The sequence below is a fragment of the Streptomyces sp. 150FB genome, assembly GCF_000818195.1.
In the GTDB taxonomy this organism is placed as follows: domain Bacteria; phylum Actinomycetota; class Actinomycetes; order Streptomycetales; family Streptomycetaceae; genus Streptomyces.
On the sequence record NZ_JTHL01000001.1, the window covers coordinates 1515294 to 1572964 of the forward strand.

General features: G+C 69.3%; 48 protein-coding genes and 2 pseudogenes (1 of these 50 only partly in view). 15 read left to right on the plus strand and 35 right to left on the minus strand.

Going from position 1 to position 57671, the window contains the following annotated elements:
• From QR77_RS06120 to QR77_RS06135, 4 genes and pseudogenes are all read right to left on the minus strand, one after another.
• Nucleotides 1–366, minus strand: a pseudogene (locus QR77_RS06120) (SAM-dependent methyltransferase); the annotation flags it as partial.
• Nucleotides 363–1676: a cyclopropane-fatty-acyl-phospholipid synthase family protein gene (locus tag QR77_RS06125; protein ID WP_040020146.1), complete on the minus strand. Its 1314-nt coding sequence runs from the start codon at nucleotides 1674–1676 to the stop codon at nucleotides 363–365. The pseudogene QR77_RS06120 and the gene QR77_RS06125, both read right to left, overlap by 4 nt.
• Nucleotides 1673–2404 (minus strand): DUF1365 domain-containing protein, encoded by a 732-nt coding sequence (locus QR77_RS06130; protein WP_040020147.1) that lies wholly within the window; start codon nucleotides 2402–2404, stop codon nucleotides 1673–1675. Before QR77_RS06130 ends, QR77_RS06125 begins: the two co-directional genes overlap by 4 nt.
• Before the next feature lie 2 nt (nucleotides 2405–2406).
• Nucleotides 2407–3681: an FAD-dependent oxidoreductase gene (locus tag QR77_RS06135; RefSeq protein WP_040020148.1), complete on the minus strand. Its 1275-nt coding sequence runs from the start codon at nucleotides 3679–3681 to the stop codon at nucleotides 2407–2409.
• A 228-nt stretch (nucleotides 3682–3909) separates the two neighbouring features.
• Between QR77_RS06135 and QR77_RS06140 the strand changes: the two genes are divergently transcribed.
• The 4 genes from QR77_RS06140 (at nucleotide 3910) to QR77_RS06155 (ending at nucleotide 8764) form a co-directional block, all read left to right on the plus strand.
• On the plus strand, nucleotides 3910–5556 hold the full coding sequence (locus QR77_RS06140) for a molybdopterin-dependent oxidoreductase (protein ID WP_040027383.1): 1647 nt from the start codon (nucleotides 3910–3912) through the stop codon (nucleotides 5554–5556).
• Between the two features lie 134 nt (nucleotides 5557–5690).
• The gene (locus tag QR77_RS06145) at nucleotides 5691–6338 is read left to right on the plus strand and encodes a fasciclin domain-containing protein (protein WP_040020150.1); all 648 of its coding nucleotides are present in this window, start codon (nucleotides 5691–5693) and stop codon (nucleotides 6336–6338) included.
• A 164-nt stretch (nucleotides 6339–6502) separates the two neighbouring features.
• Nucleotides 6503–7426 (plus strand): ADP-ribosylglycohydrolase family protein, encoded by a 924-nt coding sequence (locus QR77_RS06150; protein WP_040020151.1) that lies wholly within the window; start codon nucleotides 6503–6505, stop codon nucleotides 7424–7426.
• 192 nt (nucleotides 7427–7618) lie between these two features.
• On the plus strand, nucleotides 7619–8764 hold the full coding sequence (locus QR77_RS06155; protein WP_107068897.1) for a S1 family peptidase: 1146 nt from the start codon (nucleotides 7619–7621) through the stop codon (nucleotides 8762–8764).
• A gap of 62 nt (nucleotides 8765–8826) precedes the next feature.
• Here QR77_RS06155 and QR77_RS06160 read toward each other — a convergent pair whose 3' ends face one another.
• Together QR77_RS06160 and QR77_RS06165 are read right to left on the minus strand one after the other, a co-directional pair.
• Complete coding sequence (locus QR77_RS06160) at nucleotides 8827–10206, minus strand: cation:dicarboxylase symporter family transporter (RefSeq protein WP_063798002.1); 1380 nt, start codon at nucleotides 10204–10206, stop codon at nucleotides 8827–8829.
• An 88-nt stretch (nucleotides 10207–10294) separates the two neighbouring features.
• Complete coding sequence (locus tag QR77_RS06165; RefSeq protein ID WP_040020153.1) at nucleotides 10295–11464, minus strand: mandelate racemase/muconate lactonizing enzyme family protein; 1170 nt, start codon at nucleotides 11462–11464, stop codon at nucleotides 10295–10297.
• 83 nt (nucleotides 11465–11547) lie between these two features.
• On the opposite strand from QR77_RS06165, the gene QR77_RS06170 reads away from it, so the two are divergent.
• Nucleotides 11548–12240: a GntR family transcriptional regulator gene (locus QR77_RS06170; RefSeq protein WP_236710547.1), complete on the plus strand. Its 693-nt coding sequence runs from the start codon at nucleotides 11548–11550 to the stop codon at nucleotides 12238–12240.
• Between the two features lie 62 nt (nucleotides 12241–12302).
• On the opposite strand, the gene QR77_RS06175 is transcribed toward QR77_RS06170, so the two are convergent.
• The 11 genes from QR77_RS06175 to QR77_RS06225 all read right to left on the minus strand — a co-directional run bounded on the left by QR77_RS06175 (nucleotide 12303) and on the right by QR77_RS06225 (nucleotide 23726).
• Nucleotides 12303–15131, minus strand: coding sequence for a DEAD/DEAH box helicase (locus tag QR77_RS06175; protein ID WP_040020154.1), 2829 nt, complete (start codon nucleotides 15129–15131; stop codon nucleotides 12303–12305).
• A 92-nt stretch (nucleotides 15132–15223) separates the two neighbouring features.
• Nucleotides 15224–16177 carry a twin-arginine translocase subunit TatC gene (gene tatC / locus QR77_RS06180; RefSeq protein ID WP_078876502.1) on the minus strand — a complete coding sequence of 318 codons (954 nt, stop codon included), beginning with the start codon at nucleotides 16175–16177 and terminating at the stop codon, nucleotides 15224–15226.
• A gap of 62 nt (nucleotides 16178–16239) precedes the next feature.
• Nucleotides 16240–16545 (minus strand): Sec-independent protein translocase subunit TatA, encoded by a 306-nt coding sequence (gene tatA / locus QR77_RS06185; RefSeq protein ID WP_040020156.1) that lies wholly within the window; start codon nucleotides 16543–16545, stop codon nucleotides 16240–16242.
• 223 nt (nucleotides 16546–16768) lie between these two features.
• Nucleotides 16769–16963 (minus strand): hypothetical protein, encoded by a 195-nt coding sequence (locus QR77_RS06190; protein ID WP_040020157.1) that lies wholly within the window; start codon nucleotides 16961–16963, stop codon nucleotides 16769–16771.
• A gap of 73 nt (nucleotides 16964–17036) precedes the next feature.
• Nucleotides 17037–17261: a hypothetical protein gene (locus QR77_RS06195; RefSeq protein WP_040020159.1), complete on the minus strand. Its 225-nt coding sequence runs from the start codon at nucleotides 17259–17261 to the stop codon at nucleotides 17037–17039.
• Between the two features lie 15 nt (nucleotides 17262–17276).
• Complete coding sequence (locus tag QR77_RS06200) at nucleotides 17277–18233, minus strand: WYL domain-containing protein (protein WP_040020161.1); 957 nt, start codon at nucleotides 18231–18233, stop codon at nucleotides 17277–17279.
• Between the two features lie 10 nt (nucleotides 18234–18243).
• Nucleotides 18244–19200 carry a WYL domain-containing protein gene (locus QR77_RS06205; protein ID WP_040020162.1) on the minus strand — a complete coding sequence of 319 codons (957 nt, stop codon included), beginning with the start codon at nucleotides 19198–19200 and terminating at the stop codon, nucleotides 18244–18246.
• A gap of 118 nt (nucleotides 19201–19318) precedes the next feature.
• Nucleotides 19319–19693: an FKBP-type peptidyl-prolyl cis-trans isomerase gene (locus QR77_RS06210; RefSeq protein ID WP_040020163.1), complete on the minus strand. Its 375-nt coding sequence runs from the start codon at nucleotides 19691–19693 to the stop codon at nucleotides 19319–19321.
• A 79-nt stretch (nucleotides 19694–19772) separates the two neighbouring features.
• Nucleotides 19773–20795, minus strand: a complete 1023-nt coding sequence (locus QR77_RS06215) for an FKBP-type peptidyl-prolyl cis-trans isomerase (RefSeq protein WP_040020164.1) — start codon at nucleotides 20793–20795, stop codon at nucleotides 19773–19775.
• 201 nt (nucleotides 20796–20996) lie between these two features.
• The gene (pafA, locus tag QR77_RS06220) at nucleotides 20997–22358 is read right to left on the minus strand and encodes a Pup--protein ligase (RefSeq protein ID WP_040020165.1); all 1362 of its coding nucleotides are present in this window, start codon (nucleotides 22356–22358) and stop codon (nucleotides 20997–20999) included.
• A gap of 9 nt (nucleotides 22359–22367) precedes the next feature.
• A complete protein-coding gene (locus tag QR77_RS06225) occupies nucleotides 22368–23726 on the minus strand; it encodes an MFS transporter (RefSeq protein WP_078876503.1) in 1359 nt (452 codons plus the stop codon).
• A 139-nt stretch (nucleotides 23727–23865) separates the two neighbouring features.
• On the opposite strand from QR77_RS06225, the gene QR77_RS06230 reads away from it, so the two are divergent.
• On the plus strand, nucleotides 23866–24882 hold the full coding sequence (locus QR77_RS06230) for a LacI family DNA-binding transcriptional regulator (protein ID WP_040020167.1): 1017 nt from the start codon (nucleotides 23866–23868) through the stop codon (nucleotides 24880–24882).
• Between the two features lie 123 nt (nucleotides 24883–25005).
• Here the strand turns inward: QR77_RS06230 and prcA are convergent, their stop codons facing one another.
• From prcA to arc, 6 genes and pseudogenes are all read right to left on the minus strand, one after another.
• Nucleotides 25006–25776 (minus strand): proteasome subunit alpha, encoded by a 771-nt coding sequence (gene prcA / locus QR77_RS06235; RefSeq protein ID WP_040020169.1) that lies wholly within the window; start codon nucleotides 25774–25776, stop codon nucleotides 25006–25008.
• Nucleotides 25777–25827: 51 nt separating this feature from the next.
• Nucleotides 25828–26673, minus strand: a complete 846-nt coding sequence (prcB, locus tag QR77_RS06240; RefSeq protein ID WP_040020171.1) for a proteasome subunit beta — start codon at nucleotides 26671–26673, stop codon at nucleotides 25828–25830.
• Nucleotides 26625–26894 (minus strand): annotated as a pseudogene (locus QR77_RS43260) (endonuclease VII domain-containing protein); the annotation flags it as partial. The pseudogene QR77_RS43260 and the gene prcB, both read right to left, overlap by 49 nt.
• Nucleotides 26895–27036: 142 nt before the next feature.
• The gene (locus QR77_RS06250; RefSeq protein WP_040020172.1) at nucleotides 27037–27255 is read right to left on the minus strand and encodes a ubiquitin-like protein Pup; all 219 of its coding nucleotides are present in this window, start codon (nucleotides 27253–27255) and stop codon (nucleotides 27037–27039) included.
• A gap of 135 nt (nucleotides 27256–27390) precedes the next feature.
• Nucleotides 27391–28902: a depupylase/deamidase Dop gene (gene dop, locus QR77_RS06255; protein WP_201778794.1), complete on the minus strand. Its 1512-nt coding sequence runs from the start codon at nucleotides 28900–28902 to the stop codon at nucleotides 27391–27393.
• A gap of 238 nt (nucleotides 28903–29140) precedes the next feature.
• Entirely contained in the window at nucleotides 29141–30907 is a 1767-nt protein-coding gene (gene arc / locus QR77_RS06260) for a proteasome ATPase (RefSeq protein WP_040027391.1), read from the minus strand.
• A 255-nt stretch (nucleotides 30908–31162) separates the two neighbouring features.
• Here arc and QR77_RS06265 point away from each other — a divergent pair, with 255 nt between their 5' ends.
• Nucleotides 31163–31483 (plus strand): ferredoxin, encoded by a 321-nt coding sequence (locus tag QR77_RS06265; RefSeq protein WP_040020178.1) that lies wholly within the window; start codon nucleotides 31163–31165, stop codon nucleotides 31481–31483.
• Between the two features lie 76 nt (nucleotides 31484–31559).
• Here QR77_RS06265 and QR77_RS06270 read toward each other — a convergent pair whose 3' ends face one another.
• The 3 genes from QR77_RS06270 to QR77_RS06285 form a co-directional block, all read right to left on the minus strand.
• A complete protein-coding gene (locus QR77_RS06270; protein WP_040020179.1) occupies nucleotides 31560–32207 on the minus strand; it encodes a hypothetical protein in 648 nt (215 codons plus the stop codon).
• 261 nt (nucleotides 32208–32468) lie between these two features.
• Nucleotides 32469–33470, minus strand: coding sequence for a tRNA (adenine-N1)-methyltransferase (locus QR77_RS06280; protein ID WP_063798003.1), 1002 nt, complete (start codon nucleotides 33468–33470; stop codon nucleotides 32469–32471).
• An 88-nt stretch (nucleotides 33471–33558) separates the two neighbouring features.
• The gene (locus QR77_RS06285) at nucleotides 33559–34806 is read right to left on the minus strand and encodes a site-2 protease family protein (protein ID WP_040020182.1); all 1248 of its coding nucleotides are present in this window, start codon (nucleotides 34804–34806) and stop codon (nucleotides 33559–33561) included.
• A 64-nt stretch (nucleotides 34807–34870) separates the two neighbouring features.
• On the opposite strand from QR77_RS06285, the gene QR77_RS06290 reads away from it, so the two are divergent.
• Nucleotides 34871–35788: a PD-(D/E)XK nuclease family protein gene (locus QR77_RS06290; protein ID WP_078876505.1), complete on the plus strand. Its 918-nt coding sequence runs from the start codon at nucleotides 34871–34873 to the stop codon at nucleotides 35786–35788.
• A 107-nt stretch (nucleotides 35789–35895) separates the two neighbouring features.
• Nucleotides 35896–36567: a response regulator transcription factor gene (locus QR77_RS06295; RefSeq protein ID WP_040020183.1), complete on the plus strand. Its 672-nt coding sequence runs from the start codon at nucleotides 35896–35898 to the stop codon at nucleotides 36565–36567.
• Between the two features lie 80 nt (nucleotides 36568–36647).
• Here the strand turns inward: QR77_RS06295 and QR77_RS06300 are convergent, their stop codons facing one another.
• The 4 genes from QR77_RS06300 to metH form a co-directional block, all read right to left on the minus strand.
• Nucleotides 36648–38243: an ABC transporter substrate-binding protein gene (locus QR77_RS06300; protein WP_040020185.1), complete on the minus strand. Its 1596-nt coding sequence runs from the start codon at nucleotides 38241–38243 to the stop codon at nucleotides 36648–36650.
• A 59-nt stretch (nucleotides 38244–38302) separates the two neighbouring features.
• Nucleotides 38303–39904 (minus strand): ABC transporter substrate-binding protein, encoded by a 1602-nt coding sequence (locus QR77_RS06305; protein ID WP_040020187.1) that lies wholly within the window; start codon nucleotides 39902–39904, stop codon nucleotides 38303–38305.
• Between the two features lie 516 nt (nucleotides 39905–40420).
• The gene (locus tag QR77_RS06310; protein ID WP_040020188.1) at nucleotides 40421–41122 is read right to left on the minus strand and encodes an HAD family phosphatase; all 702 of its coding nucleotides are present in this window, start codon (nucleotides 41120–41122) and stop codon (nucleotides 40421–40423) included.
• A 193-nt stretch (nucleotides 41123–41315) separates the two neighbouring features.
• The gene (gene metH / locus QR77_RS06315) at nucleotides 41316–44825 is read right to left on the minus strand and encodes a methionine synthase (protein WP_040020190.1); all 3510 of its coding nucleotides are present in this window, start codon (nucleotides 44823–44825) and stop codon (nucleotides 41316–41318) included.
• A 248-nt stretch (nucleotides 44826–45073) separates the two neighbouring features.
• Here metH and QR77_RS06320 point away from each other — a divergent pair, with 248 nt between their 5' ends.
• The 5 genes from QR77_RS06320 to QR77_RS06340 all read left to right on the plus strand — a co-directional run bounded on the left by QR77_RS06320 (nucleotide 45074) and on the right by QR77_RS06340 (nucleotide 51033).
• The gene (locus QR77_RS06320; protein ID WP_040020192.1) at nucleotides 45074–45838 is read left to right on the plus strand and encodes an IclR family transcriptional regulator; all 765 of its coding nucleotides are present in this window, start codon (nucleotides 45074–45076) and stop codon (nucleotides 45836–45838) included.
• Between the two features lie 332 nt (nucleotides 45839–46170).
• Nucleotides 46171–46962, plus strand: a complete 792-nt coding sequence (locus QR77_RS06325; protein ID WP_040020194.1) for an MIP/aquaporin family protein — start codon at nucleotides 46171–46173, stop codon at nucleotides 46960–46962.
• Nucleotides 46963–46999: 37 nt separating this feature from the next.
• On the plus strand, nucleotides 47000–48550 hold the full coding sequence (gene glpK, locus QR77_RS06330; RefSeq protein ID WP_040020196.1) for a glycerol kinase GlpK: 1551 nt from the start codon (nucleotides 47000–47002) through the stop codon (nucleotides 48548–48550).
• Nucleotides 48551–48610: 60 nt separating this feature from the next.
• A complete protein-coding gene (locus QR77_RS06335; protein ID WP_040020197.1) occupies nucleotides 48611–50227 on the plus strand; it encodes a glycerol-3-phosphate dehydrogenase/oxidase in 1617 nt (538 codons plus the stop codon).
• A 134-nt stretch (nucleotides 50228–50361) separates the two neighbouring features.
• Entirely contained in the window at nucleotides 50362–51033 is a 672-nt protein-coding gene (locus QR77_RS06340) for a FadR/GntR family transcriptional regulator (protein WP_040020198.1), read from the plus strand.
• Nucleotides 51034–51122: 89 nt separating this feature from the next.
• On the opposite strand, the gene QR77_RS06345 is transcribed toward QR77_RS06340, so the two are convergent.
• From QR77_RS06345 to QR77_RS06365, 5 genes are all read right to left on the minus strand, one after another.
• Nucleotides 51123–52151 (minus strand): ABC transporter permease, encoded by a 1029-nt coding sequence (locus tag QR77_RS06345; RefSeq protein ID WP_040020199.1) that lies wholly within the window; start codon nucleotides 52149–52151, stop codon nucleotides 51123–51125.
• Nucleotides 52148–53674 carry a sugar ABC transporter ATP-binding protein gene (locus QR77_RS06350; RefSeq protein ID WP_040020200.1) on the minus strand — a complete coding sequence of 509 codons (1527 nt, stop codon included), beginning with the start codon at nucleotides 53672–53674 and terminating at the stop codon, nucleotides 52148–52150. The genes QR77_RS06345 and QR77_RS06350 overlap by 4 nt, the downstream gene beginning before the upstream one ends.
• A gap of 2 nt (nucleotides 53675–53676) precedes the next feature.
• Nucleotides 53677–54753 (minus strand): sugar ABC transporter substrate-binding protein, encoded by a 1077-nt coding sequence (locus tag QR77_RS06355; protein ID WP_052488567.1) that lies wholly within the window; start codon nucleotides 54751–54753, stop codon nucleotides 53677–53679.
• A 105-nt stretch (nucleotides 54754–54858) separates the two neighbouring features.
• Nucleotides 54859–55641: an SDR family oxidoreductase gene (locus QR77_RS06360; protein WP_040020202.1), complete on the minus strand. Its 783-nt coding sequence runs from the start codon at nucleotides 55639–55641 to the stop codon at nucleotides 54859–54861.
• A complete protein-coding gene (locus tag QR77_RS06365) occupies nucleotides 55638–56957 on the minus strand; it encodes an enolase C-terminal domain-like protein (protein WP_040027395.1) in 1320 nt (439 codons plus the stop codon). The genes QR77_RS06360 and QR77_RS06365 overlap by 4 nt, the downstream gene beginning before the upstream one ends.
• Nucleotides 56958–57209: 252 nt before the next feature.
• Here QR77_RS06365 and QR77_RS06370 point away from each other — a divergent pair, with 252 nt between their 5' ends.
• Nucleotides 57210–57671 carry the 5' end (the start) of a PAC2 family protein gene (locus QR77_RS06370; RefSeq protein WP_040020204.1) on the plus strand. 588 nt of this gene lie beyond the right edge of the window, so the window shows 462 of its 1050 coding nt (coding positions 1–462); it begins with the start codon at nucleotides 57210–57212; its stop codon lies off the right edge, out of view.

Consider the following 57671-nt stretch of genomic DNA (forward strand, 5'->3'; position numbering starts at 1 on the left):
CGGCCCCAGGGCGCCGAGGCGCAGCGCGACGCCCACCGCGCGGGCGCGGTCGGCCAGGGTCAGGTGCGGCGGGTGCGCGCCCCGGGTGCGTACGGCGCCCCACACGGTGCTCAGGGCCTCGGCTAGATCGCCCTCGATGTCGAGTTCGCCGGTGATGTAGGCCTGGGCGAGGCCGAGTTCGTTCGGCTGGTGGATCAGCCGGCGCAGCGCGCGGCGCTTGCGGAGCACCACCGTCGGGGCGGCCCCCGGCCCGGCCGTACTGCCGTCCCAGGCGCGCAGCCGCAGCGGGAGCCGGGCACCGAAGAGCTGCTCGGCGAGCGGGAAGAGCCGCTGGGCGGCGCCGGGGCGGGTGCGTGTGCCCGTCATCGGGGGGAGTCCTCCTTGGTGAGCAGCATCTGCCGCACATCGAGATAGCCGGAGCGGAAGCCCGCTTCGGAGTAGGCGAAGTAGAAGGTCCACATCCGCCGGAAGACCTCGTCGAAGCCGAGCGCCCCGACCTCGCCGGCCTGTTCCTGGAACCGCTCGCGCCACAGCCGCAGCGTCTGCGCGTAGTGCGGTCCGAAGCCGTCGCTCGCCGCGACGCGCAGCGCGGTGTGCTCGGTGGTGATCTGCTCGACGGCCTCGGCCGACGGGATGAGTCCGCCGGGGAAGATGTACTTCTGTATCCAGGTGAAGGTGTCCTTGGTGGCGAGCATCCGCTCGTGCGCCATGGTGATCGCCTGGAGGGCGACCCGGCCGCCGGGCGCGAGGAGCCGGTCCAGGGTCCGGAAGTACTCCGGCCAGAACTCGGCGCCGACGGCCTCGATCATCTCGACGCTGACGACGGCGTCGAAGGTGCCCTGCACCCGCCGGTAGTCGAGGAGTTCGACGCGGACGCTGTCCTCGAATCCGGCCTCCTTGATCCGGCTCAGCGCCAGCTCCCGCTGTTCCCGCGACAGCGTCACGGTCGTCACGTCGGCGCCGCGCGCGGCGGCCCGGATCGCCAGCTCGCCCCAGCCGGTGCCGATCTCCAGCAGTTTCGTGCCGGATCCCACGCCCGCCTGGTCGAGCAGCCGGTCGATCTTGCGGCGCTGAGCGGCCGGCAGGAGCGTCCGGTCGGCGGGAAAGCCGCGGAAGAGCGCCGAGGAGTACGTCATGGTCTCGTCGAGGAAGAGCGCGAACATGTCGTTCGACAGGTCGTAGTGGTGGCTGATGTTGTCGCGTGAGCCCTCGGGTGTGTTGCGCTGGGCGGCCGGCTGCTTCGGCGCCCACACCGAGCGGAGCTTCTGGAGCGGGGCGGGGACGAGCGTCGCCGCGTTCTCGGCGAGTACGGTCAGCACGCCGACCAGGTCGGGGGTCTCCCACTCGCCCGCCATGTACGACTCGCCGAAGCCGATCAGGCCGGTGGCGCCGATCCTGCGGAAGAAGGCGCGCGGCTCGCGCACCTCCATCAGCGGTCCGCCGAGCCCGAGCGTGCCGGAAGCGGTACCGAGCCTGACGCGCAGGGGCAGCCTCCCGAGCGCGAGCCTGACGACCCGTTCGGCGATGGCTGTACGGGCCCAGGAAGCGGCGGGCGGGTGCGCCACGTCGGGCCAGCGGCGCGCGTCGACTGCGCTGTCGCGCGGCGCCGCCGAGGGCGCGGGAACAGCGGCTTTCGTCGGGGATTGTGACGGGGAAGACTGGGCGGAGACGCTCACTTCACACCCTCCTGGGGTCGGTGACGGGGACGGGGACGCACGGGCAGGCCGCGCAGGTACAGCCGGATTCCGTGCAGCCGGATGCCGGCGGAGACAACAGCGGTGGACCACGGGTGGCGCAGCGCGGTGCGCAGCAGCGACCGGGCGGTGGCGGGGCGCCGTTCGCCGCGTACGGTCGCGGTGAACGGCCTGCCTCCCTGACGGTCCAGGTGCACCGTCAGGCTGAGCCGCTCACCGGGCTCCGGCACCCGCATCGTGTAACCACCGTCGACGGGGAAGAACGGCGAGACGTAGAACTCCTTGTCCACGACGGCTTTCCCCGAGTCGTCGGGGCGCAGCAGGTAGCAGTGCCGCTCGCCGTACGTGTTGTGCACCTCGGCGACGACGCACACCGGAGCGCCGTCGGGACCGTGGCACCAGAACAGGCTCAGCGGGTTGAACACATGGCCGAACACCCGGGCGTGGGCCAGCATCGTGACCGGCCCGCCGGCCAGGTCCACGCCCCGGGAGGCGAGGAAGGCGTCGAGCCCCGCGCGGATCGTCGGGGAGCCGCCGCCGAAGTGGTCGCGGGCGTCGAAGCCGGCGAGAGGGCGCAGCAACAGGGGCAGCCGCGGCGGCCGGTCGGGGTCGGTCAGCCACATGTACGTGCGCAGGCGCAGCCGGTAGCGGGTGGGCGCGGTCCGGACATGGCTGACCAGGCAGGTGTAGATGGCCGGTCGGGTGCTCACGCTCACCACCGCACTCCGAGCGCCGCGGCGGCCTCGACACCGGAGCGGCAGCCGTCCTCGTGGAATCCCCAGCCGTGGTAGGCGCCGGCGAAGGCGGTGGTGGGGCCACTGAGTGCGGGCAGCCGCCGCTGGGCCTCGACGGACTCCGGTGTGTAGACGGGGTGTTCGTAGACCATGCGGTCGAGGACCCGCTCCTCGTCCACCCGGTCGGCGCCGTTCAGCGTGACGAGATAGGTCTCGGGCGCGTCGAGCCGCTGGAGGCGGTTCATGTCGTAGCTGACGCGTACGGCGTCGGAGCCCGCCTCGCAGGACGGCATCCACAGGTTCCAGGAGGCGCGGGCGCCCCGGTCGCGCGGCAGCACACCGGTGTCGGTGTGCAGCAGGGTCGGGTTGCGGGAGTAGCGGAAGGCGCCGAGGACCTGCCGCTCGTCGATCGTCGCGTCGGCGAGCAACCGCAGCGCCTGGGCGGGGTGTACGGCGATGACCACCGAGTCGTACCGCCGGACCTCGCCGTCCTCGGCGGTGATCTCGACGCGGTCGGCGAAGCGCCGTACGGCCCTGACCGGGGTGGAGAGGTGGACGGCTGCGAGCTGTTTGCCGACGCGCTCGACGTACTCGCGCGACCCGCCGCTCACCGTGCGCCACACGGGCGATCCCTTGACCGACAGCATGCCGTGGTGGTCCATGAAGCGGAACAGGTAGCGGGCGGGGTAGCGCGCCACCGTGGCGGCGTCGCACGACCAGACGGCCGAGACGAGCGGCGTCATGAAGTGCGCCACGAAGTACGGGGAGAAGCGGCCGGCGGCGAGGAACTCGCCCAGTGTCATGGCCGCTTCGCGGTGCCCGCGCGAGGCCAGCAGCGCGCGGGCCCGCCGGTGGAAGCGGGGGACCTCCGTGAGCATGCGCAGATAGCGGAGGCGGAGCGCCTGGCGCGGCCGGGGGAAGAGGCCGCGGAGGCCGCGCGCCCCGGCGTATTCGAGCCCGCAGCCCTCGCACCGTACGGACATGCTCATCTCCGACTCCTGGGTGGTGACGCCCAGTTCGCCGAAGAGCCGCAGCAGGAGCGGGTAGGTGCGTTCGTTGTGCACGATGAAGCCGGAGTCGACGTGGTGCACCCGGCCGTCGGACGACGCGATGTCGTGGGTGTGCGCGTGGCCGCCGAGGCGGCTGTCCGCCTCGTACAGCTCCACGTCGTGTGCGCGCCGCAGTACGTACGCCGCGGTCAGCCCCGCCACTCCGCTGCCGATCACGGCCGTTCGGCGTCGTTCGCCGCTCATACAACTCCCTCGGACATCCGGCTCCGGGCGCAGCCCCTCACAGAACCTTCGAGACGGGAGGGGCGGGGGATTGGTGGAGTGGGCGATCTTTCTTTCCCCGGAGCCGACTTCAATTCCTTCGAGTGAATGACCAATCCGCCTTGCATCCGGCACCGAATGGCCGGTGTGAGCGAAGATCGGAAAGTACCTGCGTCGGACGGCGGTCATCAGCCGTGGCCGGCCCGTCTGCTGCGTGCCGCACTGGCCGCGGCGGGCGGGCTGATCGCGGGGTTCTCGGCGCTGGGCGTCGCCGAGCTGGTCTCGGCGGCGATCCGCCCCGAGGCGAGCCCGGTCACGGCTGTGGGCGGCGCGGTCATCGACCGCACTCCCCCGGCCCTGAAGGACTTCGCCGTACGGCACTTCGGGACCAACGACAAGCTGGTACTGCAACTCGGCATCCTGGCCCTCCTGGCGGTCTTCGCCATGGCGGTCGGAGTGGTCGCGCTGCGCTACCGGAAGGCCGGTTCCTCGGTGGTTCTGGTCTTCGGTGTGGTCGGGGCACTGGCGGCGGCGGAGCGACCTGACGGAGGCCCCCTCGACGCCGTGCCCTCGGTGGTCGGCGCCGTGCTGGCCTGCGGGGTTCTCTACCTGCTGGCCGGCCGGCTGACCGCCGGCGCCGCGCCGTTCCGGTTCCAGGCGCTCCGGCTCCCGGCGCCCCGTACGTCCCTTGCGGCCGGCGGGCCCCGGGAGACGGACGGGCCCGGGGAGACGGACGGCGTGGCCGGAACGGGCGGCGTCGCCGGGTCCTTCGACCGGCGCGGCTTCGTCATCGCCGCGACGGCCGCGGTGGCGGCTTCGGCCGGAGCCGGCGTCCTCGGACGTCAGCTCAACGCATCAGGGGCAGCCGAAGCCGCCGCCTCACGTGCGGACATCGTCCTGCCACGGGCCATGTCACCCGCGCGTCCCGTCCCGGCCGGCGCCGAACTGCGCATACCTGGCCTGAGTTCCTTCCACACGTCCAACAAGGACTTCTACCGGGTGGACACCGCGCTGGTCGTCCCGCGTGTCGACGCGGGCAGTTGGCGGCTGCGCATCCACGGCAAGGGCGTCGCGAAGCCGCTGACCGTCAGCTATCACGACCTGCTCCGCCGGGAGTTGATCGAGCGTGACATCACCCTGACGTGCGTCTCGAACCAGGTCGGCGGTCCTTACGTGGGCAACGCCCGCTGGATCGGCGTACGGCTGGCGGACCTGCTGCGTGAGGCCGGCGTACGTCCGCCGGCCGAGGGCGGCCCCGCCGACCAGCTCGTGGCCCGCTCGGTGGACGGCATGACCATCGGCTCACCGGTCGACACGGTCATGGACGGCCGTGACGCGCTGCTCGTGGTGGGCATGAACGGCGAGCCACTGCCCTTCGAACACGGCTTCCCCGTCCGGATGCTGGTGCCGGGCCTGTACGGCTATGTCTCGGCCTGCAAGTGGCTGGAGGACCTCGAACTCACCACGTTCGCCGAGTACGACCCGTACTGGGTCAAGCGGACCTGGTCGAAGCAGGCTCCCATCAAGACCGAGTCCAGGATCGACACCCCCCGGCCCTTCGCGAGCCCCAAGGCGGGCACCGTGCCGGTCGCCGGGGTGGCCTGGGCGCAGCACCGCGGCATCACCCGCGTCGAGGTGCGTGTCGACGGCGGCAGGTGGAGCGAGGCGAAGCTCGCCGCCGAGGACACCCGCGACACCTGGCGGCAGTGGATGTGGCCGTGGGAGGCCACCTCGGGCAGTCACACGCTCGAAGTCCGCGCCACCGACAGGGACGGCTACACCCAGACGGACAAGCGCGTCGGAACCGTACCGAACGGCGCGACCGGCTGGCACTCGGTGGTGGTCGCAGTGACCTGACGCCCCCGTCCCCGCCCGGGCGTACGGGCCTGAGCACGCACCCACGTACCGCGGCGGTTTTCACGCCAACACCCCCCATACCCGCCCCACCCGGCACGGCCTACACCCGTGCCTCATCTCTCAAGGAGAACCTCATGACCGTCAACCGTCTGCACCGCGCCGCCGTCGCCGTCGTCTCCCTCGCCGTCCTCCCGCTGGCGCTCAGCGCCTGCTCCAGCGACAGCAAGGACAGCAAGGACTCGTCGTCGAAGGCGGCGCCCGCCGCCCCGAAGCCCGCGGCGAGCACCCCCGACGCCGCCATGGGTGACCAGCCGTTCGGTACGGCGTGTGCGTCGGTGCCGAAGTCCGGCGCCGGCAGCTTCGACGGCATGTCGAAGGACCCGGTCGCGACCGCCGCTTCCAACAACCCCGACCTGTCCACCCTGGTCACAGCGGTCAAGAAGGCCGGCCTGGTCGACACGCTCAACAGCGCCCAGAACATCACCGTGTTCGCCCCGACCAACGAGGCCTTCGCGAAGATCCCGAAGGCCGACCTGGACAAGGTGCTGGCCGACAAGGCGACGCTGACCAAGATCCTCACGTACCACGTCGTGGGCCAGAAGCTCACCACCGACCAGCTCGCGAAGGGCACCTACCCGACGCTGGAGAAGTCGACGCTGATGACGGCGGGATCCGGTGAGGCGTACAAGGTCAACGGCACGGCCAACGTCGTCTGCGGCAATGTCTCCACCTCGAACGCCACGGTCGACATCATCGACACGGTCCTCATGCCGAAGATGTGACACCGGGGCAGCACCCGATACGGGAACCGGCCGGCGCGGAGCATTCGCGGCGGCCGGTTTCCGGCTGTCGCAGTATCCGCGACTTCCGGCGAAAGGGGCGGTGTCGCGGCTAATGTCGAGGGCCCGGGCGCCGTGCAACTCCCCCACCCTCAGAGGTGCTTTTCGTGGACCGTGCCAACAGAGCCGCCGGATCCGTTGTCGGATCCGCCGTCGGAGACGCGCTGGGCGCGCCGTTCGAGTTCGCCCGCGCCGGTGTCTACTCCGAGAAGTTCCCGGACGGCGTCGGCGAGATGAACGGGGGCGGCGGCTGGGATCCCGGGGAGGCCACCGACGACACACAGATGGCGGTGCTCGTCGGCGAGTCACTGCTGGAGCACGGCGGGCTCGAACTGCCCGACATCTTCGAGAGGTTCAGGCGCTGGGCCGGTGGGGAGCCCAAGGACATCGGACTCCAGACGGAGGACGTCCTGACGAGCGGCGACACCTGGGACATCGCCGCAGCCCTTCACTTCCAGCGGACGGGGAGAGCCGCCGGCAACGGCTCCCTGATGCGCGCGGCCACCTCCGCCGTGTACTTCGCGGCCGCCGGACAGGACGCCACCATGTCGGCGGCCCGCCGGATCGCCGCGCTCACCCATGGCGACCGCGCCGCCTGGGAGGGCACGGCCGTCTTCCATGAACTGGTACGGGTGGCGCTGGAGGGCGGCGACGCCGTACGGGCCGTGCCCCGCGCCCTGGCCAGGGTCCATGAGGACCACCGGGCGCGCTGGGCGAGCGTACTCACCGCCGACTGGCACCCGGAGCGCGCCACGGAGTTCAACGGCGCGGTCTGGCCCTGCCTCGGCTCAGCCGTCTGGGCGCTGCGTACGACGGACTCGTACGAGAAGGCGGTGGCGGCCGCGGTCGACCTGGGCGGGGACACGGACACGGTGGCCGCCGTCACCGGCGGACTCGCCGGAGCGGTCTACGGCCTCGACGCGATCCCCCGGCGCTGGACCGAGCCGCTGCATGTGCCGCTGCCGGGGTACGGCGACCGGGTGCTGGACGCGGCCGAACTCGCCGCGCTGGCCCACGCGTTGGCCGGCTGAGACGGTACCCCCGGATACGGGTCCGCGCTCCGGAGGCGGCGGAGGACCGGACACCGATACCGGATCGGGAGAAATCGCATTTGGCATGGACCTGACCACGATCCTTGATTACGCTCCGGCACACACCACCTGAGAGCGCCCTCAGGCGCCTGCTCCTCCCCCACAGCGCAGGAACACAGAAAGGGCACCTCCTTGAGACACCCGACAGCGATACGCACGGGCCTGTCCCTTCTTCTCGTCCTCGGCGGGGCGACGGCCGGACTGGTCCCGGCGGCCGCCGCCACCCCCTCCCCCACCTCCGAGGCTCCGGCGTCCGCCGGTCTGCTGACGGCGATGCGCCACGACCTCGGTCTGACAGCGAGCCAGGCCACGGCACGGCTGGCCGCCGAGAAGAAGGCGACAAGCGTCGAGACCGAGGCGCGGCGCGCGGCGGGATCCTCGTACGCCGGCTCGTGGTTCAGCCCGGCCGACAACTCCCTGACCGTCGCGGTCAGCAGTGACCGCGAGGCCGCCGCCGTACGGGCGACAGGCGCGACCGTACGTCTGGTGAAGCACAGCGCGCGGCAGCTCGACGCGGTCAAGGAACGGATCGACAAGCTGTCCGCCCCTGCCGGAGTGAGTAGTTGGCAGGTCGAGCCGAAGACCAACCGTGTCGTGGTGAACGTCGTCGCTTCGCAGAAGAATGACAACGCTGTCCGCGCCTTTGTCGACAAGGCGCTCAAGGCCGGTCCCGTCACGGTCCAGGAGACCGCCGAGGCACCGCGTACGACCGCGGCGGGCACCGTCGGGGGCGACCCGTTCTTCACCGGCAACGTGCGCTGCTCCATCGGCTTCTCGGTGCACGGCGGCTTCGTCACGGCCGGACACTGCGGGCAGGCCGGCGCTTCGGTGAGCGGCTGGGACGGCTCGTACGTCGGCAACTTCCAGGGGTCGACCTTCCCCGGCAACGACTTCGCGTGGGTGAACGTCGGCAGCGGCTGGTGGACGACTCCGGTGGTCCTCGGCTGGGGCACCATCTCCGACCAGCTCGTCCGGGGCTCCAACGAGGCACCCGTCGGCGCCTCCATCTGCCGCTCCGGCTCCACCACGCACTGGCACTGCGGAACCGTCCAGGGCAAGAACATCACGGTCAACTACGCCCAGGGCGCGGTGTTCTCGATGACGCAGACCGACGTCTGCGTCGAGGGAGGCGACTCCGGCGGCTCCTACATCAGCGGCGACCAGGCCCAGGGCGTCACCTCCGGTGGGTCCGGCAACTGCACCACGGGGGGCCAGTCCTTCTACCAGCCGGTCAACCCGATCCTGAGCCACTACGGTCTGACGCTCGAAACCGCCTGACCGCGCGCACCACCACCGGCCGCCCGGAGTCCATGGCCGACTCCGGGCGGTCGGTGGCAGTTTCAGGTGTTGACCGTGGTGTCGGCCTCGTCAGGGGTGTTCAACTCGCTGGACTTGTTGGGCTCGTTGGGCTTGATTGACTTGTTCGACAGGATGTTCACGGCGCGTTCGGAATCGAAGTCGTTCTCCCACTTCCCGATCACCACGGTCGCCACGGCGTTGCCCAGCACATTGATGAACACCCGGCCCTCGTTGAGGATCCGGTCGACCCCGACGATGAGCGCGAGCGCGGCGATGGGGATGTGCCCGATCGCCGACAGGCTGCTGGCCAGCACGATGAACGCGCCGCCGGTGACGCCCGCCGTACCCTTGCTCGTCAGCATCATGACGCCCACCATGGCCAGTTGCTGCGGCCAGGACAGATCGATACCGACGGCCTGGGCGAGGAACATCGACGACATGGTCAGGTAGATGGCCGACCCGTCGAGGTTGAACGAGAATCCCGCCGGGATGGTGATGCCCACGATCGACCGGCCGGCGCCGAGCACTTCGAGCTTGCGCACCAACTGGGGCAGGACCGCCTCGCTGGAACACGTACTCAGCGCGATGAGCAGCTCCTCCTTGAGGTACCGCACGAGTCCCAGCAGGCTGAGCCGGCACGCCGCCATGACCCCGCCGAGCACGATCACGATGTAGAGCACGCAGACGGCGGTGAAGAGCAGGATCAGGAAGCCCAACTGCCGCAGGCTGGTGGCGCCGTAGGTGCTGACGACGACGGCCAGCGCGCCGAACGTGCCGAACGGCGCGAGCCGCATGACCCAGGAGACGATCCTGAACACCACATCGGAGAGCGCCGAGATCCCCCGGGTGAGGGGGGCTGCCCGCTCGCCCGCCACGTTCAGGGCGAAGCCCATGAGGAGGGAGACGAACAGCGCGGCGAGGATGTTGTCGGTGAAGAACACACTGAACAAGGTGTCGGGGATCAGACTCGACACGAAGTCGGTGAATCCGTTGTGCCGTGCCCCCTGCACGCCCGGGACACTGCTCGCGTCGAGCGTGGACACATCGACGTGCAGGCCGCTCCCCGGCCGGAAGATGTCGGCCGCGACCAGGCCTATGAGCATCGAGAGCAGGGACAGCACGACGAAGTAGGCCAGTGCCTTGACGCCGATCCGGCCTGCCCTGCGTACGTTGTCCATCGAGGCGATGCCGGTGGTGACGACGCAGAACACGACCGGCACCACGATCATCTTCACCAGGGAGATGAACCAGTCGCTCAGCGGGCCCAGTTCGAGGCCGACGCCCGGTGCCAGCAGGCCGACGGCGACACCCAGGACGGCACCGACGACCACCTGGAACCAGAGTTCCTTCAGAAGACGCCCGGCGCGTCCGGAACGTTCAGGACGCCGTCCGGGTGTGTCGATGGTTGTGGGGAGGGACATGGTGCGGGCTCCTTCACAGCGCTGTGAGGACGGGTGGGGTGCCGCACGGGCCACACGGGGTCCCGCCGGCCCGGGCGGAGGGCATGACTCAGGCGTGCAGCCGGCGGAGGACGTCGAAGAACCGCGCCTTGCCCTCGAAGCCGATGCCGGGTGTCTCGGTCAGCCCGACCCGCCCGTCCCGCACCACGGCGTCGTCGGCGAAGCCACCGGTCGGCTGGAACTCCCCGGGGTACGACTCGTTGCCGCCCAGCTTCAGGGCCGCCGCGATGTGCAGGGAGAACTGGTGCCCGCCGTGCGGAACGCAGCGACGCGACGACCAGCCGTGCCGGCTCAGCATCTCCTGGATACGGAGGTACTCCACGAGCCCGTAGCTCAGCGCCGGGTCGACCTGGATGGTGTCGCGGTCGGGGCGCATCCCCGCGTAGCGCACCAGGTTGCGCGCGTCCTGGAGGGAGAAGAGGTTCTCGCCGGTGGCCAGCGGACCCCTGTAGTGCTCGGCGAGGGTGGCGTGCAGGGCGTAGTCGAGCGGGTCGCCGGGCTCCTCGTACCAGAAGAGGCCGTACGGCTCGATCGCCTCGCCGTAGGCGAGCGCGGTCCGCAGGTCGAAGCGCCCGTTGACGTCGACGGCGAGGCGTGAGCCGTCCCCGCCGAGCACGTCGATCACCGCTTCGATCCTGCGCAGGTCCTCGCTGAGGTCCGCCCCGCCGATCTTCATCTTCACGACGTTGTAGCCGAGGTCGAGGAAGCCCCTCATCTCGTCCTGGAGGTGGGCCGTCGTCTTACCAGGCGCGTAGTAGCCGCCCGCCGCGTAGACGAACACGGAGGGGTCGGGGTCTCCGTCGCCGTAGCGGTCCGAGAGGAAGCGGTACAGCGGCTGGCCCGCGATCTTCGACGCCAGATCGAAGAGGGCCATGTCGAGCACCCCGACGGCGACGGAACGTTCGCCGTGGCCGCCGGGCTTCTCGTTCCGCATCATGACCGCCCACGCCCGCGCCGGGTCGAAGTTCTCGCCGCCCTCGGTGAGCAGGGCGTCGGCGGGCGCTTCGAGCAGGCGGGGTATGAGCCGCCGCCGCAGGATCTCCCCCGCGCTGTAGCGGCCGTTGGAATTGAATCCGTAGCCGATCAGGGGCTCGCCGTCGCGGACGACATCACTGACGACGGCGACGATCGAGCAGTCCATGGCGCTGAAGTCGATCCAGGCGTTGCGGATGGACGAGCTGATCGGGACGGTGCCCTCGTGAACGGACACGATCTTCATACTGACCCCTGGAACTAATAACTTATAAGATGTGTCGGCAGGCTACGATGTCGCTCGGCGTCGACACAAGGGGCGGGGAACGGGTGACCGGAAAGGCGGCTGAGGACATGGGCAGCCCGAACGTCTACCTGAGCAAGAGTGACGCGGCGTACGCGGAGGTCCGCCGGCAGATCCTCTCCGGTGTGCTGGCCCCGGGCTCACGCCTCGCGCAGTACGACCTCGCCGAGTCGCTGCACATGAGCATCACCCCGCTCCGCGAGGCGCTCCGCCGCCTCAGGGGCGAGGGGCTGATCGACCTGGACACGCACCGGGACGCGCGGGTCGCCGGCCTGGACGCGGCGGAGGCCAGGCAGCTCTTCGAGATCCGGCTCTCCCTCGACCCGCTCGCCGCGGAGCTGGCCGCCGACCGCCGTACCGACACCGACATCGCCGCCATGCGCGGCACGGTGGAATCGCTGCTTCCGGTGACCAAGAAGTGGGGTGAGGAGGGGCTCGTCGCCCACCGCGCCTTCCACCAGGCCCTCTACCGGGCCTCGCACAACGACGCGCTGATCCATCTGCTCGACGACCTGTGGGACAAGTCCGACCGCTACCGCAGGATGGGTCTCCACCTGCCGCCGGGCGACGAGCCGCGCATGCGCGACTTCGGCGAACACCGGGACGTGATGGAGCTGGTGATCGGGGGCGACTCCGCGGGCGCGGCGGCGCTCATGCGCTCCCACATCCAGCGCAGCCTGACCGCTTCCGCCATCGAGGCGCTGGAAGTACAGGACTGACAGCCCGTCGGCCGGCCCGGCGCGAGCCGGGGCCGACCGACGGGCGTCCCGCGGGACAGGGCCTAGCCGACCGAGCTGTACGCCACCACTCCGCGCAGCACCTCGTCGACCGCCTTGCGCGCGTTCTTCGCGACCGTGCTGTTCTCCCGGGGTGCCGCCGCCGCGATCTGGCCGAGCACATCGATGACCTGCTTGCACCAGCGCACGAAGTCGCCGGCCGGCATCTCCGCCTCGCGCAGCACCTCGTCGAGTCCCTTGCCCGAGGCCCACATGTACACGGGCCAGGCGAAGCCGAGATCGGGCTCGCGCTGCCCGACCCCTTCCGTCTGGCTGATCTTGAAGTCCTCCTCCAGGGTGTCGAGACGGCCCCAGATACGGACCATCTCGGCCAGCGCCACCTTCGACTTGCCCGAGGGGACCTTGGGCGCCACAGCGTCGTCGGACTGCCTGGCCTCGTACACCAGGGCCGAGGCGCATGCCGCCAGCTCGGCCGGGCCGAGCCCCTCCCAGACGCCGTCCCGCAGGCACTCGCTGGCGAGGAGGTCCAGTTCGCCGTAGAGCCGGGCGAGCCGCCTGCCGTGCTCGGTGACCTCGTTGCCCCGGAGGTAGTCCATCTCGGTGAGGAGCGCGACGATACGGTCGAAGGTGCGGGCGATGGTGTTCGTCCGGCCCTCGATGCGCCGCTCCAGTTGCTGGGTGTCGCGCTGGAGCCGGTGGTAGCGCTCGGCCCAGCGCGCGTGGTCCTCGCGCTCGTCGCAGCCGTGGCACGGATGCGCGCGCAGTTCCGTACGCAGCCGGGCGATCTCCCGGTCGTCGGCGGCCTCGGCACGCTGCTTGCGGTGCCGCTCGGGCACGATGTGCCCGGCCTTCGAGCGCAGCGCGGACGCGAGGTCGCGGCGCGACTGGGGCGAACGGGCGTTGAAGGTCTTCGGGATACGCATCCGCTCCAGCGCCTCCACGGGCACCGGGAAGTCCATCGAGGCGAGCCGCTTGACCTGCCGCTCCGACGTCAGGACGAGCGGGCGCGGCCCCTCCTGGTACTCAGCACCGCGGTGTCCGTTGGAACGGCCCGCCGGCACACCGGGGTCGAGCACCAGCGCGAGCCCGGCGAACTTGCCTGTCGGTACGTGGATCACGTCGCCCGGCTTGAGCTTCTCCAGCGACGAGGCTGCGGCGGCCCGCCGCTGCACCGCGCCCTGCTTCGCCAGGTCGTTCTCCCGGTCCTTGAGGTCGCGGCGCAGCCGCGCGTACTCCCCGAAGTCGCCGAGGTGGCAGGTCATGCCCTCGCGGTAGCCGTCGAGCCCTTCCTCGTTCCGCTGGACCTGGCGGGAGATGCCGACGACCGACTTGTCGGCCTGGAACTGGGCGAACGACGTCTCCAGCAGCTCGCGCGAGCGGTGCCTGCCGAACTGCTGGACCAGGTTGACCGCCATGTTGTACGAGGGGCGGAAGCTGGAGCGGAGCGGATACGTCCGGGTCCCGGCCAGCCCGGCGAGGGCGCCCGGGTCCATGCCGCGCTGCCAGAGGACCACGGCGTGTCCCTCGACATCGATACCGCGCCGCCCGGCCCGCCCGGTGAGCTGGGTGTACTCGCCGGGGGTGATGTCGGCGTGCTGTTCGCCGTTCCACTTGACCAGCTTCTCCAGGACCACGGACCTGGCCGGCATGTTGATGCCGAGCGCCAGGGTCTCCGTGGCGAAGACCGCCTTGACGAGGCCCCGTACGAACAGTTCCTCGACGACCTCCTTGAACGTGGGCAGCATGCCCGCGTGGTGCGCGGCGACCCCGCGCTCCAGGCCTTCGAGCCATTCGTAGTACCCGAGGACATGCAGGTCGTCCCGGGGGATGGAGGCGGTGCGCGCCTCGACGATCTCGCGCACCCGGCCGCGCGCCTCGTCGTTGTTGAGCCGCAGCCCGGCGAACATGCACTGCTGCACGGCCGCCTCACAGGCGGCCCTGCTGAAGATGAAGGTGATCGCCGGCAGCAGGTCCTCGGCCTCGAGACGCGCGATGACCTCGGGCCTCGACGGCGTCCAGACGCGGCTGCGGGACCTGCGCTCCCGCTCCCTGTCGGCCTCGCGGATCATCTTTCCGCGCCGCCGCTCGCGGGGGTTGTACGTGCGCTGGTTCTCCATCCGGGCCATCCGGACGAGATCGGGGTTCGTCTCGCGCTTCGCGACGCCACGGCCGCCGTGGTCGCTCTCCTCCTCGAAGAGGTCGTACATCCGGCGCCCGGCGAGCACGTGCTGCCACAGCGGCACGGGCCGGTGCTCGGAGACGATCACTTCGGTGTCGCCACGGACGGTGTCCAGCCAGTCGCCGAACTCCTCCGCGTTCGAGACCGTCGCGGAGAGTGAGACCAGCGTCACCGACTCGGGCAGGTGGATGATCACCTCTTCCCAGACCGCGCCCCTGAAGCGGTCGGAGAGGTAGTGCACCTCGTCCATCACCACATAGCCGAGCCCGAGCAGCGACCGGGAGCCCGCGTACAGCATGTTGCGGAGCACCTCGGTGGTCATGACGACCACCGGCGCGTCCGAATTGACGCTGTTGTCCCCGGTCAGCAGGCCGACCTTGTCGGCGCCGTAGCGCTTGACCAGGTCGGCGTACTTCTGGTTGGAGAGCGCCTTGATCGGCGTGGTGTAGAAACACTTGCGGCCCTTGGTCAGGGCCAGGTGCACGGCGAACTCGCCGACGATGGTCTTGCCGGAACCGGTGGGCGCCGCGACCAGCACGCCCTTTCCGGCTTCGAGCGCCTGGCAGGCCTCGATCTGGAACGGGTCCAGGCCGAAGTCGTACATCTCGCGGAAGGGTGCCAGCGCCGTGGCCTGCTCGACGGCGCGGGTCCTGGCAGCGGCGTACCGCTCGGCTGGTGAGAGGTCCTCTGTCATCTTGCTTCGAGCCTACCCGTCAGCTCTGACAGTCAGCGCGATCTTTTACCGGCCCCGGTAACGCGAGGCAGCGCCCCGCGTGCCGCACCGGCTCAGGTGACGTCGTCGTAGCCGTTCACCTTGGTCGACCGGGTGCCGTCGGCCTGCTCAGGCAGGAGCGGCGAGGCGGAGACCGGCTCGATGCTCTCGACCTCGTCGGGGCTCAGATCCAGCTCGGAGGCCTCGTCGTCGTCGGGTCCGGCCGCTGCCCGCAGGGCCTTGCGGCGGTCGTTGAAGAGCGAGACGACGACGGCGACGAAGTACAGCACCCAGATCGGGCCTGCCAGCGCCAGCATCGACAGCGGATCGGTACTGGGGGTGGCGACCGCGGCGAACACCGTGATCCCCATGATCATGATCCGCCACCAGCCGAGCATCCGCTTTCCGGTGATGACCCCGATGAAGTTGAGCATCACCAGCAGGAGTGGCAGTTCGAAGGAGAGGCCGAAGACGACCACCATGCGCGTGATCAGGTCCAGCAGCTCGTCCAGCGGTAGCTGGTTGTCCACATCGGCGGGCGAGAGCTGGAGGAGCACCTTCGCCATGGTCGGCAGCGCTTCGTAGGCGATGAAGCCGCCGAGCAGGAAGAGGGGGACGCCGGCTCCCACGAAGCTGAGCGAGTACCGCCGCTCGTGCTTGTGCAGTCCGGGCGCGACGAAGGCCCAGAGCTGGTAGAGCCAGATCGGGGACGACCCCACGACGCCGGCCATGAGCGAGACCTTCAGCGCCAGGGTGAACGGCGCGAGAAGGCCGTTCAGGACGATGCGCGCGCAGTTGACGTCCCTCTGCTGCGCCAGCTCCGAGAAGCTCGACTTGCAGCCGACGGCGTGCAGCACGGGGTTGGTGAAGAACTCGATGATCTGCGTGTAGAAGAAGGCGGCGATGATGGTGATCAAGATGATCGCCAGCAGCGCCTTCGCGACGCGGTTGCGCAGCTCACGCAAGTGCGCGACGAGGGGCATGCGCCCCTCGGGGTCGGTCTGCTGTTTGCGAGCAGGCTTAAGCAACCCACGTCCTCATCTCGTGCGGCGGACAGCCGGTGACAGCGGTGTCCGTTCCGGCCCTGGGGTCAGCGCTGTGCCGAGTCCGTGGGCTCGTTCACCGGGCGCGCGCTGGTCACGTCACCGGGCGAGGCCTGGATCGTACGCGGCGGTGCCTGGTCCTGAGCGGCGGTGCCGGTGTTCTGCTGAGGCGGGTCGGCCGGGGCGGAGGCCTGTGCGCCGCCCTCCGACTTCATGGCTTTGGCCTCGCTCTTGAGGATGCGGGCCGACTTGCCGAGCGAACGCGCCATGTCAGGAAGCTTCTTCGCGCCGAACAGCAGGACGATCACCACGAGGATCAGAATGATCTCGGGGGCTCCGAGTCGTCCGAACATAAGCGTTTACCTTCTCACCGAGGCGGCATGGGGCGGGCCTGTACCGACTGTGGCCGGACTCTGGACTGATGTCCGGCTCAGGCACGTGCAGCGATCGTAACGCGAGGGGGTAAACAGTGGGCAATCCCCTTGCGTCGTTCCGTCGACGGCCCGTGCCTCGCTACCTGGGCCGCGCACAGCAGCGTACCCCGCGGAAGCTCCTGGCAGGAGGGGGCGTGGGCCATCACAATGCCCCGCCGGTCGCCGCGAGTCGGGTGGCGGCGTGTTCGAGGTCCTCCGCGGCCCGGTTGATCCGGTCGGTGGTGGCGGCCACTTGGCGGGCCAGCCGCTGGGCTTCGAGGAAGACACGGATCGCGAGAACACCGAGTACGGCGATACCGGCGAACCCCAGGGCGACGGCGAGCATGGGCCAGAACATGGGAGGAGCCTAGTAGTTCCCGCGCGGCTCCCGGACCCGGCCCGGACCCGGCTCAGCCCGGTCCTGACCCGGCTCAGACCCGTGAGTGGAGGCGCAGCGTCCGTACCCCGCCGCCGGTGAGGAGTTCCACGATCCGCTCGCCGGCCGGCTTGCGTACCGCTGTGTCGCACTCCGGACAGGTGAAGGAGTAGAAGGTCGTCTTGTGAGTGGCGCCGATCGCCAGCCGCAGTGCCCCCGCCGAGAGTTCGAAGCGGGCACGGCACTGCGGGCAGGCAGCCTTGAAGAGAACAGGGCCCATGTGTTGTGGATCTCCTTATTCCTGGCCGTCGTACGCCATGAGGGCCTCACGCGCCGCCGAGCGCGCGCTGTCGGCGAGATCTGCCGGGGAGACGATCCGGCCGTCCCCGCCCAGCCGGAGCGCGAGCCGTCTCAGCGAGGCGGGCGCCGGGGTGCGCAGCGTGATCCGCAGCCCTCCGTCGGGCCGTTCGACGGCGCTGTCGTGCGGGTAGTACTCCGCCACCCACCGGCCACCGGGACCGACGTCGACGACCACCTCGGGGTCGTCGGCCGAGGGCTGCACGAGCCCCTCCGACAGGTCCCGGAGCTCCAGCTCCGGCGGTGCGGCGGGCGCGTCGAGCAGTCTGATCTCGGCGACCCGGTCGAGCCGGAAGGTGCGCCGCGCCTCGGAGAGCCGGCACCAGCCCTCCAGATAGGTGTGGCCCACGGCGAACAGCCGGATCGGATCGACCTCGCGCTCGGTGAGTTCGTCGCGGGCCGGCGAGTAGTAGCGCAGCCAGAGCCTGCGCCGCTCGGAGATCGCCCGGTCGACGTCGGCGAACACGCCGCCCTCGGACTCGAAGGTCACCGAGAGCCGCGAGCTGGCCCCCGCCGCCTCCCCCGCCGCCGCCTCCAGCTTCGCCGTGGCGCGCAGCAGCGCCTGCCGGTCGCTCTCGCGCAGCCCCGGCAGGGTCGCGACAGCGCGGGCGGCGACGAGCAGCGCCGTCGCCTCGTCGGCGGCCAGCCGCAGCGGTTCGGCGACGTCGTCGGCGTTGTGCCACCAGATCCGGTCGCCGTCGGTGTCGATGTCGAGCAGGTCGCCGCCCCGGAAGCTCGTCCCGCACATCGGCAGCACGTCGAGGTCGGAGATGAGTTCGTCCTCGGTGATGCCGAACGCCCGGGCGACATCGGTGACATGGGCGCCGGGGCGCTCCCGCAGATAGGTCACCAGCGAGAGCATCCGCCGGGTCTGGTCGATGGCGTTGGCTGCCATGTGTGCCCCCTCAGCCCTTGGCCACGGCGCGCAGCCGCTCCACGACGTCGGCCCGCAGGTCAGCGGGCTCCAGTACGACCACATCGGGGCCGAACTCCACCAGCCAGGCGTCGAGCCCGTGCCCGTACGGCACTTCCAGCTCGTCCCAGCCGTTGCCCAGCTCACGCGACGACAGCGCCTTGGCGCGCAGCGGGTAGCCGCACCCCGCGCGCAGTCGGATCAGGGCGGATCGGGTCGCCGTCTCCCCGGCCCAGCTCTCCACGGTCTCGCGTACGGTCACCACATCGGGCACCGGCGCCACGAACTGCCCGGCCCTGGAACGGACCCGGCCGCTGATCCGCGACAGCCTGAAGACCCGCTCGGCCCCCCGGTCACGGTCCCAGCCCGCCAGGTACCAGTGGCCGCGCCAGCACTCCAGCGTCCACGGCTCCACCTGGCGCTGTTCCGGGCGCGCCGAGTTGGCCTTGCGGTAGTCGAAGGCGACGGGGCGACGGTCGCGGCAGGCCAGCATCAGCGGTTCGAAGGCGGCCTCGTGGACGGGGATGCGGGGTTCGAGGGCGCTGTGGTGCGCCTCGTACGAGTCCTCGGCCTCCGGCATCCCGGCGGCGCGCAGCTTCTGCAGGGCCCCGCTCGCGGCGCCCGCGAGACGGGCCTGCTGCCACACCTTGGCCGCGAGGCCGAGCGCTGCTGCCTCCTCGCCGTCGAGGGTGATGGGAGGCAGTCTGTTGCTGTCCCTGCGGGCGACGTAGCCGGTCTCGCCGTCGAGGTTCTCGACCGTCTCGATGACCAGGCCGAGTTCGCGGAGATCGTCCTTGTCCCGCTCGAACATCCGGTTGAACGCGTCGTCGGAGCCCGCTTCGAGGTAGGCCTCGATCGAGCCGCGCAGCTCACGCTTGCTGAGCGGGCGCCCGGTACCGAGCAGGCACAGCGCCAGATTCATCAGCCGCTCAGCCTTGGCAATCGCCATCGACGCTCCGCACCCCTTTGATCGTGCCGCTCCGCGCCTGACCGTACCGCCCCGCGGGGCCCCGGCAAAGCCGAGGGCCCATGCCGGACAGCATGGGCCCTCAGGTGTCTCGATGTGATCAGACGGAGACCAGATCGCAGACGAAAATCAGCGTCTCGCCCGGGGCGATGGCGCCGCCGCCGGCGCCGCGGTCGCCGTACGCGAGGTGCGCGGGGATGGTGAGCCGGCGGCGGCCGCCGACCTTCATCCCCTGCACGCCCTGGTCCCAGCCCGCGATGACCTGTCCGGCGCCGAGCTGGAACGGGAGCGGGTTGCCGCGGTTCCACGAGGCGTCGAACTCCTCGCCCGTGGAGAACGCCACGCCCACGTAGTGGACCTTGACGTTGTCGCCGGCCTTGGCGACGGGCCCGTCGCCCTCCCAGATGTCGACGATCTCCAGATCGGCGGGCGCCGGGCCCTCAGGGAAGTCGATCTCGGGCTTCTCGATGCTCACTGAACTGCTCCTCAACATGATGTACGGACAACCGGGACAGTCTTACACCGTCACCGGACCGGTGCGTGCGGCCGCCCGCTCAGGCGATGCCGAGGATGTCGGCGACGAAGACCAGCGTGGAGTTGGCCGGGATGGGGCCCTGGGCCTTGTCCTGGTAGCCCATCGCGGACGGGATGACGAGCAGTACGCGGCTGCCGACCTTCTTGCCGACCAGGCCCTTGTCCCAGCCCTCGATGACCTTCTTCGTGCCGATCTCGGTGATGAACGGCGCGCCGGTCTTCCACGAGTCGTCGAACAGCGTGGCGCTGGGCTTGCCCTCGTTGGGCTTCCAGGTCGCGCCGCTGTACTGCATGTAGATGGTCTGTCCCGCCTTGACCGTGTCGCCCTTGCCCTGGATCAGCACCTGGTCGACCAGTCCGGCCGGCGGGTCGTTCTTCGGTACGGAGATGGTGGCGGCGGCGTCCTTGTCGGCCTTGATCTGCGGGAGGTTCTTCGGGATCGACGCCTGGCTGCCCTGCGCCCGCTTCGGCATGACCTCGAGGTCGAAGACGAAGACGAGCGTGTCCTTCTTGCCCACCCCGAGCTGCGGGTTGCCCTGGGTGCCGAAGGCCGCGGCGGGCGGGGCCACCACGAGGATCCGGCTGCCGTCCTTCTTGCCTTTGACGGCCTCGGAGAAGGCCGGGATGGTGGTGTTCTGGCCGGCGGTGATGAACTGGCGGTGACCGCCCTTGTCGTACGAGCTGCCGAGGTCCTTGCCGCTCTGCCAGATCTTCGCCGTGTAGTGCGCCTGCACGTAGTCGCCCGACTTGATCGTCGCGCCCTTGCCCTCACTGAGCGTGCTGACGACGAACTTGTCGGTCGGGGCGGTCTTGGGGAGCGTGATCGTGGCCCGCTTCCCCTCCGCTCCCGCGATCTGGGGCATGGGGCTGGCCGAGGCGACAGGGGTGGGAACCGGCGCCTGCGGCGGGGTCGAAGGAGCGGCCGAGGCGGACGCCGTGGGAGCTGAGGCCCCGTCGTCCTTCTTCTTGGAATCGCCACCGCCTCCGCAAGCGGTCAGCACCAGTGCCGGCAGGATGAGCAGGGCTGCAAGACGGCGTCGCACAGTTGTCCTCGTGGGGTAGGCGGGATGTCGGGTGGCCGCCACTCTACGACCCCCCGAGCGACACGCCCGGGTACGGCATGCGAGCGGGCCCCGTACAGAACTCGTACGAGGCCCGCGCACCCGTGGCGGAGCGGCGCGGCCGGAAACCGCCCGATCCGGTGAATCCCGCGCCCTCCGCCACCTACCGCCAGATACCGGCGGTCACATACCGGCGATCAGCTTCTCCACCCGGTCGTCGACCGACCGGAAGGGGTCCTTGCACAGTACGGTGCGCTGCGCCTGGTCGTTGAGCTTGAGATGCACCCAGTCGACGGTGAAGTCCCTGCGCTGTTCCTGGGCCCTGCGGATGAAGTCACCGCGCAGCCGTGCCCTGGTGGTCTGCGGGGGCACCGACTTGCCCTCGAAGATCTTCAGGTCGTTGCAGATCCGGGCGGCCTGGCCCTTCCTCTCCAGGAGGTAGTACAGCCCGCGCCGGCGGTGGATGTCGTGGTAGGCGAGGTCTATCTGCGCGACACGCGGATGCGACATGGTCATGTTGTGCTTCGCCCGGTACCGCTCGATGAGCTTGTACTTCATGACCCAGTCGATCTCCGTGTCGATACGGTCGAGGTCTTCCGCCTCGATCGCGTCGAGTGTGCGGCCCCAGAGCTCCAGGACCTGCTCCACGACGCCGGTGCGGATGCCCCGGCGGTCCACGAAGTCCACGGCCTTCTCGTAGTACTCCCGCTGGACCTCGATGGCGGACGCCTCACGTCCGCTCGCCAGGCGCACCTTGCGCTGGCCGGTGATGTCGTGGCTGACCTCACGGATCGCCCGGATCGGGTTCTCCAGCGTGAGGTCGCGCATCACCGTGCCCGCCTCGATCATGCGCAGCACGAGGTCGGTGGCACCGACCTTCAGCAGCATGGTCGTCTCGGACATGTTCGAGTCGCCGACGATGACGTGGAGGCGGCGGTAACGCTCCGCGTCGGCGTGCGGCTCGTCACGGGTGTTGATGATCGGACGGGAGCGGGTGGTCGCTGAGCTGACACCCTCCCAGATGTGCTCGGCACGCTGGCTGACGCAGTAGACCGCGCCGCGCGGCGTCTGCAGCACCTTTCCGGCTCCGCAGAGCAACTGCCGCGTGACGAGGAAGGGAATCAGGATGTCCGCCAGCCGGGAGAACTCTCCGTGGCGGGCCACAAGATAGTTCTCATGGCATCCGTAGGAGTTTCCGGCGGAGTCGGTGTTGTTCTTGAAGAGATAGACGTCGCCCGCGATTCCCTCCTCGTGCAGGCGGCGTTCGGCGTCGACGAGCAGGCCTTCGAGAATGCGCTCGCCGGCTTTGTCGTGGGTGACCAGCTCAGTCAGATTGTCGCATTCGGGAGTTGCGTATTCCGGATGCGAACCCACGTCGAGGTAGAGGCGGGCGCCGTTCCGCAGGAAGACATTGCTGCTGCGGCCCCATGAGACAACACGGCGGAAGAGGTAGCGCGCCACTTCGTCAGGTGACAGTCGGCGCTGTCCCCTGAACGTGCACGTGACGCCGTACTCGTTCTCCAGCCCGAAGATGCGGCGGTCCATGACTGAACATTACGCCTGATGGCCTGAGCTGAAACCGGGTTCGGCCGCCTCACTTGGATCATTTTCCTTTCCGGGCGTGGCATTCGAACGACTGCCGGGAACTGCGAGTACCCGCTGGGTGGCCAGCAGCACGAGCAGCGCGGCGATGCCGCCCCCGCCGGCGACCGCGAAGCTCGCTGCCGTACCGCCGAGTTCGACGGCCGGACCCGCCAGGGCCGTCCCCAGCGCGGCGCCGACCCCGAAGGTCGTCACGAGCCAGGAGAACGCCTCGGTGACCGTGCCGCGCGGGGCGTGCCGGTCGACGACGATGAACGCGCAGGCGATCGCCGGTGCGAGGAACAGTCCGGCGACGACGCTCAGCACGGTCATCGCGGCCACCCCCGGGGTGAGCGCCAGCGGCAGATAGCCGAGCGCGAGCAGCGCGACGATGGCCCTGAGCCTGCGTTCGGGGGCGCCGGTCCACCTGATGGCGCCGTACACGGCTCCGCCGATCAGCGCACCCAGACCGAGCGCGGCCATCAGCCACCCGTACACCGACTCCCGGCCGTGGTCGTCGGCGTACGCCACACCGGCGACCGTGATCGAGCCGAGCGCGACCCCGACGAAGAGGAAGGCGGCCAGCAGAGCGAGCAGGCCCGGCGCGCGCAGGGCGCCGAGCCAGTGGGCCTCGCGGGGCGCCGAACGCCAGACACGGGAGGGCTCGGAGAGGGCCACGGAGAGCGCGCCGAGCACGCCCATGGCGTTGATGACGATCAGTGCGGTGCCCGGGGACCAGAGGGCGACCAGCAGCGTCACCAGCAGCGGGCCCGCCGTGAACATGACTTCCTGCGCCACGGCGTCCATGGCGTAGGCCCGGTGCACCCGCTCCTCACGGCCGAGGACGCTGGGCCACAGCGCGCGCAGACCGCCTTCGAGGGGCGGGGTGAAGAGTCCGGAGACGATGACGGCCGCGTAGGCGAGCGGCTCCACGCCGGTGCCCACGGTCACCAGCACCACCACGCCGAGGGCGGAGAGGACGGCGGTCGGGATGTACACGCGCGGCTGGCCGTGCAGGTCGACGGCCCGGCCCAGCAGCGGCTGTCCGACGGCGTTGGAGATCCCGTACACGGCGGCGAGCGCGCCGGCGAAGCTGTAGCTGCCGCCGGCCGCCCGGACGAGCAGCACGATGGCGATCGGGGCGGTGGCGTTGGGCAGCCGGCCGAGGAGCGTGCCGGCGAGCAGCCGGGCGGCGCTCGGCGCCCTGAGGATGTCCGCGTACCCCGTGGTGCCTGTGGTGCCGGTCGTGTCCGTGGTGGCGGTGATGCCGGTGCTCGCGGTCTCCCCCGGCTCTCCGACGGCTCCGGTCTCGCCGGTCGGTCCTGCGGCCATGTCCCACTCCCCCTCCCGGGACCACCCGGGGGTTTTACGTATAACGTCGCCGTCATACGTACCATGAGCGCAGTCCGCCGGTCCACAGCGACGACGGCGAGCACGGCGACCACAGACCGGACGACGGGGAGCGAGGGCCATGACGGAGCAGGCGGCCAGGCCCACCAGCAGAGACGTGGCGCGCGCCGCCGGTGTGTCGCAGGCCACCGTCTCGCTCGTCCTCGGCGACAAGTGGCACGGCCGGGTCTCCGAGCGGACGGCCGGGCTCGTACGGGACACCGCGCGGCAGCTCGCCTACCGGCCCAACCTCGCCGCCCGTAACCTGCGGCTCGGCCGGACCAGGACCGCCCTGCTCGTCGTGCCCGCGCTCACCAACGAGTTCTTCGCCCGCGTGTACACCGGCGCCGCCGAGGTCGCCGCCCGGCACGACTTCGGGGTGGTCCTCTACCCCTCACCGGCCGGGGTGGGCCCGGCCAAGGACCCTTTCGCGTCGGCGCGCGCCGCCCTCGACGGCGTCATCGCCTCCTCGATGGCGACGGAGGCGCTGGCCGCGATCAGCGACGCGGATCTGCCGCTCGTCATGCTCGACAGCGATCCGGTGGGCCGCGGCGCCGCCGCGCGGGTGAATCTCGACATCGCCGACGGAATGCGGCAGGTGACGGACCATCTGCTCGGCCTCGGCCACCGCCGGATCGTGCACCTCGCCTCGTCCATCGACTCGTGGACCTTCGACGTACGGGCCGAGACCCTGGCCGAAGCGGTACGGGAGGTGCCGGGCGCGTCCGTGACGACGGTCCGCTCCCCCCTGGAGGTGGGCGCCGCGCGCGCCGCCGCCGTACGGGCGATCACCGGCCCCGGGCCGCGCCCCACGGCGCTGGTCTGCGACGACGACGTCCTGGCCGCCGGCGCCTGCAAGGCGGTACGGCGGCTCGGTCTGCGGGTGCCCGAGGACCTCTCCGTCACCGGTTTCGACGACCTCGCGCTGGCGACGGCGGTCGAACCGGAGCTGACCACCGTACGGCTCCCCGCCGAACGGGTCGGCGAGCGCGGCATGTCGGCGCTGCTGGCGGTCCTGGACGGCCGCGAGCCGGAGGCCGGCGACCTCCCGGTCACCCTGATGGTGCGCGGCTCCACAGCGGCCCCACAGGTCCCCTGAGCCACTCTCTCCCCGAACCCCGAACCCCGAACCCCGGACGTCACCGCGCCCCCGGACGTCACTGCGCCCCGGTCCGCACGACGGCGGGCCGGGGCACAGCGGAGAGGACAGGCGACCACCCGTCTACTCGTCGGTGGCGGTGTCCTCCGACTCCTCGGTGTCCGAGGGGGCGTCCGTCGGGGTGGACGCCGCTCCGTCCGCCTCCAGCAGGCGGGAGAGCTGGCGGCCGACGATCCGCTTGAACTTCCGCTGCTGCGGACGCTCACGATCCAGGACCGCCACCTCCAGCCGCTCGGCGGGAATCTCCCGCTCGCTGCCGTTGGTGTCCCTGGACAGCGCCTGGACGGCCAGCTTCAGCGCCTCGGCGAGCGACATGGCCTCGCGGTGCTGCTGGTCCAGATAGGTGCTGATCTGCTCCGAGCTGCCACCGACGGCGACCGAGCCGTGCTCGTCCACGATGGAACCGTCGTGCGGCAGCCGGTAGATCTGGTCGCCCTCCGGGGTGGCACCCACCTCGGCGACGACCAGCTCGACCTCGTACGGCTTCTCGCCGGCGCTGGAGAAGATGGTGCCGAGCGTCTGCGCGTAGACGTTGGCCAGACCACGCGCCGTCACATCGGCGCGGTCGTAGGTGTATCCCCGCAGATCGGCGTAGCGCACACCGCCGATCCGCAGATTCTCGTACTCGTTGTACTTGCCGGCGGCGGCGAAGCCGATCCGGTCGTAGATCTCGCTGAACTTGTGCAGCGCGCGGGACGGGTTCTCGCCGACGAAGACGATGCCGTCGGCGTACTGCAGCACGACCAGGCTGCGACCACGGGCGATGCCCTTGCGGGCGTACTCCGCCCGGTCGGCCATCGCCTGCTGGGGTGAGACATAGAACGGCGTCGACACCGGCTATCCGTCCCTTTCTGTCAGTGGCATGTCGGGTTCAGAACAGGGGCGTCAGAGCAGCGCGGCGCGCGGGCCGTCGGGCTGCTGCAACCGGCGCTCGAGGATCGAGCGGGCGATCTCGGCTGACTCCTCGTCGCCGATACGGCGGAAGCCGTCGTCGGTGATGACGGTGACGATCGGGTAGATCCGGCGGGCCACGTCGGGGCCGCCCGTCGCCGAGTCGTCGTCCGCCGCGTCGTAGAGCGCCTGGATGACCAGCGTCGTGGCCTCCTGCTCCGTCAGCTCCTCGTGGTAGAGCTTCTTCATCGCCCCGCGGGCGAAGATCGAGCCGGACCCGGTGGACGCGTAGCCGCTCTCCTCGGAGCGCCCGCCCGTCACGTCGTACGAGAAGATGCGGCCCTTCTCGCGGTCCACGTCGTAGCCCGCGAAGAGCGGGACGACGGCCAGGCCCTGCATGGCCATGGCGAGGTTGGAGCGGATCATCGTGGAGAGCCGGTTGGCCTTGCCCTCCAGGGAGAGCTGGGCACCTTCGACCTTCTCGAAGTGCTCCAGTTCGAGCTGGAAGAGCTTGACCATCTCCACGGCGAGACCGGCGGTGCCGGCGATGCCCACGGCCGAGTACTCGTCGGCCGGGAAGACCTTCTCGATGTCGCGCTGCGCGATCATGTTGCCCATCGTCGCCCGGCGGTCACCGGCGAGGACGACCCCGCCGGGGAACGTGACGGCGACGATCGTCGTGCCGTGCGGTGCCTCGATGGCGCCCTGAAGCGGCGGCAGCGAACGCTTCCCGGGCAGCATGTCCGGTGAGTGGTCCGACAGGAAGTCCATGAACGAGGACGAGCCGGGCGTCAGGAAGGCAGCCGGCAGACGCCCGGTGCTACGAGTGTTGGCTTCCACGCGTTTCCCTCCAGGTAGGCGATGGCCCGACGCAGAGTGTCAGGATCATCTCCCAACTTGCCGATGGCCGAATTGCAGTTGAAGCACAGTACGCCACGGACCCTACCCGTCCCGTGGCACTGATCCACATGTACCTCGGGACGGGACTGACGGATCGTACGGACACCCGTCAGGGACGGAATCGTCTCGTCGCGCACAGCTTCGGTGATGCCGTATCCGCGCACGCTCTCCCGGGAGTATCCGGAAGAACATCCTCCTGGTACGCCTGAAGTCCGTCACAAAGGGACCTGTCGCGACCGGACGTCTGATGGCACGGCGTCCGCCCGCGACAGGAATGGCTCCCTCGGACATTCACATGCGCGACTACTGTCCGCCCTTTTGCACGAAGGAACGCACGAAGTCCTCGGCATTCTCTTCGAGCACGTCGTCGATTTCGTCGAGAACCGAGTCCACGTCGTCCGACAGCTTCTCCTGTCGCTCCTTGAGGTCCTCGGAGCCCTGCGCGTCCTGCGCCTGCTCCTCAACCTCCTCCGTGGAATGCGTGGCCTTCTGCTGTCCGCCGCCGGTGTCCTTGGTCGCCATATCCCTCACCCCGCTCGGTTCGCCCCGCTCGATGTGACCTTCAAGATCAGACCCTACAAGCCGGGTCCGACATCGGCCCGGCACTTTGGTACAACGTCCGGAGCCTGCCCCGATCATTCCCTGACCGGGGTCGTTTCAGCCTCCGGACAGCACCCGGACCAGGTCTTCCGCCGTACGGCACCGGTCCAGCAGCTCCTTCACGTGGTTGCGTGTACCACGCAGCGGTTCCAGAGTCGGCACCCGTTGCAGTGAGTCGCGTCCGGGCAGGTCGAAGATGACCGAGTCCCAGGACGCGGCGGCCACGTCGTCCGCGTACTGCTCGAGGCAGCGGCCGCGGAAGTAGGCCCTGGTGTCCTCAGGAGGCTTTGTCCTGGCCCGTTCGACGTCCCTGTCGTCCAGCAGACGCCGCATCTTGCCGCGCGCGACCAGACGGTTGTAGACGCCCTTGTCGGGGCGCACGTCGGAGTACTGGAGATCCACCAGGTGCAGCCTCGGGGCGTCCCAGTCCAGGCTGTCCCTGCGGCGGTAGCCCTCAAGAACTTCGCGCTTGGTGATCCAGTCGAGTTCCCCCGACAGGCTCATCGGGTCGTTCTCCAGCCGGTTGAGCGTGTCCTCCCAGCGGGCCAGGACGTCCCTGGTCTGCTCGTCGGCGTCGGCGCCGTACCGCTCCTCGACGTACTTCCTCGCCAGCTCGAAGTACTCCATCTGGAGCTGTACCGCGGTGAGTGTCCGGCCGCTGCGGAGCGTGACGAGCTGGTGCAGCGTCGGGTCGTGCGAGACCTGGTGCAGCGTCCGTACCGGCTGGTCGACGGCCAGATCCACATTGATGAAGCCGTCCTCGATCATCGCGAGGACCAGCGAGGTCGTGCCCAGCTTGAGGTAGGTGGAGATCTCTGACAGGTTCGCGTCGCCGATGATCACATGGAGCCTGCGGTACCGCTCGGCGTCCGAGTGCGGTTCGTCGCGGGTGTTGATGATGGGGCGCTTGAGCGTGGTCTCCAGGCCGACCTCGACCTCAAAGTAGTCCGCGCGCTGGCTGATCTGGAAGCCGTGCTCGTGGCCGTCCTGGCCGATGCCGACCCGGCCGGCGCCGGTCACGACCTGCCGGGACACGAAGAACGGCGTCAGGTGGCGCACGATGTCCGAGAAGGGGGTCTCCCGCTTCATCAGGTAGTTCTCGTGCGTGCCGTAGGACGCGCCCTTGTTGTCGGTGTTGTTCTTGTACAGATGGATCGGCTGGGCGCCCGGCAACTGGGCGGCCCGCTCGGCCGCCTCCGCCATGATCCGTTCACCGGCCTTGTCCCAGAGGACCGCGTCCCGGGGGTTGGTGATCTCGGGAGAGGCGTACTCCGGGTGCGCGTGGTCCACGTACAGCCGTGCGCCGTTCGTGAGGATCACGTTGGCCAGGCCGATGTCCTCGTCGGTGAGCTGCGTGGAATCGGCGGTCTCGCGGGCGAGGTCGAAGCCACGCGCGTCCCGCAGTGGGTTCTCCTCCTCGAAGTCCCAGCGGGCGCGGCGCGCCCTCTGCATCGCTGCCGCGTAGGCGTTGACGATCTGGGATGAGGTGAGCATGGCATTGGCGTTCGGGTGCCCCGGGACGGAGATTCCGTACTCCGTCTCGATGCCCATTACTCGCCGTACGGTCATGCGGCCCTCCTTGCCCGGCGGTGCTCCCCTTCGGGAGCGCCGCTCAAGTACCGCTGTCTCTCCGGTGCGTGTGCGGTGCCCGTCCCCGCACTGCGTGACTCGGCGGTACCGAAGAGCCTAGAACGCCGTAGCGCTGGTGGGGAGATCAATTTCGTCATTGCTTCGGAGTCGTGGAACGTGCGGGGGAAAAGAACCGGCTGCGGATGCCCTCGCGGACATCCGCAGCCGCCTCTTCGAACTACAGGTACTGACCCGTGTTCGCCACTGTGTCGATGGAGCGTCCGGTGTCCGCGCCCTGCTTTCCGGTCACCAGGGTACGGATGAACACGATCCGCTCGCCCTTCTTACCGGAGATACGGGCCCAGTCGTCGGGGTTGGTGGTGTTGGGCAGGTCCTCGTTCTCCTTGAACTCGTCCACACATGCCTGGAGGAGATGGGAGACCCGCAGACCCTTCTGATTCTGGTCGAGGAAGTCCTTGATGGCCATTTTCTTGGCCCGGTCGACGATGTTCTGAATCATCGCGCCGGAGTTGAAGTCCTTGAAATAGAGGACTTCCTTGTCCCCGTTGGCGTACGTGACCTCGAGGAAGCGGTTTTCCTCGGACTCGGTGTACATCCTCTCCACAACCGTCTGGATCATGCCCGCCACCGCGTCCTCACGGGAGTCGCGGTGTTCGGCCAGGTCGTCCGTGTGGAGCGGCAGCGAGGACCTGAGGTACTTGGCGAAGATGTCCTTCGCGGCCTCCGCGTCCGGGCGCTCGATCTTGATCTTCACATCGAGTCGTCCGGGGCGCAGGATCGCGGGGTCGATCATGTCCTCCCGGTTGGAGGCGCCGATGACGATCACGTTCTCCAGGCCCTCCACACCGTCGATCTCGGCGAGGAGCTGCGGGACGATGGTGTTCTCCACGTCCGAGCTGACACCGGATCCGCGGGTGCGGAAGAGGGATTCCATCTCGTCGAAGAAGACGATGACGGGCGTTCCCTCGCTCGCCTTCTCCCGGGCACGCTGGAAGACCAGGCGGATGTGCCGCTCGGTCTCACCGACGTACTTGTTGAGGAGCTCGGGTCCCTTGATGTTGAGGAAGTAGCTCTTCCCCGCGGGCCGGCCGCTGACCTCGGCGACCTTCTTGGCAAGGGAGTTGGCCACGGCCTTGGCGATGAGCGTCTTGCCGCAGCCGGGGGGGCCGTAGAGCAGGATGCCCTTCGGCGGACGCAGTTCGTGCTCCTTGAAGAGGTCCGGGTGGAGGTACGGAAGCTCGACCGCGTCGCGGATCATCTCGATCTGGCCGCCCAGACCGCCGATCTTGTCGTAGTCGACGTCCGGGACCTCTTCGAGGACGAGCTCCTCGACCTCGCTCTTGGGGACCACTTCGTAGACGTAACCGGAGCGGGAGTCGAGCAGCAGGGCATCACCGGAGCGGATGGTGATGTCCAGCAGCGGCTCCGCGAGCCGCACCACCCGTTCCTCGTCGGTGTGCCCGACCACCAGGGCACGCTCGCCGTCCTCAAGGATCTCCTTGAGGGTGACGATGTCCCCGGCACGCTCGTACTCCATGGCCTCGACCACGTTGAGCGCTTCGTTGAGCATGACTTCCTGGCCACGCCTGAGCTCTTCGAGCTCGACGCTGGGACTGACGTTCACCCGGAGCTTTCGGCCCCCGGTGAAGATGTCAGCCGTACCGTCCTCATTGGCCTGCAGAAAAACCCCGAAACCGGCCGGCGGCTGAGCGAGCCGGTCGACTTCTTCCTTGAGGGCCACGATCTGGTCGCGGGCCTCACGGAGCGTATTGGCGAGCCGCTCATTCTGAGCGGACACACCCGCCAGGTTCGTCTGCAACTCGACGATCCGCTCTTCGAGAATCCTCGTGTGACGCGGAGAGTCGGCGAGCTTGCGTCGCAGGACGGCGATTTCCTGCTCGAGATAGGCAACCTGGCCGGCTGGGTCTTCTGACCCCCGCCCGGGCCGGATGCCGCGGTTGATGTCGTCGTCGTGGGCTGCCACGGTCCTCACCTCCTCCAAGGGGAGCTGGACGCTTCCTGACCCTACCTGGGTGGGTGGGTGTTGAAACCCCTAGATCACAAAGACTGTCGGGGTGTGTCCGATCTTCACCCTTGCGCTCTCCCCTCACGCCAGGGGAATACCCACCGTTCAACATCGGAAAGCAGCCGGTTGTATCGTCGAAGTGTTCAACACCCGTCAGGGTTGGCGCGACTTACTCCATAGTGCATCACCCGACGCAGAAAACGGCAGGAGAAAATGACCGTGCAGCAGGAGGCCACCGCCGACGGCGCCACCGAGGCCCAGGAGCCGCTGGAGGTCTGGATCGACCAGGACCTGTGTACCGGGGACGGGATCTGCGTCCAGTACGCCCCCGAGGTCTTCGAGCTGGACATCGACGGGCTCGCCTATGTGAAGAGCCCGGAGGACGAGCTGCTCCAGTCCCCGGGTGCCACCACGCGGGTGCCGCTGCCGCTGCTGACGGACGTCAGGGACTCGGCGAAGGAGTGTCCGGGCGACTGCATCCACGTACGCCGGGTTTCGGACAGCGTCGAGGTGTACGGCCCCGACGCGGAGTGACATCGGCGCCCGGGCGTTACGGAGAGTAACGCCCGGCGGGCGAGGGTGGAAGCGAGGGCCTACGGTCGGCGGTGGGTCATACGCTGCGGCCGTCGGCCAGGTCGCTGCGGACGAACGCGCCGCCCTTCCACTGCCACGACACCCGCTGCTTCTCGTCCGGGCAGCACCTCGGCACGTCGGGCGTCGAGTAGCCGAGCAGGGTCGCGAGCACGACACCGCCCTTTATGCCGAATCCGTCGCCGACGCTCTCCTTGTCCTGCGGCGTGACCAGGGTGGCGACTATGCGGGCCGGCGGGGCGGCGGAGGCGCCGCTTCCGGTGCCGGTCGAACCCCGCGTACCGGTGGCGCCGCCGCCGCTCCCGGCGGCCCTGGTCAGTACGTACACGGCGCTCGGCGGGGTGCCGGAGCCACCGTCGCAGCGGACCACGGCGGCCGTCTCCGGATTGCCGTCCCCGTCGAGATCGCCGGACGCCTTCTCCGTCACGACGCTGCCGACCCCGCCGCACTCCAGCGGGAAGTCCACACCGGCGGTGCCGGGGGCGGGAAGCGGTGAGTGGTCACGGGTGGTGGCCGTGGCCACCCCCTGGCCGGACCGTGGTGCGCCGGCGCCCGGCTGAAGCAGACCCGCCAGCCCCACCACTCCCACCATCACGGTGGCGGTGGCGAGCCAGTGCATCGCGTGGGGGCGGGTGTGCGCGAGGTCCGGGACGTCGGAGAGCTGCACGCGGAGTGTCTCCTGTGAAGGCGGTGCCGGGGGGATATTCCGAGGTGGGAGGGAGACAGCATCGTGCCACACGTCACAGCGGGGTGGAACAGCCGGGGTGGAACAGCGGCGTTCGGAAGACCGCGGTGCGGCCGACACGAAGAAGCTGCCGTCCAGTTCCCCGTCCGGGGACGGGGAACTGGACGGCAGCGGCATGGCGTTGGCGGCCCGTACGCCGGGCCGGGCGGTGACCTGGGGGCTCTCGGCCGTCAGGTCGTCGGATCAACCGTCCGTCGGTCCGTCCGACACTTCCTCGGAGGCCACGGGCTGATCGGACACGGCGGACGCTGCGGACTCTCCGGAGCGGTCGGCCTTGCCCGACCGGCCGCGGGAGCCGCTGGTGCTCCCCGGACCGTCGTAGTCGTCGCCGTACGCGCCCTTGGAGGGACGGCGGCGGCGCAGCGGGGGCTCGACACCGTCGGCGAGACGGCGGGCCGTCACCAGGAAGCCTGTGTGGCCGATCATCCGGTGGTCGGGCCGGACGGCCAGACCCTCGACGTGCCAGTTGCGGATCATCGACTCCCACGCGGCCGGCTCGTTGAACGTACCGAACTCGCGGATCGTCTCCACGGTGCGGGCGAGCTGGGTGGTGGTCGCGACGTACGCGCAGAGGATGCCGCCGGGAACCAGGGCCTTGGAGACGGCCTCCATGCACTCCCAGGGGGCGAGCATGTCCAGGATCACGCGGTCGACATCCGTGTCCGACAGGTTGTCCTGGAGGTCACCCACGGTGAGCTGCCAGGCCGGGTGCGGTTCGCCGAAGTAGCGCTCCACGTTGTTCCTGGCGATGTCGGCGAAGTCCTCGCGGCGCTCGTAGGAGTGCAGCATGCCCTGGTCACCGATGACCCGCAGCAGGAAGGCGCTGAGCGAGCCGGAGCCCACACCGGCCTCGACGACACGTGCGCCGGGGAAGATGTCGGCGAAGGCCAGGATCTGGCCGGCGTCCTTCGGGTAGACCACGGCGGCGCCGCGGGGCATGGACAGGACGTAGTCGGGGAGCAGGGGGCGCAGCGCGAGATAGGCGACGTTCCCCGTGGTACGGACAACACTGCCCTCGGGAGCACCGATCAGCTCGTCGTGCGGGAAGGACCCTTTGTGGGTGTGGAAATTCTTCCCGGCTTCGAGCGTGAAGGTGTAGTGGCGTCCCTTGGGATCTGTGAGCTGGACCTGGTCCCCGACCTTGAAGGGCCCGCGTCGGCGGGCGGCACCGGTCGGTTCGGACATGCCCTCACACTAGCGTCTTTTTTCGATGGTCCTGTTTGAGCCGCCGGGGCGGCCGGACGCCCCTCCTGCCACGGGGCGACTCCGAGCGTCAGTTCGACTGCGGTCGGGCCATCGCCGCCACGAAGGCGCGCTCCACGTCCGTCGTGGACAGCACCCCGTAGATCTCCCCCGACTCCTCCACGACCAGGTACTCCGTGGCCGGGCTCGCCCTGAGGCGTTCCAGGAGCGCTTCCCCGGCCAGCTCGGCGGAGACCCTCATTCCCTCCGTCAGATCCTGGGCCAGGGTGCTCACCGCGACCCAGGGCCGGCGGTGCTGGGGGACGCCGGCGATCGCCGTCTCCCGGACCAGCGCCCTCGGTTCGCCCTGGCTGTCCACGACGACCAGGGCCCTGGCCCCGGCCTCGTTGGCCCGGCGCAGCGCCTCGGAGAGCGGGGTGTGGGCCTCGACCGGTACGGCACGGCGGGTGAGCGCGCGGGCCTCCAGCTCCGGGAGGTGTTCCCTGAGCCGGGCCATCCGCAGGCTGTTGCCGGCGCCGGTCCACATGATCGCGGCGAGGATGGCGGCGAGCAGGGCGTCGGTGACGGTCTCGACTCCGCCGATGTCCTCGCTGGTCCTGCCGAATCCGCCTGTCTGGGTGAGCAGCGGCAGGCCGACGAGGACGATGACGGCCAGTGCCCTGCCGACCCACGCGGCGGCGACGGTACCGCTCATGGGCTTTCCGGTGATCTTCCAGACGACGGCGCGCAGCATCCGGCCGCCGTCGAGCGGCAGTCCTGGGAGCAGGTTGAAGGCGGCGACGAGGAGGTTGGAGACCATCAGCCCCGCGAGCAGGACGCCGGGGATGGAGGAGCCGTCGACAGCGAGCAGGACGAGGTAGAAGACGCCGGCGAGCACCAGGGAGAGCAGCGGGCCGACAAAGGCGAGGACGAACTCCCGGCCCGGGGTCTCGGTCTCCTTCTCGATCTCGGAGACGCCGCCGAAGAACTGGAGCTGGATGCGGCGCACCGGCAGTTTGAAGCGCAGCGCGGCGACGGTGTGGGCCAGTTCGTGGACGAGTACGGAGGCGTAGAAGGCGACGGCGAAGAACAGGGCCACCAGGTAGCGGGCCCCGCCGAGTCCCGGGAGGACCCGGTCGAGCTGGCCGCCGAAGATCCAGGTGATGAGGGCGGCCACCAGGAACCAACTGGGAGCGACGTAGACGGGCACGCCGAAGGGCCGGCCCATGAGGATGCCGCCGCCGGGGTCGGCGGGACGCTCGGGCTTGCCGCCGGGCGTGGGGCCCTCCGTACCGGACCGACGCTGCTCGCTCCCGCCGCTCTCGTCGTCCTCTTTCACGTGTTCCCTTCGTTGGCGACAGCGTCACTCGCTCGGTCATCCGCCGCGAGAGGCTCTGTGGTCGATGGTATTCCGATCGCTGTCGGTGTCGGGTCGTAGGGTCTGCGTCATGAGTACCAGCCTGCCGCCCTCTTCGCTGTCACCCTCGCGTGCGAACGACTTCATGCAGTGTCCCCTGTTGTACCGGTTCAGGGTGATCGACAAGTTGCCGGAGAAGCCGAGCGAGGCCGCGACGCGCGGCACGCTGGTGCACGCCGTGCTGGAGCGGCTCTTCGACGATCCGGCGGTCGACCGTACGGCGCCGCGCGCCAGGGCGATGGTGCCAGGGCAGTGGGACCGGCTGCTGGAGTCCAGGCCGGAACTGGCCGGATTGTTCGACGGGGACGCGGAGGGCGAGCGGCTGACGCGCTGGCTGGGTGAGGCCGAGCGGCTGGTCGAGCGGTGGTTCTCGCTGGAGGATCCGACGCGTCTCGAGCCCGCCGAGCGGGAGCTGTTCGTGGAGACGGAACTCGATTCGGGGCTCCGGCTGCGCGGGGTGATCGACCGGGTGGACGTGGCGCCGACGGGTGAGGTGCGGATCGTCGACTACAAGACGGGGAAGGCGCCGCGTCCGGAGTACGCGGAGAGTGCGCTGTTCCAGATGAAGTTCTACGCCTTGGTGGTGTGGCGGTGGAAGCGCGTCGTACCCCGCCGGCTCCAGTTGGTGTATCTCGGCAGTGGCGAGGTCGTGACGTACGACCCGGTGGAAGCGGACCTGGAGCGGGTGGAGCGCAAGCTGCTCGCGCTGTGGGAGGCGATCAAGCTGGCCACCGAGACGGGTGAGTGGCTGCCTCGGCCCACGAAGCTGTGCGGCTGGTGCGACCACAAGGCTTTCTGTCCGGAATTCGGCGGCACCCTCCCGGTCTACCCGCTGACGGTCGCCCCGGCGGCCGCGCCGGCCGGGGCGGTGGCCGGGGCGGTGGAGGTCCAGGAAAGCGTCTAGGGCCCGCTCCTGAGCGGCGGGGGACCCCGGGGGCCCCGTCGGCTCCCGGCCACCTGGGACCGGGGGTGTCAGGGCAGAATGGGGCCGGTCTATTGAAGGAGTTCCCTGTGACTGTCCGCGTCCTACTGGTCGACGACCAGCCGCTGCTGCGCACCGGTTTCCGGATGATTCTGGAGGCCGAGCAGGACATCGCGGTCGTGGGCGAGGCCGGGGACGGCCTCCAGGCCATCGATCAGGTGCGGGCGCTCCAGCCCGATGTGGTGCTGATGGACATCCGGATGCCCCGGATGGACGGGGTCGAGGCGACCCGGCAGATCACCGGTCCCGGCCGGGACGGTCCGGCGAAGGTGCTGGTCCTGACGACGTTCGATCTGGACGAGTACGTGGTGGAGGCGCTGCGGGCGGGGGCCAGCGGCTTCCTGCTCAAGGACGCGCCGGCCAACGAACTGGTGCAGGCCATCCGGGTGGTGGCGGCGGGCGAGGCGATGCTGGCGCCGAGCATCACGCGCCGGCTGCTCGACAAGTACGCGGACCACCTGCCGTCCGGCGAGGACCCGGTGCCCGACGCCCTGCACACGCTGACCGAGCGTGAGGTGGAGGTGCTGAAGCTGGTGGCGCGCGGTCTCTCGAACGCGGAGATCGCGGCGGACCTCTTCGTCAGCGAGACCACCGTCAAGACGCATGTGGGGCACGTGCTGACGAAGCTGGGGCTGCGGGACCGGGTGCAGGCCGCGGTGTACGCGTACGAGAGCGGGCTGGTGCGCCCCGGCGCCCAGTAGGGCGCCGACAACACGGGTGCGCCGCTCCCGCTCCGGAGCGGTGCTTCCGTGCCCGGTACGCCCGGCTCAGCGCGCCCCGCTCAGCCGGTGTCCTTGCTGATCTCCCAGAACCGGAAGACGGTCGAGGCGTCCAGCGTCCACTCCAGCCCCGAGATGTTGTCGTAGGCGACCGCGTACTGCTTGCCCTGCCAGAGCGGCAGGATCGGCAGTTGCTGGGCCACCTCGTCCTGGAGTTCACCGAAGTCCTTCTCGGTGAGGCCCCGGTCGGTCTGGGCCGAGGTCTCCGGGATGATGCGGCCGGTGATGTCGTTGTTCGTGTAGTTGTTCTCCAGGACGTTGTCCTTGCCGAAGAACGGCTGGGTGAAGTTGTCCGGGTCGGGGTAGTCCGGCACCCAGCCCTTCACATAGACGCCGTACTTGCCGGCCGCGATGTCCTTCTCGTACTGGTCGAAGGCGACGGATTTCACCGAGGCGTCGAAGAGCCCGCTGGAGTTGAGCTGTTTCGCGATGGCCTTGAACTCGAGGTCCGTCGCCGGGCCGTAGCGGCTCGGCGTGGACCAGAGGGTCAGCTTCACCTTGCCGGTGATGCCCGCGGCGCGCAGCGCGCTCTCGGCCTTGGAGGGCTGCGGGCTGCCCCCGTACAGGTCGAAGAACGCGGTGTTGTGGCCGGTGATCCCGGCTGGCACGATCGAGTACAGCGGGGTGGCGGTGGACTGGTAGACCTGGCTGACCAGGGCGTCGCGGTCGACCAGATAGGCGATGGCCTTGCGTACGGCCAGCTTGCCGACGACCGGGTCCTTCATGTTGAACACCAGGTGCTGCACCTCGGCGCTGGTGCCCTCGACGACGTCGATGCCCTTCTTCTGGGCGCTGGCCGAGTCCTCCAGCTTCGCGTTGTCCTGCGCCGTGAGTCCCCGGTAGGCGATGTCGACGGTGCCCTTTTCGAGCGCGGCAGCCAGCGCCTTCTGGTCGCCACGGAAGAAGCTGAGTGTCACGCCGGAGTTCTTGACCACCGCGGTGCCCTGGTAGTCGGAGTTGACCGAGAAGACGGCCTTCTGCTTGGTGATCGAGTCCAGCTTGTACGGGCCTGAGCCGACCGCGCCGCTGTCCTTGCGCAGCGCCCCGCTGGGGTACGAGCGGTGGTCCACGATGGAGCCGGCACCGGAGGCTATCTTGCTGGGGAACGTGGCGTCGGGGACGTTGAGGTGGAAGACCACCGTGGACGCGGTCGGGGTGTCGATCGTACGGATGGTGGAGAGCAGCGGCGCGGGCCCGGCCGGGTCGTCGATCTTGATCGCCCGGTCGAAGGAGTACTTCACGTCCTGGGACGTGAGGCTGTCCCCGTTGCTGAAGGTCAGGCCCGCGCGCAGGGTGCACCGGTAGGTCGTACTGCCACCCTGCTCGAACGCGCACGACTTGGCCGCCTCCGGCTGGGGTGTCGAACTGCCCTTGGGAAAGCTCATCAAGGACTGGAACACGTTGTTGAACAGCAGCCAGGACCCAGGGTCGTAACCCGCGGCGGGATCGGTCGCCAGGACGTCGTCCGACATGCCGACGACGATGGACCCGCCGGTGTCGGCGGTTCCCCCCTGGGTCTCGGTGCCGCAGCCACTCAGCAGCGCCGCTGCGAGCCCCGCCGCCGAGGGGATGGTCAACCACCTGCTGGGTGCCTTCACTGAACTGCCTCGTGCTCTCTGCCGGCCACCGTGGCGAACCACGGCGGCCGGACGGTGGATCAAGATGTGCCGCGTCCCAGTTCCCACAGGTGCAGGGTCGCGCCGGAGTCGAGCGCCCACTCGGCGCCCGTGATGTCGTCCCGGGCCGCGATGTACTGCTTTCCCTGCCACAGCGGGAGCATCGGTACATCGTCCGCCACGATGTCCTGCAACGTCGCGAAAGTATCGGAAGCAGCGCTGCGATCCGCCTCACGGCGCGAAGCGGGAATCAGCTCCTTCTGCGCTTCCTCACTGACGTACGGGGTGTGGAGGATGTTGTCCTTGTCCAGGAACGGAGCTATGTAGTTGTCGGGGTCCGGGAAGTCCGGGAACCAGCCGAGGCCGAAGACCGGGTATTTGCCGGTGTTCTTCTTGGGCAGGAACGTCGCCCACTTCTCGCCGTTGAGGCTGATGTCGAAGAGCCCCGTGGCGTTGAGCTGGTCCCGGAGATTCGCGAACTCCTTGGCCGTGGCAGCACCGTAGTGGTCGGTGGTGTAGTTCAGGGTGAGTTTTACCGGCGTGTTGATGCCGGCGTTCTGCAACAGTTGCTTGGCCTTGGCGGCGCTGGGCTGGCCGTACTTGTTGAAGAACGAGTTGGTGTGACCGCTGATGCCGGCCGGGATGACCGAGTAGAGCGGGTCGGCCACCCCGTCGTAGACCTTGCTGATGAGGTCGCCCCGGTCGATGGAGGCCGCCATCGCCTGGCGTACGGCCTTCTCCTTCACCACGGGCGCGTTGGTGTTGAACGCCAGATAGCGGATTTCCTGGCCAGGCAGCTCGGTGAGGTTGATGCCGTCGATCGGCTTGACCTGCATGTCGCGGATCTGCTGCGGCGTGATCGAACGGTTCATCACATCGATGTCGCCCTTCTTGAGGGCCGCCATCATCTTCTCGGCGCTCGGGAAGTACTTCATCTCGACCTTGTCGTTGGCGACCTTGAGGGCGCCCTTGTAGGTCGGGTTCTTCGTGTATGTCGCCGTCATCATCTGGCCGTTGGTGACCTCGGCCTGGAAGGTGTACGGGCCGGAGCCGTCGATGGCGAAGCCGTTGCGCTCCTTCTTCGGCGCGTACAGCTTCGGGTCGATGATCCCGGCGATGGGGGTGGACAGCTTGTAAGGGAAGGTCGCGTCCGCCGTCTTGAGGTGGAAGACGAGTCCGGTGTCACCCTTGACGTCGATCGTGTCGATGTTCGACAGCAGACCGACGGCGCCGTTGGGGTCGCTGATGTTGAGCACGCGCTCGATGGAGTACTTGACGTCGGCCGCGGTGACCGGGTCGCCGGAGGCGAACTTCAGCCCGCTGCGCAGGGTGCAGCGGTAGCTCTCGCTGCTGGTGTCCGTGAAGCCACACTCGCTGGCCGCGTCGGGCTCGGGAGCGCCGCCGCCGCGCGGTATGTAGAGCAGTGACTGGATGGTCTGGCGGAGCAGGTTCCAGGTGTTGGTGTCGTACGTGTACGCCGGGTCGACAGGCGCGGGTGCTTTCGCTGTCGCGACGAACGGGTCGGTGGTGCCCACGACGATGACGTCACTGCTGTCCGACCCCGAGCCCGGGCCGCCACAGCCTGCGAGTACGGACGCGAGCACGGCGACCACGGCCGACAGCACCAAGGTCTTGCGGTTCATCCTGGACGTACTCCTCATCCGGCACTGGGGGTACAGATGTGCACATGGGAGACCCGCCGCGACCGCCCGGTCGGGGCAGTGCGACCGGGCCGGGATTCAGGCTGTCTGTCCTGCTGTTCATGGCGACTTGAGAGTCGCCGGGACACAACATTGAACGCGACGAAGTACCCGCGACGAGATTAGACGGCAGCGCGGGTAATACGGGAACTGGCCTGCTGCGAACCGTAATCACAAAGTGATACGCAATAGCGTCCCGCCGATATCGGGGTGCGGGCATGTTTCGTACAGGACTTCAGGAATCAGGACACAAGGGAACGGCTGGGCACGCTCTGGGCGCGCCTGGATCAGCACTCCTCGCCGCTGTCGATGACGCGGGGCGTGACAAAGCTCACGCTTGACGCCTTTTTCCGAGATCACGTTCGCAGACGGCGGATGTGACGGAAAATACACGCCCATATGCGAGGAGTTTCGACGAGTTTAGATTGTATTCAATCCTGGCCACGCTGGGTAGGTCTCTCAGTTGCTCCGTGTCAGCAGACCGCGCAGAAATACCAGGTCGACTTCTTCGAGAGACCGGACAACGGTCCGGCCGGGCGCGGCGGCGATGGGTGCGACGGACGGTACGGCCACCACCCGGCAGCCGGCCGCCTCGGCGGAAGCGACGCCGGTGGCCGTGTCCTCGACGACGACGCAGCGGGTGGGGTCCACGCCCAGGCCGCTCGCCGCGAGGAGGTACGGGTCCGGGTGCGGCTTCGTACGGGCCACCTCGTCGCCCGCGATGCTCAGCCCGAAGTTCTCGGGGCCCAGCGAGACCAGCACCTGGTCGATGATGCGCCGGTGCGAGGCGGAGACCAGGGCGGTCGGCACCTCGTGTGCGGCGAGTTCGGTCAGGAGTCTCGCCGCGCCCGGCATGAGCGGGACGCCGGACCCGATGCGCTCCTCGAACTTCTCGTTGAGCAGTACGGTCAGTTCCGCCACGTCGATGTCGGCGCCGGTGACCTCGATGAGGAATCCGGCGCTGCGGGTCATGGGGCCGCCGACGACGACGTCACGCCAGGCCTCGTCGAGGACGTGGCCGAGGTCCTTGAAGACCTCCACCTCCGCGTCCCACCAGAACCCCTCGGAGTCGACGAGTGTGCCGTCCATGTCGAGGAAGACCGCCTGAAGGGCGGAGCCTTCGGCCGTTCGGGGCAAGGACGCGGGGACCGTACTGGTCATCGGCACACCTCCGTGAGGGACGAGAAGGCCGGCCACCTGCCCGGGAGGGATTTCCCTCCAGGACGGGCGACCGGCCTGCGCTGGACCGATAAGTGTACGACTCGTCCGTGTGTCGCGCTCGCCGGACGGCCGACGGGTCACCCGGCGCCCCGGAACCCCGGCCGCCCGGTGACCCGGTCAGCGTGTCACCGGGTCAGCGGGCGTTGAAGTACTTCGCCTCGGGGTGGTGGATGATGATCGCGTCGGTGGACTGCTCCGGGTGGAGCTGGAACTCCTCGGAGAGCTGCACGCCGATCCGCTCGGGCTGGAGCAGCTCCGCGATCTTCGCGCGGTCCTCCAGGTTGGGGCAGGCCCCGTAGCCGAGTGAGAACCGGGCGCCCCGGTACTTCAGCGCGAACATGTCCTCGACCTGGTCCGGGTCCTCCCCCGCGTACCCCAGCTCGGAACGGACCCTGGCGTGCCAGTACTCGGCCAGTGCCTCGGCGAGCTGGACGGACAGCCCGTGGAGTTCGAGGTAGTCGCGGTAGGCGTTCTTCTCGAACAACTCGGCGGTCGTTCCGCCGATCTTGGAGCCGACGGTGACGACCTGGAGGCCGACGACATCGGTCTCGCCGGATTCCTCCGGGCGGAAGAAGTCGGCGAGGCACAGGCGGCGCCCGCGGCGCTGGCGGGGGAAGGTGAAGCGGGTGCGCTCGGAGCCGTCCTCGCCCAGCAGGATGAGGTCGTCGCCCTTGGACACGCAGGGGAAGTAGCCGTAGACCACGGCGGCCTCCAGCAGGTTCCCGGTGTGCAACTGGTCGAGCCAGCCGCGCAGATGGGGGCGGCCCTCGGTCTCGACCAGCTCCTCGTAGCTGGGGCCGCCCTTGCGGGCTTCCTTGAGGCCCCACTGCCCCTTGAAGAGGGCTCCCTCGTCCAGCCAGGACGCGTAGTCCTTGAGCGGGATGCCCTTGATGACGCGGGTGCCCCAGAACGGCGGTGTGGGTACGGGCGTGTCGATGGCGACGTCCGAGCGGGCCGGGCCGTCCTCGTCGCGCTCCTCGACGACCACGGCCGGCGCCGCCTTGACGCGGCGCTGCTTCAGCTCCGGGAGTACGGCGCCGGGCACGCCGCGCTTGAGGCCGATCAGGGCGTCCATGAGCCGCAGCCCCTCGAACGCGTCGCGGGCGTAGCGCACTTCGCCCTCGTAGATCTCGTGCAGGTCCTGTTCGACGTACGCCCTGGTCAGGGCGGCGCCGCCGAGGATGACCGGGAAGTCGGCCGCCATCTTGCGCTGGTTGAGCTCCTGGAGGTTCTCCTTCATGATCACCGTCGACTTCACCAGCAGGCCCGACATGCCGATGACGTCCGCCTTGTGTTCCTCGGCGGCCTCCAGGATCGCGGAGACGGGCTGCTTGATGCCGAGGTTGACCACGGTGTAGCCGTTGTTGGAGAGGATGATGTCGACGAGGTTCTTGCCGATGTCGTGGACGTCGCCACGGACGGTGGCGAGCACGATGGTGCCCTTGCCGTCGTCGTCGGTCTTCTCCATGTGCGGTTCCAGGTAGGCCACGGCGGTCTTCATGACCTCGGCGGACTGCAGCACGAACGGCAGTTGCATCTGTCCTGAGCCGAACAGTTCGCCGACGACCTTCATGCCGGCCAGCAGTGTGTCGTTGACGATGGCCAGCGCGGGCCGGGTCTGGAGCGCCTCGTCGAGGTCGCCCTCCAGGCCCTTCTTCTCGCCGTCGATGATGCGGCGCTGGAGGCGCTCGTCGAGCGGGAGGGCGAGCAGTTCCTCGGCCCTGCCGTCCTTCATGGACTTGGTGTTGACGCCCTCGAACAGCTCCATCAGCTTCTGGAGCGGGTCGTAGCCCTCTTCGCGCCGGTCGTAGATCAAGTCGTGCGCCGCCTTGACCTGTTCGGCGTCCAGCCGCGCGATCGGCAGGATCTTCGAGGCGTGCACGATCGCCGAGTCCAGTCCGGCCTTGACGCACTCGTCGAGGAAGACGGAGTTGAGGACGATACGGGCGGCCGGGTTGAGGCCGAAGGAGATGTTGGACAGGCCCAGCGTGGTCTGCACGTCCGGGTGCCGGCGCTTCAGCTCGCGGATCGCCTCGATGGTGGCGATGCCGTCCTTGCGGGACTCCTCCTGGCCGGTGCAGATGGTGAAGGTCAGGGTGTCGATGAGGATGTCGGACTCGTGGACGCCCCAGGTACCGGTCAGGTCGTTGATCAGCCGTTCGGCGATGGCGACCTTGTGCTCGGAGGTACGGGCCTGGCCCTCCTCGTCGATGGTCAGCGCGATCAGCGCGGCGCCGTGCTCGACGGCGAGTTCGGTGACCTTCGTGAAGCGGGACTCGGGTCCGTCGCCGTCCTCGTAGTTGACGGAGTTGATGACGGCGCGGCCGCCGAGCTTCTCCAGTCCGGCGCGCAGCACGGGGAGTTCGGTGGAGTCGAGGACCAGCGGCAGGGTGGAGGCGGTGGCGAAGCGGCCGGCGAGTTCGGCCATGTCGGCGACGCCGTCGCGGCCCACGTAGTCGACGCACAGGTCGAGGAGGTGGGCGCCCTCGCGGATCTGGTCGCGGGCCATCTCCACGCAGTCGTCCCAGCGGCCTTCGAGCATGGCCTCGCGGAACTTCTTGGAGCCGTTGGCGTTCGTACGCTCGCCGATGGCGAGGAACGCGGCGTCCTGGCGGAAGGGGACCGTCTGGTAGAGGGAGGCGGCGCCGGGCTCGGGCTGCGGCTCGCGGGCGGCGAGTTCCTTGCCGCGGACGCGCTCGACGACCTGGCGCAGGTGCTCCGGGGTCGTACCGCAGCAGCCGCCGACCAGGGAGAGGCCGTATTCGCTGACGAAGTTCTCCTGCGCGTCGGCCAGTTCACCCGCCGTCAGGGGGTAGTGCGCCCCGTTCTTGCCGAGCACCGGGAGGCCGGCGTTCGGCATGGCCGAGATCGGGATGCGGGAGTGGCGGGCCAGGTAGCGCAGGTGCTCGCTCATCTCGGCCGGGCCGGTGGCGCAGTTGAGGCCGATCATGTCGATGCCGAGCGGTTCCAGCGCGGTGAGCGCGGCGCCGATCTCGGAGCCCAGCAGCATGGTGCCGGTCGTCTCGACGGTCACCGAGCAGATGATCGGCAGGTTGGTGCCGGTGGCCTTCAGGGCCCGCTGCGCGCCGAGGACGGCAGCCTTGGTCTGCAGCAGGTCCTGGGTGGTCTCCACGAGCAGCGCGTCGGCGCCGCCGGCGATCATGCCCTCGGCGTTCTGCTGGTAGGCGTCGCGCAGCGTGAGGTACGGGGCGTGGCCCAGCGTGGGCAGCTTGGTGCCGGGGCCCATCGAGCCGAGCACCCAGCGCTGCTGTCCGGTGGAGGCGGTGAACTCGTCCGCCACCTCGCGGGCGATCCTGGCGCCCGACTCGGAGAGCTCGAAGACCCGCTCGGGAATGTCGTACTCGGCGAGCGCCGCGAAGTTGGCGCCGAAGGTGTTGGTCTCGACGCAGTCGACGCCGACCGCGAAGTACTCCTGGTGCACGGAGCGGACGATGTCCGGGCGGGTCACGTTCAGGACCTCGTTGCAGCCTTCCAGGTCCTGGAAGTCCTCCATCGTGGGGTCCTGGGCCTGGAGCATCGTGCCCATCGCGCCGTCGGCCACCACCACCCGGGTGGCGAGTGCCTCGCGAAAGGCTTCGATACGGGTCCGGCTGTCGGTGGAGGAATTCGGCGACGAGGACATAAACGTACTCCCGGGGCTGCGACGGCTGTCGGCTTTGCGCCTTCTGGAGGAAGGGGCACCCGGCAAGGGTAGCGGGGAGCACCCCGGAGCGCCGTTTCATACCAGGGGACGGACTCCATCCGGGCTCCATCCGGCTCCATCCGGGGGGCGCCGCCCCCGGAAGGCGGGTCCGTCGTGTCACGGACATGCTCGGCATAAGCGGATACTGTTCAGCATTGTCGAACTGTGTGAGGGAGGTCTGTCCTCTGATGGCGAAGAACATCCAGTCGCTGGAGCGCGCCGCGGCGATGCTCCGGCTGCTCGCCGGCGGTGAGCGGCGGCTCGGTCTGTCCGACATCGCCTCCTCGCTCGACCTGGCCAAGGGCACGGCCCACGGGATTCTGCGCACCCTCCAGGCTGAGGGCTTCGTCGAGCAGGACGCGGCTTCGGGCCGCTACCAGCTCGGCGCCGAGCTGCTGCGGCTCGGGAACAGCTACCTGGACGTGCACGAGCTGCGTTCGCGCGCCGTCGTCTGGACGGACGACCTGGCGCGCTCCAGCGGCGAGAGCGTCCATCTCGGGGTCGTGCACCAGCAGGGCGTACTGATCGTCCACCACGTCTTCCGCCCCGACGACAGCCGGCAGGTGCTGGAGGTGGGCGCCATGCAGCCGCTGCACTCGACGGCGCTGGGCAAGGTCCTCTGCGCGTACGACCCGGTGGCGCACAGCGAGGCGGTCGAGGGGAAGCGGGACAGTTTCACCGGGCGGACCGTGACGGACCTGGAGGAGTTCGAGATGTCTCTCGCACTGACCCGGGCGCGCGGCTGGGCGGTCGACATGGAGGAGACCTGGGAGGGGGTCGCCGCCGTGGCCGCCCCCATCCACGACCGGCGCCGGATGCCGGTCGGCGCCATAGCCATCACCGGTGCGGTGGAGCGGCTCCGTACGGGGGACGAGCTGCGTCCCGAGCTGATCGCGGCCGTCCGGGAATGCGCCCGCTCGGTGTCCAGAGAGGTCGGCGCCGGGCGGTTTTGACCGGAAAGGCGGATCATCGGGGGTAGTGACCCGATCCGCGCTGGAGAGCGGGTCGGCGGAAGTCGCGGGACGCCGGGGGCCCGTCCGCCGAGGTGGCCGGGCCGTATGCCGCGGTCACGCCGTGAGCGAGGTTCCGGTGACCGAACCCTTGACGCCGGGTTCGGCTCAGGACGACACTGCCGATCACCGGTCGGCATTGTCGAACACTTGACGATAATGCGAGTTATGGTGTGACAGTGCCAGCGGCCGGTAGAGCCCCCACCCGGGGGCGCGGGCCGATGGCACCAGTCGGAGGTCCGCCATTCACTGGACGAAGGACAAAGGAGTCTCGGGTGTCCAGCCTCGATATCTTCATAGGCGAGACCACAGGTACCGCCATCCTGATCCTGCTCGGCGGCGGCGTTGTAGCCGCTGTCACTCTCAAACGCTCGAAGGCACTCGGCGCCGGCTGGCTCGCCATCAGCTTCGGATGGGGCTTCGCTGTCCTGACCGGCGCGTATCTCTCGGCGGGCGTCTCCGGCGCCCAGCTCAACCCCGCCGTCACCCTGGGTCTCGCGATCGAGGGCGGCACCAAGTGGAGCGACGTACCGCTCTACCTCGGCTCCGAACTGCTTGGCGCGATCATCGGCGCCTTCCTGGTCTGGGTGGTCTACATGGGTCAGTTCACCGCACATCTGACAGACCCCGAGGTCCTCGCCGCACAGCCGGCTGTGGACGGCCTCGTCGACCAGCGGACGGCGCCGAAGGCGGGTCCGGTCCTCGGAATCTTCTCCACGGGCCCCGAGGTCCGCAATGTCGTGCAGAACGTACTGACGGAGGTCATCGCCACATTCGTCCTCGTCATCGCGATCCTGACGCAGGGACTCAACGACAAGGGCAACGGCCTCGGCACGCTGGGTGTGCTGATCACCGCCCTCGTCGTGGTCGCCATCGGTCTCTCGCTGGGCGGACCCACGGGGTACGCCATCAACCCGGCGCGTGACCTCGGTCCCCGCATCGTGCACGCGCTCCTGCCGCTGCCCAACAAAGGCGGCTCGGACTGGTCGTACGCGTGGATTCCGGTGGTCGCTCCGCTGATCGGCGGCGCGGCGGCGGGCGGCTTCTACAACCTCGCCTTCAAATGACCCCCGTACCCCTTCGCACAGAGCAGGAGCAGACACCGTGAGTGAAGCGCAGACCACCGGAATTTCCTCCCACGGGACGGGGCCGTTCATCGCGGCCATCGACCAGGGCACGACATCGAGCCGCTGCGTCGTCTTCGACAAGGACGGCCGGATCGTCGCCGTCGACCAGAAGGAGCACGAGCAGATCTTCCCCAAGCCGGGGTGGGTCGAACACAACGCCAACGAGATCTGGACCAATGTCCAGGAAGTCGTGGCGAACGCCATCGAGAAGGCCGGCATCACCAAGGCCGACGTCCTGGCGATCGGCATCACCAACCAGCGCGAGACCACCATGCTCTGGGACAAGAACACCGGTGAGCAGGTGCACAACGCCATCGTCTGGCAGGACACCCGCACCAGCGGGCTCGTCAAGGAGCTGGGCCGCAACGTCGGCCAGGACCGCTTCAGGCGCGACACCGGTCTGCCGCTGGCCACCTACTTCGCCGGGCCCAAGGCCCGCTGGCTGCTGGACAACGTGGAGGGGCTGCGCGAGCGCGCCGAGAACGGCGACATCCTCTTCGGCACCATGGACTCCTGGGTCATCTGGAACCTGACCGGCGGCGTCAACGGCGGCGTGCACGTCACGGACGTCACCAACGCCTCCCGTACGATGCTGATGCGCCTGGACACGCTCCAGTGGGACCCGAAGATCTGCGCGTCGATCGGCGTTCCGATGGCCATGCTGCCGGAGATCCGTTCCTCGGCGGAGGTGTACGGAACCGTCAAGGGCGGCGTCCTGGACGGCATCCCCGTCGCTTCCGCGCTCGGTGACCAGCAGGCGGCCCTGTTCGGCCAGACCTGTTTCGCCGAGGGCGAGGCCAAGTCGACGTACGGCACCGGCACGTTCATGCTGATGAACACCGCCAACAAGCCGATCAACTCCTACAACGGCCTGCTGACCACGGTCGGTTACCGCATCGGCGACAAGCCGGCGGTGTACGCCCTGGAAGGCTCCATCGCCGTCACCGGCGCGCTCGTGCAGTGGATGCGCGACCAGATGGGGCTGATCAACTCGGCGGCCGAGATCGAGACCCTGGCGTCGTCGGTCGAGGACAACGGCGGCGCGTACTTCGTACCCGCCTTCTCCGGGCTCTTCGCACCGCACTGGGACTCCGGCGCGCGCGGCGTGATCGCCGGCCTCACGGGCTACGTCACCAAGGCGCACATCGCCCGTGCCGTGCTGGAGGCGACGGCCTGGCAGACCCGCGAGATCAGCGACGCCATGACCAAGGACTCGGGGGTCGAGCTGACTTCCCTCAAGGTCGACGGCGGCATGACCTCCAACAACCTGCTGATGCAGAAGCTCGCCGACGTACTCGACGCACCCGTGGTGCGCCCGATGGTCGCCGAGACCACCGTCCTCGGCGCGGCCTATGCCGCCGGTCTCGCCGTCGGCTTCTGGCCGGACACGGACGCGCTGCGCGCCAACTGGCGCAGGGCTGCCGAGTGGACGCCGGACATGGAGCCGGCGGAGCGCGACCGCGAGTACAAGAAGTGGCTCAAGGCCGTCGAGCGGACCAAGGGCTGGATCGACGAGGACGAAAGCTGACGGAGCGGCGCGGCTGAAGAGTTCCGCCGCCGCCCGGCACGACAAGCACGAGGAGTGAGAATGAGCATCCTGCAGAGCGCCCCCGCCCTGGGGACGCACCCCGCCGGCGGTTCGCTGCCGAGCCGCGCCGAGACCCGGGACCAGATGTCACGGGCGACATACGACCTCCTGGTGATCGGAGGCGGCATCCTGGGCATCTCCACCGCCTGGCATGCCTCCCAGTCGGGTCTGCGGGTGGCCCTGGTGGACGGTGGCGACTTCGCCGGCGCCACGTCCTCCGCCTCCTCCAAACTGCTCCACGGCGGTCTGCGCTACCTGCAGACCGGCGCGGTGAAACTCGTCGCCGAGAACCACTTCGAACGGCGGGCCGTCTCCCGCCAGGTGGCCCCCCACCTGGCGAACCCGCTCACCTTCTACCTGCCGGTCTACAAGGGCGGACCGCACGGCGCGGCCAAGCTCGGCGCCGGCGTCTTCGCCTACTCGGCGCTCTCCGCCTTCGGCGACGGCGTCGGCCACGTCATCAGCCCGGCGAAGGCGCGGCGCGCCGTACCCGAACTCCGTACGGACAACCTCAAGGCCGTGGCCGTCTACGGCGACGACCAGATGAACGACGCCAGGATGGCGCTGATGACGGTGCGCGCCGCCGTAGAGTCCGGCGCCACCGTCCTCAACCACGCCTCGGTCACCGGGCTGCGCTTCACCCAGGGACGGGTGACGGGCGCCGAACTCCGGGACAACATGGACGGCTCCGAGTTCGGCGTCGACGCGCGCCTCGTCCTCAACGCCACCGGCCCGTGGGTCGACCACCTGCGGAAGATGGAGGACCCGGGCGCCGACCCCTCCATCCGGCTCTCCAAGGGCGCGCACCTCGTACTGAAGCGCAGCGCCCCCTGGCAGGCGGCGCTCGCCACGCCCATCGACAAGTACCGCATCACCTTCGCCCTCCCCTGGGAGGACATGCTGCTGCTCGGCACGACGGACGAGTCGTACGAGGGTGAGCCGGCCGATGTCTCCGTCACCGAGAAGGACATCCACCAGATCCTGGACGAGGCCTCGCTGTCCGTGCGCGACCAGCAGCTCTCGCGTGATCTGATCACGTACTCCTTCGCGGGTCTGCGGGTGCTGCCCGGCGGTCCCGGTGACACCTCGACCGCCAAGCGCGAGACGGTGGTGACCGAGGGCAGGGGCGGCATGCTGTCGGTGGCCGGCGGCAAGTGGACGACGTTCCGTCATATCGGCCGTACGGTCATGAACAAGCTGGCCGATCTGCCGGGGCATCCGCTCTCCGACCACATGGAGCCGATCGCCGATCTGCCGAAGAAGCTCCCGCTGCCGGGCATATCCAACCCGAAGGCGGTCGCGCACCGGCTGATGATCGACGGCGGCGGCGCCGGGCCCTCGATGGCCGAGGACACCGCGCACCACCTCGCGACGCACTACGGTTCGCTGGCGTTCGACATCGTGCGCCTCGCGAACGAGCACCCCGAGCTGGGCGAGCGCATGCATCCGCAGGCGCCCGAGATATGGGCGCAGGCCGTGTACGCCCGCGACCACGAGTGGGCCGAGACGGTGGACGACGTGCTGCGCCGCCGTACGACCCTGACGATCAGGGGGCTCGACACGGACGCCGTCCGCGCCAGGGTCGAGGAGCTGCTGGCACAGCCCCGGCGGAGCTGACGGCCGCCGAGCGCTGAGCGCCTTTTGGCCGCTGTCTGACGGATGAGGGACGGTTCCTTGACCTGGAGCCGTCCCTCTTTCGCGTCCGGCGACGCATAATGGGGGCCGATACATCGGATGTCTGGAGGTCGCCCATGGCTGTCACCGACGAGGCCATAGAGAAGATCAAGGGAATGATCGTCTCCGGCGCGCTGCGCCCCGGCGACCGCCTCCCCAAGGAGAGCGAACTCGCCGCCGACCTCGGTCTGTCCCGCAACTCGCTCCGCGAGGCGGTACGGGCGCTGTCGCTCATCCGCATCCTGGATGTGCGGCAGGGCGACGGTACGTATGTCACCAGCCTCGACCCGCAGCTCCTGCTCGAAGCGCTCAGCTTCGTCGTGGACTTCCACCGGGACGACACGGTGCTGGAGTTCCTCGCGGTGCGCAGGATCCTGGAGCCGGCGGCGACGGCGATGGCGAGCGGCCTGATCACCGCGGAGGCGCTCGACACGCTGAGCGGGCAGCTCGACGCGCTCGGCGAGGACCCCTCGGTGGAGCAACTGGTCGCCTCCGACCTGGAGTTCCACCGGGGCATCGTCCAGTCGTCGGGCAACTCGGTGCTGTGCTCGCTGCTGGACGGCCTCTCCGGGCCGACGACCAGGGCGCGGATCTGGCGCGGGCTGACCCAGGAGGACGCGGTCAGCCGTACGCTCCACGAGCACCGGGCGATCCTCGCCGCGCTGCGCGACCGTGACGCCGACGCCGCCAGATCCTGGGCCACGGTGCATATCGCGAGTGTGGAGATGTGGCTGCGCTCGACGCTGTGAACGCGCTCCGGCCCCCGGCTCCGTGATCCTCTACGGAGCGGGGGGCCGGAGCCGGGGCCGGCAGTGGGTCCGGGGCGTCCCCGGCGCTGTCAGTCCTGTTTCTCGCCGCTCGCGAAGCGCGAGATGACCAGCGCGACGATGATGATCGCGCCGTTGAGGAACTGGTTCCAGAGCGCGGGCACCCCGCCGAGTGTCATCACGTTCACCACGAGCTGGAGGGTCAGCACACCCGTCAGCGCGCCGAAGAGCGTGCCGCGCCCGCCCTTCAGGCTGATCCCGCCGATGACGGCGGCGGCGAAGACCTGGAAGATCCAGCCGTTGCCCTGGTTGGCGGCGACCGAGCCGTAGTGGCCGGTGTAGAGCACACCGGCGAAGCCGGCCAGCAGCCCGCCGACGGCGAGGACGACCCAGGTGATCCGGTCCACCCGGATACCGGCGGCGCGCGCCGCCTCCGGGTTGCCGCCGATGGCGTACAGCGCCCGTCCGTGCCGCAGCCAGGCCAGGACGCAGCCGCCGATGGCGAAGAGCGCGAGGCAGATCCAGACCGCCGCCGGCACCCCCAGCCAGGAGGTCTTGCCCAAGTAGCGGAAGGAGTCCGGGACTTCGGTGATCGACTTGCCCTCGGTGATGCCGATCTGAAGGCCGCGCAGCATGGTCAGCATGCCGAGCGTGGCGATGAAGCCGTTGACCCGCAGTTTGAGCATCAGGAAGCCGTTGACGACCCCGACGGCGAGACCGGCCAGCAGGCACAGCGGGATCGCCGACCAGGTGGGCAGCAGGCCGAGACCGGTGAACCGCCCGCCGGAGGACGGCAGTACGAGCCACATCGCGATGACCGGAGCGATGCCGATCGTCGACTCCAGCGACAGGTCCATCCGCCCGGTGATGAGGATCAGCGCCTCACCGAGCACCAGCAGGCTCAGCTCGGACGACTGCTGGACCACACTGATCAGGTTGTTGGAGGTGAGGAAGACCGGCGAGACGATGAAGCCGATCACCATCAGCACAAGGATCACCGGCACGAGCGAGAAGTCGCTCCACCTGATGAGTTTGAGCCTGCCGCGCGGACCCGGTTCCGTGGTCCGCTCCGCCACCGGCGGACGTATCGTGTCGGTCATTCCCTTTCCCCCACACCTTCCATGGCGGCGACCAGTTCCTGGTCGGACCACCCACTGCCGAACGTGGCCACCACACGGCCGTGGAACAGGGCAAGCACCCGGTCGCACACCCGCAGATCGTCCAGCTCGTCCGAGATGATCACGGCGGCGCTGCCTTCGTCGGCCACCGTGCGAACCACGCCGAGCAGCGAGTCCTTCGACTTCACGTCGACGCCCGCCGTGGGGCGTACGGCCACCAGCGCGCTGGGGCCCCGGGCCAGCGCCCGGGCGACGACGACCTTCTGCTGATTGCCGCCGGACAGACCGGAGACCGGCTGCTCGGGTCCGGTGGTCTTGATGTCCAGCGAGTCGATCATGGACCGCGCGAACTCCCGTGTCCGGGAGGGCAGTACGGTCCCCCACGGGCCGAGCTGGTCGGCGACCGTGAGCGTGGCGTTCTCGGCCACACTGCGCTGCATGACGAGCCCCTGGAGGTGCCGGTCCTCGGGGATGTAGCCGATCCCGGCGTCGAGGGCGTGCGGGACGCTGCCCGGTTTCACGGTGGCGCCCCGCATGGAGATCCGCCCCGAGGTCGCCTTCCGCATCCCGACGAGGATCTCGCCGAGCGCGGTGTTGCCGCTGGCGGCTCCTCCGGCGACACCGAGCACCTCACCGGGCCGTACCGCGAGGTCGATCGGCTCGAACTCCCCCTCAAGGGCGAGCCCTTCGGTACGCAGTACGGGCTCCACGCTCTCGTCGGGCGCGGTGTTGTGCGCGGCGTGCCAGGCGGCCGCCGTGCCCGCCGACTCCCCCGTCATCGCCGTCACCAGCTCCGTCTTGCTCAGCTCGGCGACCGGGGCGGTCAGCACATGCCGGGCGTCGCGGTAGACGGTGACGGTGGTGCACAGCTCGTACACCTCTTGCAGATGGTGCGAGATGAAGAGGAACGCCACTCCCTGGCCCTGGAGTTCGCGGAGTTTGTCGAAGAGCCGCTCGATGCCGCGCGCGTCGAGCTGCGCCGTCGGCTCGTCCAGGATGATCAGCCGGGCACCGAAGGACAGCGCCCGGGCGATCTCGACGAACTGCCGCTGCTCGACCGGGAGATCCTTCGCGCGGACGCCCGGGTCGACGTCCACGCCGTATCCGGCGAGCAGGTCCTGGGCTCGTTTGCGCAGCCCCCGCCAACTGATGAAGCGGCTGCCGGACCCTTCGAGGCCGTAGTTGTTCAGGAACAGGTTCTCGGCGACGGTGAGGTCCGGCACGACCATCGACTTCTGGTAGACACACGCGACCTTGGACTGCCAGGCCGTGGTGTCGCCGTAGGCGGGCGCGGGCTCGCCGCCGAAGGTCACCTGTCCCTCGTCGGGGCTGTGCAGCCCGGTGAGGACGCTGACGAGAGTGGACTTGCCCGCTCCGTTGCGCCCGACGAGGGCGTGTGACTCGCCGGCGTGGACCGTGAGCCGGACACCGTCGAGCGCGACGGTGGGACCGAAGCGCTTGACGATGCCTTCCGCGTGTACCGCGGCGGGTGCTGCCTGATCCATGGCTAGTTCTTCTTGTCCAGTTGGTTGGCCCACAGCTTCGCGTCGTCCACGTTGTCCTTGGTCACGAGCGGCGCGGGGAGCTGGTCCTCCAAGCCGTTCGGGATCTTGATGATGTTGGAGTCGTGGTCCGTCGGGCCGACCTTCTGCTTCTTGCCGGCCAGCGCGTCCTTGGCGTACTGGAGCGCGTACTTGGCGTACAGGTCGGCCGGCTGCGAGACGGTGGCGTCGATCTTGCCCTGCCGGATCGCGTCGAACTCCTGCGGGATGCCGTCGTTGGAGATGATCGTGATGTGTCCGGGGGTGCCGGGGGCCTTCAGGAGCTTCTTCTGCTCCAGCAGGGCCAGGGTCGGCTGGAGGAAGACGCCGCCCGCCTGCATGTAGATCCCGTTGAGGTCGGGGTTGGCCGCCAGTGTGGACTGGAGCTTGGCCGAGGCGACGTCGCCGGCCCAGTTGGTGACCAGCTCGAAGACCTTGATGCCGGGGAAGTTCTTGTCCATGCAGGACTTGAACGCCTCGGACCGGTCACGGCCGTTGATGGAGGACAGGTCGCCCTGGAACTCGGCGACCTTGCCCTTGCCCTTGAGCTGCTTGCCGAGGAACTGGCAGGCCTGCTCGCCGTAGGCGCGGTTGTCGGCGCGTACGACCATGTAGACCTGACCCTTGTCGGGCCGGGTGTCGACGCTGATCACGGGTATCTTCTTCTCGTTCAGCGTGTTGAGCGCCTCGGTCACGGCGCCCGTGTCCTGCGGGGCCATGACAATCGCTTTGGCGCCCTGCTCCTGGAACGCCTGCACGTTGGCGACCAGTTTGCCGATGTCGTTCTGCGAGTTGGACAGCGGGAGCGCGTCGACCACGCCGTCCTTCACGCCCTGTTCGACGTATCCCTGGTAGGAGTTCCAGAAGTCGCTGTCGCTGCGCGGCAGATCGATGCCCACCTTGCCGCCGCTGCCCGAAGCGCCCTTCGATTCCTCGCGGTTGCAGCCCGCCAGCGCCGTGACGGCGAGCAGCACGGCGCAGGCCGCCGCGCTCGTCGTACGGATTCTGCCGAGTGGGCGTCGCCCCACGGAGTTTCGCAGCATGGATGTCCCGTCCTTAGGCTTGGTGTTGTCGGCTCTGGTGTGTCGGCTCGTGGGGCGCGTCAGTTGTGGGGTGTGTCAGCTTGTGGTGTGTCAGTTCGGGCTGTGTCAGCTTGTGGGGCGCAGGCGCAGGCCCTGCATTCCACCGTCGACGGCGAGCGCCGTCCCCGTGACGGCGGCGGCCGCCGGGCTCGCGAGGTAGACGACGGCGGCGGCGACCTCGTCGGCGCTGACCAGCCGGCCCGTGGGCTGGCGTGCGGCGAGCGCGGCGCGTTCGGCCGCCGGATCGGGTGCGCTGTCCAGCAGCCGGCCGATCCAGGGTGTGTCGGCGGTGCCGGGGTTGACGCAGTTGACGCGGATGCCTTCGCGGATGTGGTCGGCCGCCATCGCCAGGGTCAGCGAGAGTACCGCGCCCTTGCTGGCGCTGTAGAGGGCGCGTTGGGGCAGGCCGGCCGTGGCGGCGATGGAGCAGGTCTGGGTGATCGAGACGCAGCCGGGCCGCTCGGCGGCTGAGCGGCGCAGGTGGGGTACGGCGTGGCGCGCGGTGCGGACCATGCCGAGGACGTTGATGTCGAGGACCCGGTGCCACTCGTCGTCGGCGTTGTCGAGGACGGTGCCCTGGGCGCCGATGCCCGCGTTCGACACGACCGTGTGCAGGGCGCCGAACTCGGCGGCGGCGGCGTCGACCGCCGCCTTGACCGCCGCGTCGTCGGTGACGTCCGCCTTGAGCGCCAGCGTCCCTTCCGGCGCGCCCGCGGTCTCCCGGTCGAGTACGGCGACCCGGGCGCCGCGCGCGACGAGCAGCGTCGCGATGGCCGCCCCGATGCCGGAGGCGCCGCCGGTCACCAGGGCGCCGAGCCCTTCGAAGTCGGGTATCTGTGCTGCCGTCACGAACTGACCTCCTGGGTGGTGCGACGGGCCCGCCAGACGGGTCCGTCGGGATAGCTGTACTCGGCGATGGACTCCGGGAGCATCCGGGCGGAGAAGCCGGGTGCCGACGGGGTCTCGTAACGCCCGTTCACGATCACGGCGGGGTCGGCGAAGTGCTCGTGGAGGTGGTCGACGTACTCGATGACCCGGTCCTCCCACTCCCCCGACACGGCGACGTAGTCGAACATCGACAGGTGCTGGACCAGCTCGCAGAGCCCGACGCCGCCCGCGTGCGGGCAGACGGGCACGCCGTACTTGGCGGCGAGCAGCAGGATCGCCACGTTCTCGTTGACCCCGGCGACCCTGGCCGCGTCGATCTGTACGAAGTCGACGGCCCCGGCCTGGAGGAGCTGCTTGAAGACGACCCGGTTGGCGACGTGCTCACCGGTGGCGACCTTGACCGGCTGGCCGGCCCTGATGGCGGCGTGGCCGAGGATGTCGTCGGGGCTGGTGGGCTCCTCGATCCAGTGCGGTTCGTACGGCGCGAGCGCGGACATCCAGCGCAGCGCCTCCGCCACGTCCCAGCGCTGGTTGGCGTCGACGGCGATCCGGATGTCGGGGCCGACGGCGGAGCGCGCGAGCTTCATCCGGCGTACGTCGTCGTCGAGGTCTCCGCCGACCTTCAGCTTGATCTGCTCGAAGCCGTCGGCGACGGCCTGCTTGGCGAGCGTGACGAGCTTGGTGTCGGAGTAGCCGAGCCAGCCGGGCGACGTGGTGTACGCGGCGTAGCCCCGCTCCCGCAGGCTCTCGGCGCGCCCGGCCCTGCCCGGTTCGGCGGCGCGGAGGATCTCCAGCGCCTCGTCGGGGGTGAGCGCGTCCGTCAGGTAGCGGAAGTCGACGAGCGAGACCAGTTCCTCGGGTGTCATCGAAGCGAGGAACTCCCAGACGGGCTTTCCCGCCTGCTTGGCCGCCAGGTCCCAGGCCGCGTTGACGACGGCGCCCGCCGCCATGTGCATGACGCCCTTCTCGGGGCCGAGCCAGCGGAGCTGCGAGTCATGGGTGAGCTCGAAGTAGAGCGCGGCGAGGCCGGCCGCGCCGACCGGTGCCGGGCGCCCCACGACGTAGGGCCGAAGCGCCTCGATGGCGGCGGCGGTGACCTCATTGCCGCGCCCGATGGTGAAGCAGAAGCCGTGACCCTCGGAGCCGTCCGTGGTACGCAGGACCACATAGGCGGCCGAGTAGTCGGGGTCCGGGTTCATGGCGTCGGAGCCGTCGAGCTGTTCCGAGGTGGGAAAACGGATGTCGTGAACCTCGAACCCCGTGACGGTCTGACTCATGCACGCCCCCTTGAAGAACATCGGATCTCTTTCGGTCATCCGATGTATAGCGCCGCAACCGGCTAAACGTCCAGGGCTGAGCAGAAAATAACCCGTACAGCTCGGATGAATATGGGGATGCACACCCCAGCGCGCCGATCCGTGCAGCACCACCCCGAAGTTCACCCGGGTGAGGACAGTGACTGCGGACCGCCAGGTGGAAAGCCGTAAGGTTGGTCCGGAGATTAAGGGAACTTCGGAAGGAGGCACTGGGTGATCGAGCTCGAGGGGGTACCCGAGCTGATCGACCCGGTCATGGTGGCCGCGTTCGAGGGCTGGAACGACGCGGGCGACGCAGCCTCCACGGCGGTCGGCCATCTGGACCGGGAGTGGAAGGGCGAGGTGTTCGCGGCGCTCGACGCCGAGGACTACTACGACTTCCAGGTCAACCGGCCCACGGTGCATCTGGACGGCGGTACGCGGAAGGTCGTCTGGCCGACGACCAGACTCTCGGTGGTCCGGGTCGGCGGCGACACCCCGCGCGACCTGGTGCTGGTCCGCGGCATCGAGCCGTCCATGCGGTGGCGCTCCTTCTGCAACGAGATCCTGGGCTTCGCCCATGAGCTGGGTGTGGAGATGGTCGTCATCCTGGGAGCGCTGCTGGGCGACACCCCGCACACCCGCCCCGTACCGGTCAGCGGGGTGACCTCGGACGCGGACCTGGCCAGGACGATG

What these genes read in the sequence shown, in the direction of transcription:
- QR77_RS06135 (WP_040020148.1), bottom strand. Translation starts at nt 3,681, where the DNA reads ATGAGCGGCGAACGACGCCGAACGGCCGTGATCGGCAGCGGAGTGGCG.
- QR77_RS06145 (WP_040020150.1), top strand. Translation starts at nt 5,691, where the DNA reads ATGACCGTCAACCGTCTGCACCGCGCCGCCGTCGCCGTCGTCTCCCTC.
- QR77_RS06160 (WP_063798002.1), bottom strand. Translation starts at nt 10,206, where the DNA reads ATGTCCCTCCCCACAACCATCGACACACCCGGACGGCGTCCTGAACGT.
- QR77_RS06165 (WP_040020153.1), bottom strand. Translation starts at nt 11,464, where the DNA reads ATGAAGATCGTGTCCGTTCACGAGGGCACCGTCCCGATCAGCTCGTCC.
- QR77_RS06175 (WP_040020154.1), bottom strand. Translation starts at nt 15,131, where the DNA reads ATGACAGAGGACCTCTCACCAGCCGAGCGGTACGCCGCTGCCAGGACC.
- tatA (WP_040020156.1), bottom strand. Translation starts at nt 16,545, where the DNA reads ATGTTCGGACGACTCGGAGCCCCCGAGATCATTCTGATCCTCGTGGTG.
- QR77_RS06190 (WP_040020157.1), bottom strand. Translation starts at nt 16,963, where the DNA reads ATGTTCTGGCCCATGCTCGCCGTCGCCCTGGGGTTCGCCGGTATCGCC.
- QR77_RS06195 (WP_040020159.1), bottom strand. Translation starts at nt 17,261, where the DNA reads ATGGGCCCTGTTCTCTTCAAGGCTGCCTGCCCGCAGTGCCGTGCCCGC.
- QR77_RS06200 (WP_040020161.1), bottom strand. Translation starts at nt 18,233, where the DNA reads ATGGCAGCCAACGCCATCGACCAGACCCGGCGGATGCTCTCGCTGGTG.
- QR77_RS06205 (WP_040020162.1), bottom strand. Translation starts at nt 19,200, where the DNA reads ATGGCGATTGCCAAGGCTGAGCGGCTGATGAATCTGGCGCTGTGCCTG.
- pafA (WP_040020165.1), bottom strand. Translation starts at nt 22,358, where the DNA reads ATGGACCGCCGCATCTTCGGGCTGGAGAACGAGTACGGCGTCACGTGC.
- QR77_RS06225 (WP_078876503.1), bottom strand. Translation starts at nt 23,726, where the DNA reads ATGGCCGCAGGACCGACCGGCGAGACCGGAGCCGTCGGAGAGCCGGGG.
- QR77_RS06230 (WP_040020167.1), top strand. Translation starts at nt 23,866, where the DNA reads ATGACGGAGCAGGCGGCCAGGCCCACCAGCAGAGACGTGGCGCGCGCC.
- QR77_RS06250 (WP_040020172.1), bottom strand. Translation starts at nt 27,255, where the DNA reads ATGGCGACCAAGGACACCGGCGGCGGACAGCAGAAGGCCACGCATTCC.
- dop (WP_201778794.1), bottom strand. Translation starts at nt 28,902, where the DNA reads ATGACCGTACGGCGAGTAATGGGCATCGAGACGGAGTACGGAATCTCC.
- QR77_RS06265 (WP_040020178.1), top strand. Translation starts at nt 31,163, where the DNA reads ATGACCGTGCAGCAGGAGGCCACCGCCGACGGCGCCACCGAGGCCCAG.
- QR77_RS06280 (WP_063798003.1), bottom strand. Translation starts at nt 33,470, where the DNA reads ATGTCCGAACCGACCGGTGCCGCCCGCCGACGCGGGCCCTTCAAGGTC.
- QR77_RS06290 (WP_078876505.1), top strand. Translation starts at nt 34,871, where the DNA reads ATGGTATTCCGATCGCTGTCGGTGTCGGGTCGTAGGGTCTGCGTCATG.
- QR77_RS06305 (WP_040020187.1), bottom strand. Translation starts at nt 39,904, where the DNA reads ATGAACCGCAAGACCTTGGTGCTGTCGGCCGTGGTCGCCGTGCTCGCG.
- QR77_RS06310 (WP_040020188.1), bottom strand. Translation starts at nt 41,122, where the DNA reads ATGACCAGTACGGTCCCCGCGTCCTTGCCCCGAACGGCCGAAGGCTCC.
- metH (WP_040020190.1), bottom strand. Translation starts at nt 44,825, where the DNA reads ATGTCCTCGTCGCCGAATTCCTCCACCGACAGCCGGACCCGTATCGAA.
- QR77_RS06320 (WP_040020192.1), top strand. Translation starts at nt 45,074, where the DNA reads ATGGCGAAGAACATCCAGTCGCTGGAGCGCGCCGCGGCGATGCTCCGG.
- QR77_RS06335 (WP_040020197.1), top strand. Translation starts at nt 48,611, where the DNA reads ATGAGCATCCTGCAGAGCGCCCCCGCCCTGGGGACGCACCCCGCCGGC.
- QR77_RS06340 (WP_040020198.1), top strand. Translation starts at nt 50,362, where the DNA reads ATGGCTGTCACCGACGAGGCCATAGAGAAGATCAAGGGAATGATCGTC.
- QR77_RS06345 (WP_040020199.1), bottom strand. Translation starts at nt 52,151, where the DNA reads ATGACCGACACGATACGTCCGCCGGTGGCGGAGCGGACCACGGAACCG.
- QR77_RS06350 (WP_040020200.1), bottom strand. Translation starts at nt 53,674, where the DNA reads ATGGATCAGGCAGCACCCGCCGCGGTACACGCGGAAGGCATCGTCAAG.
- QR77_RS06355 (WP_052488567.1), bottom strand. Translation starts at nt 54,753, where the DNA reads ATGCTGCGAAACTCCGTGGGGCGACGCCCACTCGGCAGAATCCGTACG.
- QR77_RS06365 (WP_040027395.1), bottom strand. Translation starts at nt 56,957, where the DNA reads ATGAGTCAGACCGTCACGGGGTTCGAGGTTCACGACATCCGTTTTCCC.